Consider the following 56777-nt stretch of genomic DNA (forward strand, 5'->3'; position numbering starts at 1 on the left):
GGCCCCGTCCCGTACGACATGGCGTCCGCCCACGATCGTGTGCCGCACGTCCGCGCTCCCCTGTCGGGGGCGCGGCGCGGGTGCGTTTCCGGCGCCTGCCCTCTTACGGGAACAACGCGTCCTGCGCCGCGTCGCGGGCGGTCAGGAGCGCGCCGCGCAGGATGGCGGCGTCGCCGAGGGCGGTGGCCCGGACCTCGGTGGGCAGGGGCGAGAGCTCGGCGAGGCGGGCCTCGACGCGGGCGGCGAGCTCCGGGCCGCCGCGGTGGCCGGTCTCGCCGGCGAGGACGACGCAGCCGGGGTCGAGGACGGCCGCGACGGCGGCGGCCCCGATGGCGAGCCGGTCGGCGAGGGCGTCGAGGAAGGGGTCGTCGCCGGATTCCAGGGCGGTGGCCGGGTCGAGTCCGTGGGCGCGGGCGAGGGCGTCGACGGCGCCGGCGCAGGCCAGCTCGTCGAAGCCGCCGTCGCAGCCGTGGGCGGAGGGCAGCCCGGAGGTGCCCGGCACCGGCAGGAAGCCGATCTCGCCCGCTCCCCCGGAGGCTCCTCGGCGCAGCCGCCCGTCGAGGACGACGGCCGCGCCGACGCCCTGGCCGAGCCAGAGGAGCACGAAGGTGTCGCGGTGCTCGCGGGCGGCGCCCTCGCGCAGTTCGGCGACGGCGGCGAGGTTGACCTCGTTCTCCACCAGGACGGTGGCGGGCAGCCGTTCCTGGAGGGCGGCGATCAGGCGGCGGTGCCATTCGGGGAGCTGGGCGGTGTCCCGCAGCTCCCGGGTGGCCGGGTCGATGAGGCCGGGGGCGCCGACGGCCACGCTGTGCAGCCGGGCGGCGCCGGCCTCGGCCGCGGTGCGTTCGAGGAGCGCGACGGCCCGGTCGGCGGCCGGTCCGGGGGCGGCGTCCTCGTCGACCGGCAGGGACGCCTCGGCGAGGGTGCGGCCGAGGAGGTCGGCGACCACGACGCCGACGGACCGGGTGCGCACGTCGAGGGCGGCGAGATGGGCGCGGTCGGCGACGATCCCGTACAGCTTGGCGTTGGGGCCGCGGCGCTCGGCGCCGGTCTCGCCGACGACGTGGACGAGTCCGGAGTCGCGGAGGCGTTCCACGAGGTCGGCGACAGTGGGGCGGGACAGTCCGGTGAGCGTCTTGAGCTGGGTCGCCGTCAACGGGCCCTCGTCCTGGAGCAGTCGCAGGGCGAGCCGGTCGTTGATGGCCCGTGCGGTGCTCGGGGATGCGGCCATGCGGGGATCCTCTCAGACGGGCTCGGACTGCCGTTCGTCTCGCCCACTATTTATCAGGCAGGGTTCCTGATAGTTTACGCCGAGACCACGACCCAAGGGAGGGACCATGGCGGCGCAGACCGTCTTCAGCACCGAAAGGCTGCGCCGGGCGCGGTTCGCCGTCGCGGCCGTCTTCTGTGTCCACGGCGCCGTCACGGGCAGCTTCGCCACCCGTATCCCCTGGATCCAGGACCACGCGGGCGTCAGCGCGGGCCAGTTGGGTCTCGCCCTCGCCTTCCCGGCGATCGGCGCCTCGCTCGCGATGCCGGTGGCCGGCGCGATCAGCCACCGCTTCGGCGCCCGCACCGCGCTGCGCGGGCTGCTCACGCTGTGGACCCTGTCGCTGATCCTGCCGTCGCTCGCGCCGAACGTCTACGGCCTGTGCGCGGCCCTCTTCGTCTACGGCGCCACCGCCGGCATGTCCGACGTGGCCATGAACGCGCTCGGCGTCGAGACCGAGAACCGGCTCGGCCGCTCCATCATGTCGAGCCTCCACGGCATGTGGAGCGCCGGCGCCCTGATCGGCTCGGCGGCCGGCACCGTCGCCGCCCACCTCGGCGGCGACGCCCGGCTCCACCACCTGATCGCCGCCCTGGTCCTGACCGCGACCGGGCTCGTCTGCTGCCAGGGCGTGCTCGACCTGCAGAGCGCGCCCGAGGAGGAGGCGCCGCCGCGCTTCTCGCTGCCCCCGAAGTCCGCGCTGGTCATCGGCGCCATCGGCTTCTGCGGGGTGTTCGCGGAGGGCGCCAGCCTGGACTGGTCGGCCGTCTACCTGAAGGACGAGCTGGGCACGTCGGCCGGCCTGGCCGCCGCCTCCACCACCGCCTTCGCCCTCACCATGGCCGTGGCCCGGCTCGTCGGCGACCGGGTCGTGGACCGCTTCGGCGCCGTGCGCACGGTACGCGTCGGAGGCGTGGCCGCGACCCTCGGCGGGCTCCTCGTCGTCTTCGCCTCGCACGCGGCCCTCGCGCTGGCCGGTTTCGGCCTCATCGGGCTCGGCGTCGCGGTCGTCGTCCCGCTGGCCTTCGCCGCCGCGGGGCGCAGCGGCCCGAACCCGAGCCAGGCCATCGCGGGTGTCGCCACCATCACGTACACCTCGGGTCTCATCGCCCCGTCGGCGATCGGCGGGATCGCCGACGCGACCTCGCTGGTCTTCTCCTTCGGCCTGGTCACGCTGCTGGCGTTCGGTCTCGTCCTGGGCGCGGGCGTGCTGCGGCCGGGCGGCCGGAGCACGGCCGGGGCGGCGAAGGCCGGTCCCTCGGGCGGGGTCCGCTGACCGGCGGAGCACTACGATGTGGCTGGTCTTTTTCGGTCCCGCCGCCGGTCCCGGCACGACGGGACCGGCGGCCACCGGAATCCCCCCGAGAACTGGAGCGACCACATGAGCCTCGGCGTGCGCTGGACCCTGCACGGCGACGGGAGGACACCCGCTCCGGGAGCCGTCGTCCGTCCGGACGAGCGCCTCTCCTGGCCCCGTACGGTCGGGCTCGGCGCGCAGCACGTGGTGGCCATGTTCGGTGCCTCGTTCGTGGCCCCGGTCCTCATGGGTCTGGACCCGAACCTGGCGATCATGATGTCCGGCGTCGCCACCGTGATCTTCCTGCTCGCCACCCGGGGCACGGTCCCGTCCTACCTGGGCTGCTCGCTCTCCTTCGTGGGTGTGGCCGCCGCGATCCGGGCCTCCGGCGGCACCAGCGCCACCGTGACCGGCGCGGTGCTCGTGGTCGGCGTGGTGCTGTTCCTGGCCGGTCTCGCGGTCGCGAAGTTCGGTGCGCGGATCATCCACGCGGCGATGCCGCCGGTCGTCACCGGCGCCGTGGTCATGCTGATCGGCTTCAACCTGGCCCCGGTCACCGCCTCCACGTACTGGCCGCAGGACCAGTGGACGGCGCTGCTCGTGATGCTGTTCACCGGCCTCGCCGTGGTCGCCCTGCGCGGCTTCTGGTCGCGGATCGCGATCTTCCTCGGCCTGATCTTCGGCTACGGCATCTCCTGGGTCTTCGACCTGGTCTTCGGCAAGATCCACTCGATGTCCCCGAGCGGTCAGGTCACCGACCACTGGCGGCTCGACCTCTCCGGCGTCGGCAAGGCCGACTGGATCGGCCTGCCCTCCTTCCACGGACCGAGCTTCGAATGGTCCGCCATCCTGGTGGCCCTGCCCGTGGTGATCGCGCTGATCGCCGAGAACGCCGGACACGTCAAGGCCGTCGGCGAGATGACCGGCGACCCGCTGGACGACAAGCTGGGCACGGCGATCGCCGCCGACGGCGCCGCCTCCATGCTGTCGACCGCCGTCGGCGGCCCGCCGAACACCACGTACTCCGAGAACATCGGCGTCATGGCCGCGACCCGGGTCTACTCCACCGCCGCCTACTGGGCCGCGGCCGGCTTCGCCCTGCTCTTCGGCCTGTGCCCCAAGTTCGGCGCGGTCGTCGCCGCGATCCCCGGCGGCGTGCTCGGCGGCATCACCGTGATCCTGTACGGCATGATCGGCCTGCTCGGCGCCCAGATCTGGATCAACGCCGAGGTCGACCTGCGCAACCCGCTCAACCTGGTGCCCGCCGCGGCCGGCATCATCATCGGCGTCGGCGGGGTGAAGCTCACCTTCACCGACACCTTCGAGCTCGGCGGCATCGCGCTCGGCACCCTGGTCGTCATCACCGGCTACCACGTGCTGCGCGCCTTCGCCCCGGCCCACATGAAGCGGCAGGAGCCCCTGCTCGACGCCGGCACCAGCTCGTACGAGAGCACGGGCGGTCAGGAACCCGCCGCCAAGCCGTAGCCGATTCGCCCGATCTGGGGAAGCCGGGCGGCGGAATCCTTCCGTCCGGCTCTCCGGCTGCCACCCTGCACCCATGACATCCACGGCGCAGACGCAGGACACGGCGCGGCAGGACATCGAGATCGGGCCGTTCACGGCCGTCGATCCGGTGGTGGACCGGATGCGGGCCATCCGCGCGGCCTGGCACCCCGCCGACGGGGTCGCCGTCTTCAACCGGGTCTATCTGACCGTCACCGAGGAGATCGGCCGGGCCATCGAGGCGGGCACCTTCACCGACCGGCGGGCCGCCGCCACCCTCGACGTGCGCTTCGCCCAGCGCTATCTCTCGGTCGTCGACGCCGTCGCCACCGGCGTCCCGGCCCCCGCCTGCTGGCGGCCGCTCTTCCACTACCGGCGCCACCCCGGCGTACGGCCGCTGCAGTTCGCGCTCGCCGGGATCAACGCGCACATCGGCCACGACCTGGCCCTCGCGGTGGTCGACACCTGCCGGACCCTGGACTGCGCGCCCGCCGACCTGGAGGACGAGTTCCACCGGGTCGGCGACGTGCTCGTCCTCCTGGAGGAGCGCATCCGGGAGGAACTGATGCCGGGCCCGGACCTCCTGGAGGTCACGGACCCGCTGACGCATCTGCTGGGCTGCTGGAGCCTGGACCGGGCCCGCGACGGGGCCTGGCTCGCCGCCCGCTCGCTGTGGCAGTTGCGGCGGCTGCCCGACCTGGCCGAGGAATTCACCGAGCGCCTCGACCGGTCGGTGGGCCTGGTGGGGCGGATGATGCTCACGCCCCTCACCAGGCCCTGACCGGGATCAGTCCTCCGGCAGCTCGACCGGGGCGATCTCGTCGTAGACGTCGCCCGGGCCCGGGTTGGTGGCGTCGGTCTCGCCGCCGAAGTGGTGCATCACGCCCCACACCGCGTTGAGCGCCGTCTGCACCGCGCCCTCGGCCCAGCCGGCCGTCCAGGAGATGTCGTCGCCGGCGAGGAAGATGCCCCGCTTGTCCTCGGGCAGCCGGTCCTGCATGAAGTGCGTGAACAGGCGGCGCTGGTAGCGGTAGTGCCCCGGCAGGTTGGCCTTGAAGGCGCCCATGAAGTAGGGCTCGTTCTCCCAGGAGACCGTCACCGGGTTGCCGATGATGTGCTTGCGGATGTCGACCTTCGGGTAGATCTCGCCGAGCGACTTCAGCATGACCTCCATCCGCTCCTGCGCGGACAGCGGCAGCCACTTCAGGCTGTCGTCGCACCACGTGTACGACAGGCAGATGACGGCCGGCTTGTCCGGGCCGTCGTCCAGGAGGTACGTGCCGCGGGTCATCCGGTCGGTCAGCGTCATCGACATGACGTCCCGGCCGGTCTCCTCGTCCTTGTCCAGCCAGAACGGCCGGTCGACGGGCACGAAGAGCTTGGAGCTCTCCATGTAGTGGGTGCGCTCGATCGCCGTCCAGTGGTCGATCGGGAAGAGCGAGTCGTCACAGGCGATCTTGGACAGCAGCATCCAGGACTGGGCGGTGAAGATCGCCGCCTGGTACGTGCGGATGTCGCCGGACGCGTCGGTGACGGTGATCCGGTTGCCCGCGGTGCGGTTCAGGCGCGTGACGGCCGGCTTGGGCTGCCCGCCCTCGTGCAGGGAGCTGAGCGAGGTGCCCTGCGCCCAGTGGACGATCTTCTCCGGCTCGCGCTCCCACAGGCGCAGCGGAAGCTGCTGGGAGCCGCCGACGATGCCGCGGTGGTGGTCGTCGGCCTCGGTGTAGACGACCCGCAGGATCTCCAGGATGGAGTTCGGGAAGTCGGTGTCCCAGCCGCCGGTGCCGAAGCCGACCTGGCCGAAGATCTCGCGGTGCCGGAAGGACTTGAACGCCTCCGACTCGCAGAGGAACCCGTAGAAGGTCTGGTTGTCGAGCTTCTCGACGAGCTTGGCCCAGATCTCGCGGATGCGCGGCACGTCGCGCTCGCGCATGGCGCGGTTCATGTCGGAGAAGTCGGCGCCCTCGTCGAGGCACTTGTTCCAGGCGGCGGCGACGTCGCGGTAGACCTGCGGCAGGTCGGCGATGGTCTCGGCGTAGTGCGTCTCGCCCTTGAGGTCGACGACGGTCGACGGGGTGGCCTCGGCCAGCGGGTTCGGGAACGGCCGGGTCTCGAGACCGACCAGGTCGATGTAGTGCTGGAGCGCGGTCGAGGAGGGCGGGAAGCGCATGGCGCCCATCTCGGCGGTCAGACCCTCGGCGCCGGTGCCCTCGAAGCCGACGGTGCGCAGCCGGCCGCCGATCTGGTCGGCCTCGTAGACGACGGGCTTGAGGCCCATCTTCATCAGCTCGTAGGCGGCGATGATGCCGGAGAGCCCGCCGCCGATGACGGCGACCTCGGTGCCGTGCTCGGTCGCGGGTATCTGGCCGAGGCCGGCCGGGTGGGCCAGGAAGTCGTCGTAGGCGTAGGGGAAGTCCGGGCCGAACATGGTGATCGGCGGCTGACCGTCGGTGTGCTGGACGGCGGTGGGCACCGTGGACGTCATGGGGTACGGACTCCTTGCGCGAAACAGGTGAGGCAGGGGGGGAGGCGGGGGCGGGCCGGCTCAGACGAGGGAGCCGTAGAGCCCGGGGCGGCGGTCGCGGAGGTAGGGGTTGTCCTTCCGGGAGGCCGCCAGGAAGTCGGGGTCGACCTCGCCGATCACGAGGTCCTCGCCGCGCCCGGCGCGGGCCCGGGCGGTGCCGTCGGGGCCGGCCAGCGTGGACAGGCCGACGAACTCGAAGTCGCCCTCGGGCCCGGTCCGGTTGGCGTACGCGATGTAGAGCTGGTTCTCGAAGGCGCGCACGGGGACGACGGACTCGGGGACGATCTGGGCCGGGTGCATCAGCGCGGTCGGCACGAGGAGGAGGTCCGTGCCGGCCAGCGCCTGCGCCCGTACGTTCTCGGGGAACTCGACGTCGTAGCAGATCATCAGGCCGACGGTGAGGCCGCCGAGCTCCGTCTGGACGACGCCGTCCTCGCCGGGCGTGAACCACTTCGCCTCGAAGTCCCCGAAGAGGTGGGTCTTGCGGTAGTGCGCGAGCACCGCGCCGTCGGCGCCGAGGAGCTGGGCGGAGTTGTACAGCACGCCGTGCCGCTCGGTGTCGCGCTCGGGGTAGCCGTAGCCGACGGCCAGGCCGTGGCGGGCGGCGATGTCCGCGACCGCGCGGGCGGAGGGGCCGTCGGAGGGCTCGGCGAGCCGCGCGAGGTCGGGCCCGATGGCGTAGCCGGTGAGGAACAGCTCCGGCGCGAGCAGCAGGTCCGCTCCGGCGGCCGCGGCACGGGCCGCGGCCTCGTCGAGGATCTTCAGATTGGCGGCCACGTCACCGAGCTGTCCGGAGCTCTGGAGCAGGGCGGTGCGCAGCGCGGGCATGGGCGATCCTCGGGGGGCGGAGTTGAGGGGGAAGACGTCAAAAACGGTACGGTTTCGCGCTCGGTCGGGACAAGGCGGGAGCGTTGCGGACCGACCGTCGAACCGTTGCGCGATCCTCCGCGGTGTCGGCGATTCGTTGCGCGGCGCTCCCCCGGGGGTCGTACGGCGTCCCCGCCGCGCGGCGGAGACGGGAACCGTTCCCCGGCGCGACGCCGTGGCGCGGACTGCGCGGAAGAGTGGTGGGCGTCCGGAAGAGAGCCGGACGACCTGCCGAAAGGACCGATGCGCCATGAACCGTCGTACGAAGATCGCCGCCGTGGCGGCCGCCCTGCTGATCACGGCGGGGGCGGCCGGCTCCGCCACCGCCTCGGGGGACGGCAGGGGCGGCGAACGGGAGGCGGCGGCGCTGACCGGCACCGCCAAGCTGTACCGGCCGGGCGGCGACGACATCACCTTCTCCTTCGACGCGCACCTCGCGGCGAAGGACAACATGGACCCGCAGGCCGCGACCGGCACCTTCCGCTACAGCCACTACAAGAACGGCAAGGGCGGCTACGCGGTGGCGAAGGTGGACTGCCTGACCACCGGCGGCAAGGTGGCCGTGGTGACCGGCGTGATCACCGAGACCGATCTGGAGCCGCTGCGGGGCAAGCGGGTCGGGATCTCCGTCCACGACGACGGCAGGCGCGACCGGCTGGGCTACAACTGGGTCGGGCGGGACGCGGACCTGGAGGTGCCGCCCTGCCTGAGCGCCGCCCCCTTCGAGAAGGTGCGGGCCGGGACGGGTGACTTCCGGGTCCTGCCCTGGCTGCCGGTCTATCCGACGGAATAGACCGACCGCCCCGTCCCACGGGGGTGGGCGGGGCGGTCGACGGCCGGGCGGGTCCTCGGCGGGCGGCTACGCGGGCGAGCCGGAGGAGAAGCGCCGCAGCAGCGGCGACAGCACCAGGACGGACTTGGTGCGCTCCACGAAGGGCTCGCCCGCGATCCGCTCCAGGACGCGCTCGAAGTGGCGCATGTCGGAGGCGAAGACCTGGACGACGGCGTCCGCGTCGCCGGTGACGGTCGACGCGGACACCACCTCGGGGTACCGCTCCAGGCCGCGCCGGATGTCGTCCGGCGAGGTGTTGTGGCGGCAGTAGATCTCGACGAACCCCTCCGTCTCCCAGCCGAGGGCCGCCGGGTCCACCCGTACGGTGAAGCCGGTGATGGCGCCCTCGGACCGGAGCCGGTCCACGCGCCTCTTCACGGCGGGCGCGGAGAGGCCGACGAGCGAGCCGATGTCGGCGTAGCTGCGGCGGGCGTCTTCCGCGAGGGCGTGGACGATGCGTTCGTCGAGGTCGTTCAGTCGCACTACGGGTGGATCACTTCTCTGCGGGGGCCTCTGCCAGGGCCGGGGCCGTGGCCAGTCGGGAGCGGCGCATGCCGTACAGGAAGTAGAACACGAGACCGGCCGCCATCCAGGCACCGAAGTACGCCCAGGTGATCAGGTCGAGGCTGTACATGCTGTAGCCGCAGCACAGGAAGCCCAGGACGGGGAAGACCGGGCCGAACGGCACCTTGAAGGAGCGCTCCATGTCCTTGCGGGTGTAGCGGAGCACCACGACGGCGATGTTGACCAGGGCGAACGCGAAGAGCGTGCCGATGCTGGTGGCGTTGACCAGCTCGCCGAGCGGGACCACGGCGGCGAGGACGCCGCACAGCAGCGAGACGATCAGGGTGTTGACGCGCGGCGTGCCGGTGCGGGCGTCGACCTTGCCGAACACCTTGGGCACCAGGCCGTCGCGGGACATCGCGAACAGGATGCGGGTCTGGCCGTAGAGCACGGTGAGGACGACGCTGGCGATGGAGATGACGGCGCCGGCGGCGAGCAGGGTGCCCCAGAAGCTCTGTCCGGTGACGTCGTTCATGATCGCGGCCAGCGATGCCTCGGAGCCGGCGAACTTCTTCCAGTCCCAGGCGCCGACGGCGACGGCGGCGACGAGCACGTACAGCGCGGTCACGATGACCAGCGAGAGCATGATCGCCCGCGGCAGGTCCCGCTTGGGGTCCTTGGCCTCCTCACCGGCGGTGGAGGCGGCGTCGAAGCCGATGTAGGAGAAGAAGAGGATGGCTCCGGCGGCACCGACGCTGCCGATGCCGAGCGGCATGAAGTCGGAGTAGTTGCCGGACTTGAAGCCCATGAAGCCGACGGCGCAGAAGAGCACCAGGGCGGCGATCTTCACGCCCACCATGATCGTGTTCGCGCGGGCCGACTCACGGGCGCCGCCGAGCAGGAAGAGCATGGCGAGGACGACGACGATCAGGGCGGGCAGGTTGAACACGCCGCCGTCGCCCGGGGGCGCGCTGAGCGTCTCGGGGAGGGTGACGCCGATCGTGCCGTCGAGCAGCTCGTTGAGGTAGTCACCCCAGCCGACCGCGACGGCGGCGACCGAGACGCCGTACTCCAGCATCAGGCACCAGCCGCACACCCACGCGACGAGTTCACCCATCGTTGCGTACGCGTACGAGTAGGAGGAACCGGCGACCGGTATGGTCCCGGCCAGCTCGGCGTACGAGAGCGCCGAGAAGAGGGCGGTGAGGCCGGCGAAGACGAACGCCAGCGTGACGGCCGGGCCGGCCTCGGGAACGGCCTCGCCGAGCACGACGAAGATGCCGGTGCCGAGCGTCGCACCGATGCTGATCATGGTGAGCTGCCACATCGAGAGCGAGCGGCGGAGGCTGCCGCCCTCACCCTGGCCACCCTCTGCGACCAGGTCTTCGACCGGCTTGCGGCGAGTGAGGGCAGAGAGCCCGGAGAACGTGGGGGCGGTCGGGACGGTCGTGTCCTCGGCCGGTGGGGCTGCGCCGTGGTCCAGCACTGCGGAGGCTCCTTATCGCTGCCTGTGACGAGGCGAGGACCGCGGCGGTACGCGGGCATGTCGAGACAGCCCACGGGGGAAGGGGGAACCGCCGAGCAGGCGGTCGCCGCCACTCCTGGTACGAGGCATGAGCCTAAGCGCTGAGGCTTCGCACTCGTAATGCAGGGTTGTTGCGCACTACCGAATGATCATTGCGCGCTTCCGGCACAGACGGGGAAACATTGCGCTCCCCCGCATGAATCGACACATCGGGGGCGTACGGAGGGCCGTTCACGTGCATGGACTTCATGGGGGGCGCGACCCGCGCCCCACCCGCCGATCGGAGGTCCACGTGAGCTGGCTGGAACCGGAACCCTTTCTGCGCGGCACGGCATGGCGGGACGGCGACCGGCCCGTCCGGGCCGATCCCGCGGACCTGGGGCGGCTGCCCCGGGACGTCGCCGCCCGGGCCGCGCTGCCCATCGGCGTCCGGGTGGAGTTCCGGGCGGCGCCGGGCACCCGGGCGGTGGAGCTGCGCTACCGGGCGGCCGTGCCGGCGGCGGGCGACGCCCTGCGGGCGCTGCGGCACGGCTTCGCGCTGTGGGACGGGGCGCGCTGTCTCGCCGAGGTGTTCCCCGAACCGGCCGAGGAGTCCGTCGTCCGCATCGAACTCCCTCCCGACGGCGGCGAGTTCGTCATCCATCTCCCCGAGGGGCAGGCGCCGGTCGTGCGGGGCCTCAGGCCGGTCGGCGGAGCCCTGGCCCCCGCGCCGCGCCGCCCGCGCTGGCTGGTCCACGGCGACTCCATCACCGAGGGCTGGTGGTCCACCCGCCCCGCGCACTCCTGGCCCGCGACGGCCGGCCGGGCGCTCGGGCTCGACCCGGTGAACCTCGGCTACGCCGGCGGCGCGCGCGGCGAGCTGCCCCTCGCCGAGCAGTTGTCCCGCCTCCCGGGCGAGCTGATCACCCTCGCCTTCGGCACCAACTGCTGGGGCGCCGTTCCCTGTTCGGCGCCGCTGCTGTACGAGACGACCCGCGCCTTCGTCACCCTGGTCCGCCGCGGCCACCCCGCCACCCCGCTGCTGCTGCTCTCCCCCGTGCTGCGCCCGGCGGCCGAGCGGACGGGGAACGCCCTGGGCGCCACGCTCGCGGAGCTGCGCACGGCGATGGAGGAGGCCGTACGGGACCTCAGGGCGGCCGGAGACGCCCGTCTGGCGCTGCTGCCCGGCCGGGACCTCCTCGGCCCGGAGGACCTGGCCGACGGCCTCCACCCGAACGACCGGGGCCACGCCCGCATCGCGTCGGCGGTGGCGGCGGCCCTGCGCGAGGCGGGCTTCGTGGGGCGCGCGGAGGTCAGCCCGGCCGCCTGACCGGGACCGTGCGGCAGCCGGCCGGGGCGTACGGGAACGCGTGCGGCAGCCGGCCTGGTCGTACGGGAACGCCGTGGGCCCCCGGGAGCGATCTCCCGGGGGCCCACGGTTCACCGAAACGTTTCGGTAGCCGCTGCGGTACTAGCTCCAGCTCGCGTGCAGCGGCTTGCCCTCCGCGTAACCGGCGGCGGACTGGATGCCGACGACGGCCTTCTCCTCGAACTCGGCGAGCGAGCCCGCACCGGCGTAGGTGCAGGAGGAGCGGACACCGGCGATGATCGAGTCGATCAGGTCCTCGACGCCCGGGCGCTGCGGGTCGAGGAACATCCGGGAGGTGGAGATGCCCTCCTCGAACAGCGCCTTGCGGGCGCGGTCGTAGGCGGACTCGTCCGAGGTCCGGTTCTTGACGGCGCGGGCCGAGGCCATGCCGAAGGACTCCTTGTACGCGCGGCCCTTGGCGTCGTGCTGGAGGTCGCCGGGGGACTCGTAGGTGCCGGCGAACCAGGAGCCGATCATGACGTTGGACGCGCCGGCGGCGAGCGCCATGGCGACGTCGCGCGGGTGACGGACACCGCCGTCGGCCCAGACGTGCTTGCCGTACTTCTTCGCCTCGGCGGCGCACTCCAGGACGGCCGAGAACTGCGGGCGGCCCACACCGGTCATCATGCGGGTGGTGCACATGGCGCCGGGGCCCACACCGACCTTGATGATGTCGGCGCCGGCGTCGATGAGGTCCTTGACGCCCTCGGCGGCGACGATGTTGCCCGCCACGATCGGGACCTGGGGGTCGAGCGCCCGGACGGTCCTGATGGCGCTGATCATCGACTCCTGGTGGCCGTGCGCGGTGTCGATGACGAGCGTGTCCACGCCCGCGTCGAGCAGTTGCTTGGCCTTGCCCGCCACGTCGCCGTTGATGCCGACGGCGGCGGCGATGCGCAGCCGGCCCTTGGCGTCGACGGCCGGCGTGTACAGGGTCGCGCGCAGGGCGCCCTTGCGGGTGAGGATGCCGACGAGCTTGCCGTCCTTGTCGACGGCCGGGGCGTAGCGCCGGTTGTGGTGGTCCAGGGTGTTGAACGCCTCGCGCGGGTCGATGTCCGCGTCGAGCAGCAGCAGGTCCTTGGACATGACCTCGGACAACTGGGTGAAGCGGTCCACGCCGGACAGGTCGGCGTCGGTGACGACACCGACCGGGCGGTTGTCCTCGTCCACGACCACACCGGCGTCGTGCGCCCGCTTCGGCAGCAGCGAGAGGGCGTCGGCGACGGTCTGGTGCGGGGCCAGGACGATCGGGGTGTCGAGGACGTGGTGGCGGGACTTGACCCAGCCGATGACGTCGGTGACGACCTCGATCGGGATGTCCTGCGGGATGACGACCAGGCCGCCGCGGCGGGCGACGGTCTCGGCCATGCGGCGGCCGGCGATGGCGGTCATGTTGGCCACGACCAGCGGGATCGTCGTGCCGGTCCCGTCCGGCGAGGAGAGGTCCACGGCCTGGCGGGAACCGACGGCCGAGCGGCTCGGCACCATGAACACATCGTCGTACGTGAGGTCGTACGGCGGCTTGACGTCATTGAGGAAACGCACGTGCTGACATCCCAGTCGTTCGGATCGGCCCCTAGGCATTTCAGCCAGGGGAAAAAGCACGTAGTTCATTGTCCCACGCCGGGTGCGCGGGGCGATGCGGGCTGATCGTCCGAGCCTGGCGAGGGGGCACTCGTGCGATCCTCCAGATGGGCGAGGTCGCCGCCGAGCGACAGGAGGACCGCGAGGCCGGCGGAGCTGGCCCGGGCCGCCGCCGAGAACACCTCCTGCGCGATGGCCCAGTCGTCCGGTTCGGCCTCGGCATAAGCGTGCCAGCCCGTCACCACGATCGCCATGGGTTCGCGCATATCGGCGAGGCAGTCGGCGAGGGCGTCCCAGTTGCGTCCGAACCAGACGGGCAGCGGCAGGGTGCGGACGCAGCGGTTGATGAACGCGTTCTTGTCCGTGACCCCGTGCAGGTCGAGGACGACGGCGTCATCGATTCTCATCCGGTACCACCTCCCGGAAGCTCTGGTAGTGGTCGTCCGTGTAGTACGTCTCCCCACCCCGGCCGGTGACGATGCGCCGGGCCCCGCGGTCGCGTTCGCCGGGCGTCCGGACCGTGTACTCGCGGTAGTAGCCGCGCTCCCGCCGCGGCAGGAGCCGCTCGAAGTTCGAGAACACCGCCCCGTCCCTGGCGTACGGGAAGGGCCCGCCGCCGCGGATGCGGGCAAGGGTGTCGCGGGCCTCGGGCGGCAGGTCGGCCTCGCGGACGGTGCGGAGGTCCGAGGCCGGGAGGGAAGGGGCGGGGGTGGCGGTACGGGCCGGGGGCGCCGTCGCGGTGGCGGTGGCGGTGGTCGTACGGGCCGGGGGCGCCGTGCCGGGGGCCGTGCCGCCCTCGCCGGAGCAGCCCGTCAGAAGGCCCGCGAGGAGGCCGGTGAGGAGCAGGCAGAGCCCGGCGAGGAGGGCGAGCCCCGGCCGGGCACGACGCTGGATCATGCCCCGATGCTGCCATCGCCCCGCCCTGCGGGCGGGCGGGGCGCGCCCGTGGGCGAGGGGGTCAGATGCCGTCCGGGTCGGCGCGGTCGAGGGCCGGGCGGGGCGCCGGGCTGAACTCGGTGAGCAGGTAGTCGGCCGCGGACCGGTCGGTCACCAGGCTGGTGACGAGACCGGAGCGGAGCACCGCGCCGATCGCCGCCGCCTTGCGCTGGCCGCCGGCGATGGCGACGACCTCGGGGATCCGGCGCAGCCGGTCCGCCTCGACGGTGATGCAGCGCTCGCCGAGGTCCCGGCCGACCCGGCGGCCCTCCGCGTCGAACAGGTGGGCCGACATCTCGGCCGCGACGCCGAGCGAGGCGTAGTGGGCCCGCTCCTCGTCGGACAGCATGTCGTGCACGGTGGAGATGCCCGGCTCCCAGGAGCCGATGGACACGCAGGCGACCGTCACCTTGTCGAAGTACTCGAAGGCCCGCGCGATGCCGGTCTGGCTGCGCAGGGCGTTGGCGGTCGCCGCGTCCGGCAGCAGCATCGGCGCGTAGATGGGGTGCGCCTCGCCGCCGGAGACCTGGGCGGCACGCCGTACCGCCTCCACCGAGCCGCGCTCGGCGGTGCCCGCGTCGTAGACGCCGGTGAGCTGGACGACGGTGCAGGGCGGCAGCCGGTCGAGGGCGGCCGCCATGTGGATGGTGGAGCGGCCCCAGGCCAGGCCCAGGACGTCGCCCTCGGTGACCAGCTCGCCGAGCAGGTCGGCCGCCACCTCGCCCAGGTTCTCCGGGTCGGGCGACTCCTCGTCGCCCTCCGTCGGGGACTCGACGACGACGGCGTGGCGCAGGCCGTAGCGGGCGCGGAGCGCGTCGGAGCGCTCGGCGTCCAGCTCGGCCGGTACGCGGATCTCGATGCGCACGAGGTCGCGCTCCAGGGCGGTCTCCAGGACCCGGGCCACCTTGAAGCGGCTCACGCCGAACTCCTCGGCGATCTGGATCTTGGACTTGCCCTCGAGGTAGAAACGGCGGGCCATGGCCGCCGCCTGCACGAGCTCCGCGGGTCCCATCCGCAGGGCTGACCGTCCCGCCGACATACCCGCCACCGCGATCTCCTCACTGCTGTTCACGTACCGCTGCTCATGTGCCGTGTTTCGGCTGTTGCTGCGCTTCGGTGCTGCTGTTCACACTCTGGGCTCACCGTTCATCCTGTCAGATCCGGCGGGCCCTGATCGGCCGTGTCGGCGGCCCGACGGACCACGTTCACGTACCGGTGGGGCGTTGGAGGCTCAGTGGCCACACGCCCACGGTGCCGAGGCCGTCACGGCCTCCGCCTTGGCCCGCAGGGAGCGGACGGCGGCGGCCGGGTCGGCGGCCCCGTAGACGGCGGAGCCGGCCACGAAGACGTCCGCGCCGGCCTCGGCGCACCGCTCGATGGTGGACTCGGCGACGCCGCCGTCGACCTGGAGCCAGAGCTCGAGACCGTGCTTGGAGATCAGCTCACGGGTGCGGCGGATCTTCGGGAGCATGATGTCGAGGAATGCCTGGCCGCCGAAGCCGGGCTCGACGGTCATGATCAGGAGCATGTCGAGCTCGGGGAGCAGATCCTCGTACGGCTCGATGGGCGTCGCCGGCTTGAGCGCCATCGACGCCCGGGCGCCCTTGGCCCGGATCTCCCGCGCCAGGCGCACCGGGGCGGCCGCCGCCTCCACGTGGAAGGTGACCGAACCGGCCCCGGCCTCCACGTACTGCGGGGCCCAGCGGTCCGGGTCCTCGATCATCAGGTGGCAGTCGAGGGGGGTGTCCGTCGCCCGGCTGAGCGACTCGACCACCGGCACGCCCAGCGTCAGGTTGGGCACGAAGTGGTTGTCCATCACGTCGACGTGCAGCCAGTCGGCGCCGTCGACCGCCTTCGCCTCCTCGGCGAGCCGGGCGAAGTCAGCGGACAGGATGCTGGGATTGATCTGCGCCATGTGCCAAGCCTGCCACGTTCTCGAGGACTTCTTCGCCGCGATCGGGCACGGATCCCGAGAGGCGGCTCCCGTACTGGTACAGACCAGGAGAAACCGTCAGGCGGTTCGGCGGATCAGCGCCAGATACATCGCGTCCGTACCGTGCAGATGCGGCCACAACTGGACGTCCGGCCCGTCGCCGAGGTCCGGCACGCCGGGCAGCAGCGGGCGGGCGTCGATCAGTTCGGCGCCGCCGGTCTTCTTGAGGACGTCGTCGACGACGACCCGGGTCTCGGCCAGGTGCGGGGAGCAGGTCGCGTAGCCGACCACTCCCCCGACCCGCACGGCCCGCAGCGCCTCGGTGAGCAGCCCGCGCTGGAGCGGGGCGAAGCCGTCGAGGTCGGAGGGGCGGCGGCGCCAGCGGGCCTCGGGGCGGCGGCGCAGGGCGCCGAGGCCCGAGCAGGGCACGTCCATCAGGACCCGGTCGAAGGAGCCCTCGCGCCAGGGCGGGCGGGTGCCGTCGGCGGCGATGACCTGGTACGGGCCGGGGTTGCCGGCCAGGGCGCGCTCGACCAGGCGGGCGCGGTGCGGCTGCTTCTCGGAGGCGAGCAGGGCGGCACCGCGCTCGGCGGCCAGCGCGCCCAGCAGGGCCGCCTTGCCGCCGGGGCCCGCGCAGCCGTCGAGCCAGCGGGTGTCGGGGCCTTCGACGGGGGCGTTGGCGAGGGCGATCGCGACGAGCTGGCTGCCCTCGTCCTGGACGCCGGCCCGGCCCTCCCGTACCGCCTCGAGGGCGCCGGGCTCGCCGCCCTCGGCGAGCCGCCGCGCGTACGGCGACCAGCGCCCGGGCTCGGTCTCGGCCGCCGCGGCCAGCTCCTCGGGGGTGGCCCGGCCGGGGCGGGCGACCAGGGTCACCTCGGGCCGCTCGTTGTCGGCCTCCAGGAGCGCCTCGATCCCGGCCCGGCCGCCGCCGAGGGCGTCCCAGAGCGCGGAGACCACCCAGCGGGGGTGCGAGTGGACGACGGCGAGGTGGTCCTCGGCGTCCTCCTCGTAGGGCGGCGCGACCCGCGCCACCCAGGTGTCGAAGTCGTCCTGCGCGATCTTGCGCAGCACGGCGTTCACGAACTTGGCCCGGCCGTCGCCGAGCACCACCCGGGCCAGCTCGACGGTGGCGGACACCGCGGCGTGGCTCGGGGTCCGCATGCCGAGCAACTGGTGCGCGCCGAGCGCGAGCACGTCGAGCACCGGCGGGTCGACCTCGCGCAGCGGCCGGTCGACGCAGGCGGCGATGATCGCGTCGTACGTCCCCTGCCGGCGCAGCGTCCCGTACACCAGCTCGGTCGCGAGCGCCGCGTCCCGCCCGTCGAAGTCCCCCTTGTCCCGGGCCTTCTTCAGCAGCGGCGGCAGCACCAGATTCGCGTACGCGTCCCGCTCGTCCACGGCCCGCAGCGCCTCGAAGGCCAGAATCCGGACGGGGTCCTTCTTGGGCCGGCGGTGGGGCCGGGGGGTCTTGCCGGCGTTCGAGGGCTTCGGGGTGCGGCGACGTGCCTGCTCGCTCAAAGGTGCTCCGCGTGAGGAATGAACTGGTGAAGAGGCCCGGACGACCTGCATCGGGCCTCTCCCAGCGTAGCCCTACGGGGCCCGGGACCCGCAGCAGAGGGCGTGCCCCCTGCCGTCCCCGGGGCGGCGGGGCACCGCGGGCGCTGCGCCGTTACGCCCCGACGCGCTCGCCGGGTGCGATCCGGACGCCGCGGGCCCAGTCCGCCGCCTTCATCGGCTTCTTGCCCTGGGGCTGGACCCACAGGAGTTCGACGGCGTGCGAGCCGGTGCCGACGTACACGTTGTTCTTGCCGACCGCGAGCTCGCCGGGGGCCAGGTCGGTGCGGTCCGGGAGCAGGGCGAGCTGGATCAGTTTGAGGCGCTCGCCGCGGAAGAGGGTCCAGGCGCCGGGGGCCGGGGTGCAGCCGCGGACGACGCGGTCGACGCGGAGGGCCGGGGCGGCGAAGTCGACGTGGGCGTCCTCGACCTGGATCTTCGGGGCGAGGGTGACGCCCTCGGCCGGCTGCGGCACGGCCTTGAGGGTGCCGTCCTCGATGCCGTCCATGGTCGCGGCGAGCAGCCCGGCGCCCGCGAAGGCGAGCCGGGTGAGCAGGTCGCCGCTGGTGTCGGTGGGGCGGACCTCCTCGGTGACGACCCCGTACACCGGTCCGGAGTCGAGCCCCTCCTCGATCTGGAAGGTCGACGCTCCGGTCACCTGGTCGCCCGCCATCAGCGCGTGCTGCACCGGCGCCGCGCCACGCCACGCGGGCAGCAGCGAGAAGTGCAGGTTGACCCAGCCGTGGGCGGGGATGTCGAGGGCGGCGCGGGGCAGCAGCGCGCCGTAGGCGACGACGGGGCAGCAGTCGGGCGCGATCTCGCGGAGCCGCGCGAGGAACGCCTCGTCGCGCGGCCGCTCCGGCTTGAGGACCTCGATCCCGGCCTCCTCCGCCCGCTCGGCGACGGGGCTCGCGACGAGCCGCCGCCCGCGCCCCGCCGGGGCGTCGGGCCGGGTGACGACGGCGGCCACCTCGTGCCGCCCGGAGGCGAGCAGGGCGTCCAGGGCGGGTACGGCGACCTCGGGGGTACCTGCGAAGACGAGCTTCACGCGGGAAAACCTCGTATCTCGGGGAGGTGACGGGCAGCACACCAGTCTAGGGGCCGCCGGCGCGGGGGGGCGTACGGAAGGACGAGCGCCCCGCGCATATGCGGATACGCCCCCGCAGCGTGACCCAAGTCCGGGTGGCGCGTTGGTCAAGAGAGATTGACCGAATCGGGTCGCCCTCCCCCCGCGACCCGCCCCTTTTCACGCCGGTTCGAGAGGCTTATCCATGGCCGACCACGCAACCCACGACGCCCAGGCCCGGGCGAGTCTGCACCTGCTGGTGCGGGACATCGAGCGGGTCCGGCGGCAGGTTGACGCACTGCGCACCCTGACGGCCCAGTTGGGCAATGTCTACCGCCCTCGCCGCTCCGCCCCTTCGACGGGCTTCGTCGTCTACGGACGCGCCCCCGCCCCGACCGTCCGCCTCGCCCAGGAGCTGCGGGACAGCGTCGAGACCCTGGTGACGGCGGCGGTGGACTTCGACCGCTCCCTCGGTTTCTCGTGGGACGCGGTGGGCTCCGCGCTCGGCGTCACCAAGCAGGCGGTCCACCGCCGCTACGGCTCCCGCCGCGCGACCCAGCCGGGCGTCGCCCTGGACCAGGAGCGTCCGGCGGAGACGACCGCGACGCGCACGATCCCGGTGGTCCCGCCGGCCCGCAGCATGCCGCCGCAGCCGACGTCGGGCAGCCAGACCCTCCGCGAGGACAGCCGTCCCCCCGCCTTCCCGGCCCCGCGCAACGGCTGACCGGACGACGTCCGGAGGACGTCCGGACCCCTTCCAGGCCGCCCATGCCGCACGGCAGGGCGGCCTGGCGCGTCGGGGCGCCCGGCCCCGTCGGGGCGCCCTGGGCGTCCGCCGAGGGCACCCGCCGCTCGGCGCTCAGCCGATGTCCGGCGGGTCGACCCGCACCCGTACCGGCTCGCCGCCGCCCCGGGCGAGACGGGCGGCCTGGGCCTTCTTCAGAGCCGCGGCCAGGGCGGCGCCGCTGCCCGGGGGGACGCGGATCAGGGCCCGGTCCCACTGCTCGCCCGGCGGGGTGTCGCCGGGGCGGCGGGGGCCGCCGGGGCGGGTGACGGGCAGCGGGACGGGACCGAGGACCTCGGCGTCGGCGGGCAGTTCGGCGGCGGACAGGAAGGCCGCGAGGGCGTCCGGCGGCGCCGCCACCGCCGCCATGCGCGAGACGGGCGGGAAGCCCAGCTCGGCGCGCTCGGCCAGCTCGCGCTGGGCGTGGCCGACGGGGTCCCAGCGGACGAGCGCCTGGACGGGGCGCAGGGTGGGTTCGGCGACGACCACCACCGTGCCGCCCTCGCCCTGGCCGCGCACGAGCGAGGCCGCGTCGATCCAGCGGCGCAGCGCCTCCTCGCCGGCCCGCAGGTCGGGGCGGCCGAGCATGGCCCAGCCGTCGAGGAGCAGCGCGGCCGCGTAACCGCCCTCGGCGACCGGTTCGGCGCCGGGGGTGCTCACCACCAGCGCCGGCCGGCCCGGCACCCGGTCGAGGACATGGTCGCGTCCCGAGGTGCGTACGGGCACGGCGGGGAAGGCCCGGCCCAGTTCCTCCGCCGTGCGCCGGGCGCCGACCACCTGGGCGCGCAGCCGGGTGGAGCCGCACGCCACGCAGTGCCAGTCGGCCGCGGCCTTCCCGCACCAGCCGCAGTGCAGTTCCTGCTGCTCGGGGGCCTCCAGAGGCCCGGAGCAGTGCCGGCAGCGGGCGGGGGTGCGGCAGCGCTGGCAGGCGAGCCGGGGTACGTAGCCGCGGCGGGGCACCTGGACGAGGACCGGGCCCGTCTTGAGGGCCTCCCGTACGGTCTCCCAGGCCAGGGACGGCAGCCGGGCGGCGCGGGCGGCCTCGTCGCGGGCGAGCAGCTCGTCGCCCACGGTCCGTACGAGCGGGGCGGCGGCCCGCACGTGCTCGCGTCCCGGCATCAGGGGCCTGGCCCAGCCGGACTCGACGAGCTGGGCGGCCTCGACGGTGCAGCTCGTGGAGCCGAGCAGGAAGGCGCACCGGTCGTGGGCGGCGCGCAGCAGCAGCACGTCGCGGGCGTGCGGCTGGGGGGCGTGCGGCTCGCTGTGGCTGGTGTCGCCGTCGTCCCAGATGACGGCGAGGCCGAGGTCCCGTACGGGCGCGAACATGGCGGCCCGGGTGCCGACGACCGCGCGGACGGCTCCGCGCCGGACGGCGAGCCACTGCGCGTACCGTTTCTCGGGCCCGGCCTCGGCGGTGAGCAGGGCGTGGCGTCCTTCGCCGAGCAGCGCGGTCAGGGCGGCGTCGACCCGGGAAGCGGCCCGCCCGTCGGGGACGACGACGAGCGCGCCCCGGCCGGAGGCGAGGGTGGCGGTGACGGCGCGGGCGATCTCGTCGGCCCAGTACGGTCCCGGCAGCGCGTTCCACACGGCCCGGGGCGCGCCGCCGCCCGCCAGCGCGTCCAGGAACGCCGCTCCCTGCTCGTAACGCCCCCAGGTGCCCGGCTCGGGCGCGGCCGGCGGGGGCAGCGGCGCGGGCGAGGGTCGGCTCTCGGCGCGGGCGTTGCGCGGCGGCACGGCGAGCTGGAGGACATCGGCGAGGCTGCCCGCGTAGCGGTCGGCGACCGCCCGGGCGAGTCCGAGCAGCTCGGGTCCGAGCACCGGCTCGGGCGAGACGACGTCGGCGAGCGCGGCGAGCGGCCCCGAGTAGTCCGACTCGGCGCGCCGCTCGACGAGGAACCCGTCGATGAGCCGGCCGCCCTCGCGCCGCCCACCCCGCACCTGGTGCGCCCCGGCCCCGAACCGCACCCGCACCCGCACCCCGGGCCGCGCGGCGGCGTCGAGCTCCTCGGGCACGGCGTAGTCGAAGAACTGGTCGAGGTGCAGCACCCCCTTGTTCACCACGACCCGCGCCACCGGCAGCTCCTTCGCCAGCGCGGCCCCCCGCCACGTCCGCGGCTTCGCCCGCGGCACCTTCGCCTGCCGCACGGTCTCCCGGATGAGCGCGAGCTGCTCGGGCTCCTCGTGCCCGTCGTGGCCGTCCTGCCCGTCGTGCCCCCGGGGCTTCTCGTTCTCGCTGCTCACAGCCCCATACCTACCAGACGCCACCGACAGCCCTCGAAGATCGGGATCAGCCATGCCTTGGCCGAATCGGCGCTCTGTCCGCCGCGCCGGTGTCAATGGAAACGTGAAACAGCCCTGACCGTCTTGTTGCCGTGCCGCCGGCGGATCCAGGCTGTCACGCGGCACGAGGAGGGGAGGAGGGAGCGAAGGTGGACGCTTTGGGCAAGTTCGGTCCCGAGCTGCGTCGGAGGCGGCTGGCGGCCGGCATGACGCTGGACGGTCTCGCGGCACGGGTGCACTACAGCAAGGGGCAGCTCAGCAAGGTGGAGACAGGTCGGCAACGGCCCACTGCCGAGCTGGCCCGGCTGTGCGACGGCGCCGTCGGAGCGGGTGGCGCGCTGGCCGCATTGGCACCGACGGCCGCCGGTCCGGCCCAGCCGAGCCGCCGTCTGGTGATGACCGCCGGTGCTGCCTCGGCCCTCGCCCTCGGTGTGCCGTCGGCCCCCGTCCCGGCCGCGGCGGAGGGCGTGGCGGATGCCGTCGGCGGGCAGCTCCTCGACGGCGTGCGGGCACTGTTCGAGCAGTTCCGCAGGCTGGGCCAGACGGCTCCGGCCTCCGTGGTCCTGCCCGCCCTGGCCGCCCAGACCCGGTCACTGCCCGCTCTGGCTCACGGAGTCGCGGCACGCTCGGCGCGAGACCTGTACGTCATGGCCTCGCGATACGCGGAGTTCACCGGCTGGATGGCCCAGGAGAGCGGGGACGACGCGGCGGCCCTCGCATGGACGGACCACGCCGTCCGCCTCGCGGAGAAGGCGGGCGATCACGACCTGGCCGCCTACGCGCTGGTACGCCGGGGCCTGGTGGCGCTCTACGCCGGAGATGCCGGAGCCACCGTCGACCTCGTCCAGGCGGCCCAGTCGAGCCGGTTGCCCGCGCGCATCCGTGGCCTCGCCGCCCAGCGTGAGGCGCAGGGGCATGCCTTGGGCGGCGACCGCGACGCCTGCCTGCGCGCACTGGACCGGGCGCGGACGTTCCTCGGCCGGGCTGCCGACACCGGCGGTGATGGCACGCCCATCGTCGGAACCACTCATCTCGGCGATCCCGCCGCCATGGCCCTCGGCTGGTGTCTGCTCGATCTCGGCCTGCCTCGCCAAGCCGCGGAGGCCCTCGACCAGGAGATCGTCCGCATCCCCGCCCAGGCCACCCGCACGCGAGTTCGCTACGGGGCTCGCCGAGCCCTCTCCCACGCGGTCGCGGGAGAGATCGACCACGCCTGCGCCGTGGCCCGGCCGCTCCTCGCGGAGGGTGAGGCGCTCGCCTCCGCCACGATCCGCGTCGACCTGCACCGGCTCTCCCGCGTCCTCGCCCGTCATCCCCGGAACGCGGCCGTGCGGTCCCTGGCCCCGCATCTGGCCGCCGCGCTCCACGACACCGCCCCCACCGCTCCCGTACGAGAGGCAGTCCCGCGTGCCTGAGATCTTCATCAACTACCGAACCGGTGACGGCAACGAGGTCGCCGCCCTCCTCGACCAGGGGCTCTCGCGGCGCTTCGGCGACGACGCCGTCTTCTTCGCGGGGCGCTGCATCCCGGCAGGCAGGGGCTTCCCCCGTGAACTGCTCACCCACGTCCGCCGCAGCAGTGTCCTGCTGGCCGTCATGGGGCCGGACTGGGCCACCCACCCCGGCCTCCGTGACGAGGACGACTGGGTCCGCAGGGAGATCCTGGAGGCCTGGCGCTGCGGCATCGATGTGATTCCGATCCTCCGGGGCCGGCGGACGGAGCGGCTCAGCGCCGCCGCCCTGCCGGCCGAGCTGACCCCGTTGGCAGAACTGAACTCCTTACGGATCGACTCCCCCAGCCACGATCGGGACATCCGACACATCGGTGACGCGATCGCCGGACTGGTCCCGCGGCTCGCGGCCATCGACCTCACGGCGCCGCCCCCGGCGGAGGAGCAGTCAGGTGGGACGCACAACGCGATCTCCGGCGGCAACAGCGGTTTCAGCCTCCAGGCACGCGAGGTGGGCGAGATCGGCACGATCATCACGGGCCCGACCGGCCCGGTCCACACCGGGTCGGGGGCTCAGTACAACCAGAACCACGTCCACCGTCCGCACCTCTCGGGCGACGGCGCTGCCTATGTGGCGGGCGACAACCACGGAGGGATCTCACACCGGTTCGGCCGCGCCGAGAGAGACGAGGCCGACGGTCGATGAGTGGAACGGCCTTCACGGGGGTGAACAGCGAGGGCGGGCCGGTGCACACCGGCACAGGCCCGCAGCACAACCACTTCTACTTCCACGAGGTCAAGGCTTCCGGGGCGTCCCCGCTCCGGCCGCTCGCCGCAGACCACCTCGCGTGGCTCGCGCAGCGGTTCGTGGCGCCGACCGGCATGAACGAGGCCGCACGTCTTCTGGATCGTCTCGGCACGCTCCTGCTGGACGGCACGCCCGGCAGCGGGCGAAACGCGACAGCTCGGATGCTCCTGCACAAGACGCCCGGTCACCGGGTACCGCGACAGCTCCTGCCCGAGGACGACAACGCGAGCCCGGACCTGCGAGGTGAGCAGGTGGGCGACGGAGACAGGCTGCTGCTCGACCTCTCGGACACCGACGGGCCGGTGTGGGATGACCTGCAGGAGAAGCTGCCGGCTCTCCACCAGACCGTTCGCGAGCGCGGGGCGCACCTGGTGGTGATCGTTCCGCACGCCACAGGGCACCTCCGCGACCACTTGGCAGCGCATCGGCGCACCATCGTCCGGCCGGACGGCACGCGCGTCCTCATGCGGGCGTTGCGGCAGGAGGAGTCCCCTCTCGTCGAGACCCCCGAGGAGCTGGCCCCTCCGGTCCACGCCTACCTGGCGACCGCTCCCCCGCTGCGGGACGTCGCCCGCCTGGCCCGTCTCCTCGCCGAGGCCCGGCAGGCGGAGCCGGGAAAGGGCACCGAGCGTTGGTGCGAACTGGCCCTCACGAGCCTGCGGGATCTCGGTCGCCGGGTGGCGACGGACATCGCCACCTTGGAGGACGGCTCACAGCGCGCCCTGCTGCTTGCGACCGCCATGCTGCCCGGTGCCCGCCCCGAAGCGCTGCACTCCGTGACCGAGCTGCTGCTGAGGACGGTCGGGCACCCGGCCGACGACCGTCCGCTGCTCGAACGAGAGGACCTGTCTCAGCGGTTCTGGAAGATCGGGGCCTCCGTCCGGCCCGACGGAGCGGTGGTGTTCGATCTCCCGGACTACGCGGCCGCCGTACGTGGCCACTTCTGGATGCACCGTCCGGGGATGTGGTCCGACTTCCAAAAGTGGGTCGATCGCTCCGTACGACTGGCCTCGCTCGACGGCCAGGACCGGGACGCGCTCGTCGCCGGGTATGCCGAGCAATCGCTGCGCACCGGGCAGCGACGGCCTCTCCTCGCTCAGGCACGGGAGTGGTCCGCCGAGGGCGACCCCCGCCTGGTACAGGCCGCCGTCCAAGCCCTCGGCCACGGGCTGAGCGACATGCGCGCGGGCCGTGAATTCCGGCAGCAGGTCTACTCCTGGTCGGTGGACGACAAGACCCCGACCGGGCTCGCTCGCGCGCTCGTAGCCGTATCGGCAGACGTCATCGCGGACAGCCATCCGGATCAGGCTCTGGTACGCCTCCACCACTTGGCACGGCGGGCCGACGCTCGGAGCACGGACGCGGTGCGCCGCCTGCTCGCCCTCGCACTCCCCGACGAACGGCTGCACGGCAGGCTTCTCCGTCGTGTGGCCAACGATCTGGTGAGGCACTCGGAACGCGGCGACATAGAGCTGTTCCGGGCCTGTGCCGAGCCGCCCCGCGTGACGTCGCCCCGCCGGGGCGGCTCGACACTCGTCGACGACCCCATAGGGCGGGAGCTCCTCACGTCCTCCTGGCGTGCCCTTTTCACCACGCGGGACCGAGCCGCATGGCTCCCCGCGGCGGAGGAATGGATCGCCGCAGCCCACCCCCGTCAGGCCCATGCCGACGCCCTGCTCGACGTTCTCGTCGAAGCCGCCGGTGACAGCCCCGCGGTGCTCGCTCTGCTCTACGTGACCGCGCTCCGATACCCCTGCAGCGCGCTGCTGCGGCACAAGGTCGATGCCGCTCAGGGCATCCGGCCGGCCTCCTGAGCACTCCTCACCGCATCCCTGCCCCTTGTCGACGTTCGTCGACCCTGTCGCGGAGACATCCATGAGTTCTGGACACAAGACGATGACGGTCTTCCTCACCCTCATCGGTGGTCTGTTGATCGTGATCGCCGGACTCTGCGCGGAGTGGCCCTGGTGGGTGTGGCCGACCGCATTCGGTGGTCTGCTCGTCATGGCATCCCTGGTTCTGGCGGGTGCCCGCAGACGGCGTCCCCTGATCCCTCCCCAGCACACCCTGGAACCGGACCTGCCGATCCCACCCGTCGAACGTTGGGAAAAGGTCGTCCGCAACGTCGCCCTGCCCAGCTCCTCCGCCGATTACGACTTCCTCGTCACCGCGCTCGTCCGCTGGGTCCCCGTGGACGTGCCCCATGGGGCACCCGAGGTCAGCAGCGCCGGTCTCGCCGTGGACGCCGTGCTCACCCGGGCGCGGGAGATCACCGTCGCCCAGCCGCCGCAGCGGAGCAGCCTGGTGCAGCACCAGCTCAGCGGCGAGCTGGCCACGATGCGGCCGGATCCGACCGGACGGGTCCTGGCGATGGCCGAGAACGTCCAGGTGACGCTGTCGGACGCCGACCGTGAACGCCTCGACAAACTCGCCACCGTACGGAAGAACGAGGCGGTCTGGGAGCACGAGCGCAAGTGGGAGCAGAGCAAGCGCGCCTATCTGGGCGAGGACGTCCTGACCTCCACGGGCAGCGCGGTCGTGTGGTGGCTCGCGAAGAACAACGACCGGGTGGACAAGGCGGTCGCGGACATCGGCCTGCTGGCCCAGCTCACCGCGGTGGCCAACGACGAGCCGGTACCGGACCGGCTGCATCCGTACGTGGCTCCTCCGACGGAGGGGGAGAGCGACCAGTCTGCGGAGGCGGGCTCGGTGTCGCTCGCCGACCGGCTCGTGGACTTCATGGCTCACGCCGGCCTCGACGAGGACGATCCCGAGCGCTTGCTCTTCCTCCGCCGGGTGGCCGAAGCCGCCCGCGCCGCGCGGGTGCCCGATGCCGATGCGCTGGAACGGCTCGCCGATGAGACGGATCGCCCCTACCGGGAACCCTCCCCTCCGGAGGAGGGCGACGGCCCGGACGGCGACGGGCCCGGCACCCCCGATTCATCCCTGTGAGAAGACGGCGAAGGCCCGGCACCACCGGGTGCCGGGCCTTTCGTCGGACTGCGGTCGCTTACAGACCGGCGGCCGCCTTGAGGGCGTCGACGCGGTCGGTGCGCTCCCAGGTGAAGTCCGGCAGCTCGCGGCCGAAGTGGCCGTAGGCGGCGGTCTGGGAGTAGATCGGGCGGAGCAGGTCGAGGTCGCGGATGATCGCGGCCGGGCGGAGGTCGAAGACCTCGGCGATGGCGTTCTCGATCTTCTCGGTCTCGACGGTGTTGGTGCCGAAGGTCTCGACGAAGAGGCCGACGGGCTCGGCCTTGCCGATCGCGTAGGCGACCTGGACCTCGCAGCGGGAGGCGAGGCCCGCGGCGACGACGTTCTTGGCGACCCAGCGCATGGCGTAGGCGGCCGAGCGGTCGACCTTGGACGGGTCCTTGCCGGAGAAGGCGCCGCCACCGTGGCGGGCCATGCCGCCGTAGGTGTCGATGATGATCTTGCGGCCGGTGAGGCCGGCGTCGCCCATCGGGCCGCCGATCTCGAAGCGGCCGGTCGGGTTGACCAGGAGGCGGTAGCCGTCGGTGTCGAGCTTGATGCCCTCCTCGACGAGCTCCTTCAGGACGTGCTCGACGACGAACTCGCGGATGTCGGGCGCGAGCAGCGACTCGAGGTCGATGTCCGAGGCGTGCTGGGAGGAGACGACGACCGTGTCGAGGCGGACGGCCTTGTCGCCGTCGTACTCGATGGTGACCTGGGTCTTGCCGTCGGGACGCAGGTACGGGATGGTCCCGTTCTTGCGGACCTCGGTCAGGCGGCGGGAGAGCCGGTGCGCCAGGTGGATCGGGAGCGGCATGAGCTCCGGGGTCTCGTCCGACGCGTAGCCGAACATCAGGCCCTGGTCGCCGGCGCCCTGCTTGTCGAGCTCGTCCTCGTCGCCCTCGACGCGCTTCTCGTAGGCGGTGTCGACGCCCTGCGCGATGTCCGGGGACTGCGACCCGATGGAGACCGAGACGCCGCAGGACGCGCCGTCGAAGCCCTTCTTCGAGGAGTCGTACCCGATGTCGAGGATCTTGTTGCGGACGAGGGTGGGGATGTCCGCCCATGCCTTGGTGGTGACCTCACCGGCGACGTGCACGAGGCCGGTGGTGATCAGCGTCTCGACGGCGACGCGGGAGGTGGGGTCCTCCTTGAGCAGCGCGTCGAGGATGGTGTCGCTGATCTGGTCAGCGATCTTGTCGGGGTGACCCTCGGTCACGGACTCCGAGGTGAACAGACGACGGGACACAACGCTCCCTGGGGTTGCAGCGGCTGCTGGCTAGTCGATTGCGGACCGGCAGGGGGCTGCGCCCCTCGACGTTCCGAGGACAGTCTATCGGGCAGGATCGGGCATCTGGCCAGGTCCCCTGTCCGGTGGAGGCGTGATCTGTGCGCTTGCCGACGCCCCGGGCGGGGCTTATGTCCGGGTTCGCGCGTTTTCTCTCCGCCGCGTGAGGGACACCTCGGCCTCCCTCACCGTTCGTACGGAGTTCACCGCGGACCTGACGGCGGCAGTCACCCGGCGGCAGGGCGCAGGCGCGGCAGCACCAGGTCCCACACCGTCTCCGCCAGGGCTTCCTTCGGCCCGTACGGGACGGGCGTCTCGGTGCCGTCGGCGGCGAGGACCACGGCCTCGTTCTCCTCCGCACCGAAGGTCTTGCGCTCCCCCACCTCGTTGACGACGAGGAGGTCGCAGCCCTTGCGGCGCAGCTTCTGCCGGCCGTGGGCGAGGACGTCGTCCGTCTCGGCGGCGAAGCCCACGACGACCTGGCCGGGCAGGGCGCGGTCGGCGGAGATCTCGGCGAGGATGTCCGGATTGCGGACCAGCTCGATGGTGGGGGCGCCGCCGTCGTCCGTCTTCTTGATCTTGCCGGTGGCGTAGGCGGCGGGGCGGAAGTCGGCGACCGCCGCCGCCATGACGACCGCGTCGGCGTCGGCCGCGGCCTTGAGGACCGCCTCGCGCAGGTGGAGGGCGGTCCCCACGCGCACCACGTCGACGCCGGCGGGGTCGGGCAGCCCCGTGTTGGCCTCGATCAGGGTGACCCGGGCGCCCCGGGCGGCCGCGGTCCTGGCGAGGGCGTAGCCCTGCTTGCCGGAGGAGCGGTTGCCCAGGTAGCGGACCGGGTCGAGGGGCTCGCGGGTGCCGCCGGCGCTGATCACGACGTGGCGGCCGGCGAGGTCGGGGGCCGCCGCCGCGCCCCGGTCGAGGACCCGTCGGCAGATCTCGAAGATCTCGCCCGGGTCGGGCAGCCGGCCCTTGCCGGTGTCGACGCCGGTCAGGCGGCCGACGGCCGGTTCGATGACGACGGCGCCGCGGCGGCGCAGGGTGGCCACGTTCTCCTGGGTGGCCGGGTGCTCCCACATCTCGGTGTGCATGGCGGGCGCGAAGACCACCGGGCAGCGGGCCGTGAGCAGGGTGTTGGTCAGCAGGTCGTCGGCGAGGCCGTGGGCCGCCTTGGCCAGCATGTCGGCGGTGGCGGGGGCGACGACGACGAGGTCGGCGGCCTGGCCGATCCGCACGTGCGGGACCTCGTGGACGGTCTCCCACACCTCGGTGGAGACGGGGTTGCCGGAGAGCGCGGACCAGGTGGCCTCTCCGACGAAGTGCAGGGCGGAGTCGGTCGGCACGACCCGGACGTCGTGACCGGACTCGGTCAGCCGCCGCAGCAGCTCGCACGCCTTGTACGCGGCGATGCCGCCGCTCACGCCCAGGACGACCTTCGGCTTCGCCACCGCGCTCAACTCTGCTCCCCGCACTCGGATGCGTACGACCGCACGACTACTCGTCTCCATGAGACACCACAGGCCCGGCGGATGTTCCGCCGGGCCTGTGGTGACAAGCGTTACAAGATGCGGTGCTCTACTGGGCCGGACCCTCGATGGCCTCGGAGGTCAGCAGGCCCGCGTTGATCTCGCGCAGGGCGATCGAGAGCGGCTTCTCGTGGACGTGGGTGTCCACGAGCGGTCCGACGTACTCGAGCAGACCCTCACCGAGCTGCGAGTAGTACGCGTTGATCTGACGCGCGCGCTTGGCCGCGTAGATCACGAGGCTGTACTTCGAGTCCGTGGCCTCGAGCAGCTCGTCGATCGGCGGGTTGATGATGCCCTCGGGCGCGGTGATGGAAGAGGACACGCTCTACCTTCCGAAGATGGAAAAAAGATCAGACAACGTGCATCAACGTTAGCAGCTCGCGCGCGACGTCCTCGACGGAGGTGTTGACGAGGGTGGTGTCGAACTCCGACTCGGCGGCCAGCTCGACCTTCGCGGCCTGCAGCCGGCGCTCGATGACGTCGGGCGACTCGGTGCCGCGGCCGGTGAGCCGGCGGACCAGCTCGTCCCAGCTCGGCGGAGCCAGGAAGACGAGCTGGGCCTCGTCCATGGAGTCCTTGACCTGGCGCGCGCCCTGGAGGTCGATCTCCAGGAGCACCGGCTCGCCCGCCTCCAGGCGGTCGAGGACCGCGCGGCGCGGGGTGCCGTAGCGGTTGCCCGCGAACTCGGCCCACTCCAGCAGCTCGCCGTTGGCGACCAGCTTGTCGAACTCGTCGTCCGTGACGAAGAAGTACTGGACGCCGTGCTTCTCGCCGGGCCGCGGCTTTCGTGTCGTGGCCGACACCGAGAGCCAGACCTCGGGGTGGACCTTGCGCATATGAGCGACGACCGTGCTCTTGCCCACCCCTGAGGGGCCGGAGAGCACGGTCAGCCGCGGACGTACCTCTGCTGCCATGCAGCGATTATTCCAGCTTTACGGGTGTGCCCGGGACGCGTGTCCCCGGGCCGGGGCGCCCTCAGGCGCCGGTGCTGCCGAACTCGCGCTCCAGGGAGGCGATCTGGTTGGAACCGAGGCCGCGGACCCGGCGGCTCTCGGAGATGCCCAGTCGCTCCATGATCTGCTTGGCGCGGACCTTGCCCACGCCCGGCAGGGACTCGAGCAGCGCGGAGACCTTCATCTTGCCAATGACGTCGTTCTCCTGGCCCTGCTTGATGACCTCGTGGAGGGAGGCGCCGGAGTGCTTGAGTCGATTCTTGACCTCGGCCCGCTCCCGGCGAGCCGCGGCGGCCTTTTCGAGCGCGGCTGCGCGCTGTTCAGGGGTAAGGGGCGGAAGAGCCACGCCTACGTCACCTCGGATGTCGAACTGTCGGATACGGACCGGTGGGAAAACCGCGCGCCCCGCGTGAGCGGAGCACACCACACCAGTGGAGCAACGACCGACGTGGAGTACGCCGAACGCCGACTCTGTCCCGGAGACTAGCGGCCACGGCCGCTCCAGTCAGCGAGAACAGACGAAAAGTCCTGGTCAGCATCGACCGACCAGGACTTTTCCGACATAACGACCCGGTTTTGGGTCAAGTTTTGTCAAGGAGTGAGACGACCGGGACACGCCGCCTCACCTGCGGATTGGCGAGAACCCGCCGAAAACGGCGCTCGGGGTGCCTCAGGCGCCCACGGCCTCCCTGATCTCGTTCGCGTAACGTTCCGCCGCCGCCCGCAGCGCGACCGCGTCCGGCCCCTCCTTCAGCACCCCGCGGCTGACGTTCGGGACCACGTTGCGCACCGCCGGGCCGAAGACGGCGGGCAGGTCGGCCGCGGTCGCGCCCTGGGCGCCGATGCCGGGCGCGAGCAGCGGGCCGTTGATGTCGAGGTCGAAGGCGGACAGGTCGCCGAGGGTGGCCCCGACGACGGCGCCGAAGGAGCCCATCGGGCTCTCCCCCGCGTTCTCCTCCGCCAGGTGGGCCAGCATCGTCGCGCCGACGGTCCGGCCGTCCTCGCGCACCGCGCGCTGCACCTCGGACCCCTCGGGGTTGGAGGTCAGCGCCAGGACGAAGAGCCCGGCACCGGACGCGCGGGCCAGGTCCACGGCCGGCTTCAGCGAGCCGTAGCCGAGGTACGGGGAGACGGTGAGCGCGTCGGAGAAGAGCGGGGAGTCCTCGCGGAGGAACGCCTCCGCGTAGGCGGCCATGGTGGAGCCGATGTCCCCGCGCTTGGCGTCCATGACGACCAGGCCGCCGGCCGCGCGCAGATCGGCGACGGCGCGCTCCAGGACGGCGACGCCGCGCGAGCCGAAGCGCTCGAAGAAGGCCGCCTGGGGCTTGAAGACGGCGACGGTGTCGGCAAGCGCCTCGACGACCGTGTACGTGAAGCGCTCCAGGCCCGCGATGTCGTCGGCCAGGCCCCAGGACTCCAGGAGCGAGGCGTGCGGGTCGACGCCGACGCACAGGGGCCCGCGCTCGTCCATGGCGGAGCGCAGTCGTGCACCGAAGGGGGTCATGCGGTGGCCTTTCCGGAGTCGGTTCGGTGGGCGGCGCCGACGGCCTCGGCGAGGGTGGCGTACGGGGAGGCGGCGAGCCGCGCCGCGAGGCCCTTGTGGATCGCGCGGGCGTAGAACGGGCCCTCGTAGATGAAGGCGCTGTAGCCCTGGACGAGCGTGGCACCGGCGAGGATCCGCTGCCAGGCGTCCTCCGCGTTCTCGACGCCTCCGACGCCCACGAGGACGAGCCGGTCGCCCACGCGCGCGTAGAGGCGGCGCAGGACCTCCAGGGAGCGCTGCTTGACGGGGGCGCCGGACAGGCCGCCGGTCTCCTGCACGAGCGCGGGGTCGGACCGCAGGCCGAGGCCCTCGCGGGCGATGGTGGTGTTCGTGGCGATGATGCCGTCGAGGCCGAGCTCCAGGGCGAGGTCGGCGACGGCGTCCACGTCCTCGTCGGCGAGGTCGGGGGCGATCTTCACCAGGAGCGGCACGCGGCGGCCCGTCACGGAGCGGTCCGCGGCCTCGCGGACGGCGGTGAGCAGCGGGCGCAGCGACTCGGTGGCCTGGAGGTTGCGCAGGCCCGGGGTGTTCGGGGAGGAGACGTTGACGACCAGGTAGTCGGCGTGCCGGGCGAGGCGCTCGGTGGACTTCACGTAGTCGGCGGCGGCCTCGGCCTCGGGCACGACCTTGGTCTTGCCGATGTTGACGCCCACGACCGTCCGGAAGACGGGGTTGCGGGCGGCCAGGCGGGCGGCGACGGCGGCCGAGCCCTCGTTGTTGAAGCCCATCCGGTTGATCAGGGCGCGGTCCGGGACGAGGCGGAAGAGCCGCTTCTTGGGGTTGCCGGGCTGGGCCTCGCCGGTGACCGTGCCGATCTCGACGTGGTCGAAGCCGAGCATGGCCATGCCGTCGATGGCGACGGCGTTCTTGTCGAAGCCGGCGGCGAGGCCGAAGGGGCCGTGCATGCGCAGGCCGAGGGCCTCGGTGCGCAGCTCCTTGTAGCGGGGCGCGAGGACGGCGGCGACGAAGGTGCGCAGGACCGGGACGCGGGCCGCGAGCCGGATCCAGCGGAAGGCCAGGTGGTGGGCCTCCTCCGGGTCCATCCGCTTGAAGACGAGGTGGAAGAAGAACTTGTACATGAAGGGTGTCCTCAGCAAGAGGGGGACACCGTTTTCCGGTGTCCCCCTTGTGGGCTGCTAGTCGCGGGCCGCGATCAGATGTGCCGCGTGTTCCTGGAGCGATCGGACGCCCACGTCGCCGTGGTTGAGGGCGTCGATGCCCTGGACGGCCGCGGCGAGCGCCTGGACCGTGGTGAGGCACGGGACGCCGCGCGAGACCGCCGCCGTGCGGATCTCGTAGCCGTCGAGGCGGCCGCCGGTGCCGTAGGGGGTGTTGACGATGAGGTCGACCTGACCGTCGTGGATGAGCTGGACGATCGTCTTCTCGCCGCCGGGGCCCTCGCCCTCGCTGAGCTTGCGCACGATGGTGGCGTTGATGCCGTTGCGCTTGAGGACCTCGGCGGTGCCGGAGGTGGCCAGCAGCTCGAAGCCGTGGGCGACGAGCTCGCGCGCCGGGAAGATCATCGAGCGCTTGTCGCGGTTGGCGACCGAGATGAACGCGCGGCCCTTGGTGGGCAGCGGGCCGTAGGCGCCGGCCTGCGACTTGGCGTAGGCCGTGCCGAAGACCGAGTCGATGCCCATGACCTCGCCGGTGGAGCGCATCTCCGGGCCGAGGACGGTGTCCACGCCGCGGCCGTGGATGTCGCGGAAGCGCGACCACGGCATCACGGCCTCCTTGACGGAGATCGGCGCGTCCAGCGGCAGGGTGCCGCCGTCGCCGTTCTTCGGCAGCAGACCCTCGGCGCGCAGCTCGGCGATGGTGGCGCCGAGCGAGATGCGGGCGGCGGCCTTCGCGAGCGGCACCGCGGTCGCCTTCGAGGTGAAGGGGACGGTGCGGGAGGCGCGCGGGTTGGCCTCGAGGACGTACAGGATGTCGCCGGCCATGGCGAACTGGATGTTGATCAGGCCGCGCACGCCGACGCCCTTGGCGATGGCCTCGGTGGAGGCGCGCAGCCGCTTGACGTCGAAGCCTCCCAGCGTGATCGGGGGCAGGGCGCAGGCCGAGTCGCCGGAGTGGATGCCGGCCTCCTCGATGTGCTCCATGACGCCGCCGAGGTAGAGCTCCTCGCCGTCGTAGAGCGCGTCGACGTCGATCTCGATGGCGTCGTCGAGGAAGCGGTCGACGAGGACCGGGCGGGTCGGGGAGATCTCGGTCGACTCGGCGATGTACGCCTCCAGGCGCGTCTCGTCGTAGACGATCTCCATGCCGCGGCCGCCGAGCACGTACGAGGGGCGTACGAGGACGGGGTAGCCGATCTCGTCGGCGATCTTCTTGGCGCCCTCGAAGGTGGTGGCCGTGCCGTGCTTGGGGGCGGGCAGGCCCGCCTCCTCCAGGACGCGGCCGAAGGCGCCGCGGTCCTCGGCGGCGTGGATGGCCTCCGGGGAGGTGCCGACGACCGGCACGCCGTTGTCCTTGAGCGCCTGGGCGAGGCCCAGCGGGGTCTGGCCGCCGAGCTGGACGACGACACCGGCGAGGGGGCCGGCCTGCTGCTCGGCGTGGACGATCTCCAGGACGTCCTCCAGGGTGAGCGGCTCGAAGTAGAGCCGGTCGGAGGTGTCGTAGTCCGTGGAGACGGTCTCCGGGTTGCAGTTGACCATCACGGTCTCGTAGCCCGCCTCGCTCAGCGCGAAGGAGGCGTGGACGCAGGAGTAGTCGAACTCGATGCCCTGGCCGATGCGGTTCGGGCCGGAGCCCAGGATGATCACCGCGGGCTTCTCGCGCGGCGCGACCTCGGTCTCCTCGTCGTAGGACGAGTAGAAGTACGGGGTCTTGGCGGCGAACTCGGCGGCGCAGGTGTCGACCGTCTTGTAGACCGGGCGGACGCCGAGGGCGTGCCGGACCTCGCGGACGACGTCCTCGCGCAGGCCGCGGATCTCGGCGATCTGGGCGTCGGAGAAGCCGTGCCGCTTGGCCTCGGCGAGCAGCTCGGGGTCGAGCTTCTCGGCGAGGGCGAGCTCGTCGGCGAGCTCCTTGATGAGGAAGAGCTGGTCGACGAACCAGGGGTCGATCCTGGTGGCGTCGAAGACCTCCTCGGGCGTGGCGCCCGCGCGGATGGCCTGCATGACGGTGTTGATCCGGCCGTCGGTGGGGCGGACCGCCTCGCGCAGCAGCTCGTCCTTGTCGCCGGGCTCGCCGGTGAAGGCGAACTGGCTGCCCTTCTTCTCCAGGGAGCGCAGGGCCTTCTGGAGGGCCTCGGTGAAGTTGCGGCCGATCGCCATGGCCTCGCCGACCGACTTCATGGTGGTGGTGAGGGTGGAGTCGGCGGAGGGGAACTTCTCGAAGGCGAAGCGGGGGGCCTTGACGACGACGTAGTCGAGGGTCGGCTCGAAGGAGGCCGGCGTCTGCTCGGTGATGTCGTTGGGGATCTCGTCCAGCGTGTAGCCGACGGCCAGCTTGGCGGCGATCTTGGCGATCGGGAAGCCGGTGGCCTTGGAGGCGAGCGCGGAGGAGCGGGAGACGCGCGGGTTCATCTCGATGACGATGATCCGGCCGTCGTCCGGGTTGACCGCGAACTGGATGTTGCAGCCGCCGGTGTCGACGCCGACCTCGCGGATGATCGCGATGCCGATGTCGCGCAGCCGCTGGTACTCGCGGTCGGTGAGGGTCATCGACGGAGCGACGGTGATGGAGTCGCCGGTGTGGACGCCCATCGGGTCGAAGTTCTCGATGGAGCAGACGACCACGACGTTGTCGGCCTTGTCGCGCATCAGCTCCAGCTCGTACTCCTTCCAGCCGAGGATGGACTCCTCCAGGAGCACCTCGGTGGTCGGGGAGAGCGTGAGGCCCTGGCCGGCGATGCGGCGCAGCTCCTCCTCGTCGTGGGCGAAGCCGGAGCCGGCGCCGCCCATGGTGAAGGAGGGGCGGACGACGACGGGGTAGCCGCCGAGCGTCTCGACGCCCTTGAGGACGTCGTCCATGGAGTGGCAGATGACCGAGCGGGCGGACTCGCCGTAACCGATCTTGGCCTTGACGGCCTCGACGACGCCCTTGAAGAGGTCGCGGTCCTCGCCCTTGTGGATGGCCTCCACGTTGGCGCCGATGAGCTCGACGCCGTACTTCTCCAGGACGCCCTGCTCGTGCATGGAGATCGCGGTGTTGAGCGCGGTCTGGCCGCCGAGGGTGGGCAGGAGGGCGTCGGGGCGCTCCTTGGCGATGATCTTCTCGACGAACTCGGGGGTGATCGGCTCGACGTAGGTGGCGTCGGCGATCTCCGGGTCGGTCATGATCGTCGCCGGGTTGGAGTTCACCAGGATGACGCGCAGGCCCTCGGACTTGAGGACCCGGCATGCCTGGGTGCCGGAGTAGTCGAACTCGGCGGCCTGGCCGATGACGATCGGGCCGGAGCCGATGACCAGGACGGACTGGATATCGGTGCGCTTAGGCACGCTCGGCCTCCATCAGAGAAACGAAGCGGTCGAAGAGGTACGCGGCGTCGTGCGGGCCCGCGGCCGCCTCGGGGTGGTACTGGACGGAGAAGGCGGGCTGGTCGAGCAGCCGCAGACCTTCCACGACGTTGTCGTTCAGGCACACGTGGGAGACCTCGGCACGCCCGTAGGGGGTGTCGGAGACCTTGTCGAGGGGCGCGTCGACGGCGAAGCCGTGGTTGTGCGCGGTGACCTCGACCTTGCCGGTGGTGCGGTCCTGGACGGGCTGGTTGATGCCGCGGTGGCCGTACTTCAGCTTGTACGTGCCGAAGCCGAGGGCGCGGCCCAGGATCTGGTTGCCGAAGCAGATGCCGAACAGGGGCGTCCTGCGCTCCAGGACGGCCCGCATGACGGCGACGGGGCCGTCGGCGGTGGCGGGGTCGCCGGGGCCGTTGGAGAAGAACACGCCGTCGGGGTTCACCGCGTAGACGTCCTCGGCGGTGGCGGTGGCGGGCAGCACGTGGACCTCGATGCCGCGCTCGGCCATCCGGTGCGGGGTCATGCCCTTGATGCCGAGGTCGACGGCGGCGACGGTGAACTTCTTCTCGCCGATCGCGGGGACGACGTAGGTCTCCTTGGTGGCGACCTCGGCGGAGAGGTCGGCGCCCTTCATCTCGGGCTGCTGCCGGACCTCGGCGAGCATGGTGCCCTCGTCCGGCAGAGCGGTGCCGGAGAAGATGCCGACGCGCATGGCGCCGCTCTCGCGCAGGTGGCGGGTGAGGGCGCGGGTGTCGACGCCCTGGATGCCGACGACGCCCTGCTCGCGCAGCTCCTCGTCGAGGGAGCGGCGGGCGCGCCAGTTGGAGGAGACGCGGGCGGGGTCGCGGACGACGTAGCCGGCCACCCAGATGCGGGCGGACTCGGGGTCCTCGTCGTTGACGCCGGTGTTGCCGACGTGCGGGGCGGTCATCACGACGACCTGGCGGTGGTACGACGGGTCGGTCAGGGTCTCCTGGTAGCCGGTCATGCCGGTGGAGAAGACGGCCTCGCCGAAGGTCTCCCCCACGGCCCCGTAGGCGCGGCCGCGGAAGATGCGGCCGTCCTCCAGGACGAGTACGGCGGGAACCTTGGCAGTTCCCCTGGTGGAGGTCGTCATCGTGCGTTGCCTTCCGTCGTGTGTGCGGGGGTGGTCGAGCGGGGGGTGGTCGAGCTCAGGGAGTTGAGGGCCTCGACCCAGGCGGCGTGCTCGGCCGCGCGGTCGGCGCGGAAGCCGGAGTCGAGCAGGGTGTCGCCGTGCTCCCAGGTGACGATCAGGAGCCCGCCCTCGGCGAGGACCTTGCCGGCGATGCCCTTGTCGAGGCGGGCCTCGCGCAGGGCGCCGGCGGGGATCAGGAAGTCGTCGGCCCCGGGGCGGACGACCGAGATCCCGGCGTCGGTGAGCGTGAGCTCGGCGCGGCTGCGGACGCCCAGGCCGTGGGCCACGATCCGGTCGAGCCACTGACCTGCGGTGGTGGAGCCGTGGTAGCGGCCGTGCAGCGTCAGCCGCGGCTCGCCGGGCTCCTCGGGCGGGGCGGGCAGCGGCGGGAGGCCGGACTGGAGGCTGCCGCGCCACTTCCATCCCTGGCGCATCAGCCAGTAGACGAAGGCGATGAAGAGCAGCAGTCCGGCGACCCAGCCGAGTCGTCCGGCCCAGTCGGTGACCTCGGCCGATTTCCGTTCGGCTTCGGCGGCCAGGTGGATGAGTGGTGTCACGCCAGCTTCCCGTCGACGAGCGTTGCCCGGCCCCGCAGGAACGTGTGGGTGACGCGTCCCGGCAGCTCGCGGCCCTCGTAGGGGGTGTTGCGGCTGCGGGAGGCGAAGTCGGCGGGGTCCACGACACCACGGTATGCCGGATCGACCAGGGTCAGGTTGGCGGGCTCACCTGCCGAGACGGGGCGTCCGTGGCCCTTGGCCTGCCCGATCCGGGCGGGGGCGAAGGACATCCGGTCGGCGACGCCGGCCCAGTCGAGGAGCCCGGTCTCGACCATCGTCTGCTGGACGACGGACAGGGCGGTCTCCAGGCCGACCATGCCCATGGCGGCGGCGGCCCACTCGCAGTCCTTGTCCTCGTGCGGGTGCGGGGCGTGGTCGGTGGCCACGATGTCGATCGTGCCGTCGGCCAGGGCCTCGCGCAGGGCCATCACGTCGCGCTCGGTGCGCAGCGGCGGGTTGACCTTGTAGACCGGGTTGTAGGTGCGGACCATCTCGTCGGTGAGGAGGAGGTGGTGCGGGGTGACCTCGGCGGTGACGTCGATGCCGCGGGACTTGGCCCAGCGGACGATCTCGACGGAGCCGGCCGTGGAGAGGTGGCAGATGTGGACGCGGGAGCCGACGTGCTCGGCGAGGAGGACGTCGCGGGCGATGATCGACTCCTCGGCGACGGCCGGCCAGCCGCCGAGGCCGAGCTCGGCGGAGACGACGCCCTCGTTCATCTGGGCGCCCTCGGTGAGGCGGGGCTCCTGGGCGTGCTGGGCGACGACGCCGCCGAATGCCTTCACGTACTCCAGGGCGCGGCGCATGATCACGGCGTCGTCGACGCACTTGCCGTCGTCGGAGAAGACGGTGACGCCGGCGGCGGAGTCGTGCATGGCGCCGAGCTCGGCGAGCTTCTTGCCCTCCAGGCCGACGGTGACGGCGCCGATGGGCTGCACGTCGCAGTAGCCGGCCTCCTTGCCGAGCCGGTAGACCTGCTCGACGACGCCGGCGGTGTCGGCGACGGGGAAGGTGTTGGCCATGGCGAAGACGGCCGTGTAGCCGCCGGTGGCGGCGGCGCGGGTGCCGGTGAGGACGGTCTCGGAGTCCTCGCGGCCGGGCTCGCGCAGATGGGTGTGCAGGTCGACCAGGCCGGGCAGGAGGATCCGTCCCTCGGCCTCGATCACCTGGGCGTCCTCGGCCGACAGGCCCGTACCCATCTCGGCGATGATCTCGCCGTCGATCAGGACGTCCTGGGCCTCGCCGCCGAGCACCTTCGCACCACGGATCAGGATCTTGCTCATGCGGTTCTCAGCTCTCTTCGGTACGGGCGGGGGCGGTGGCGGCGGGCTCGGAACCGCCGAGCAGCAGGTAGAGGACGGCCATGCGGATGGAGACGCCGTTGGCGACCTGCTCGACGACCGTGCAGCGGTCGGAGTCGGCGACCTCGGCGGTGATCTCCATGCCGCGGACCATGGGCCCGGGGTGCATGACGATGGCGTGCTCGGGCATCGTCGCCATCCGCTGGGCGTCGAGCCCGTAGCGGCGCGAGTACTCGCGCTCGGTCGGGAAGAAGGCGGCGTTCATCCGTTCGCGCTGCACACGCAGCATCATGACCGCGTCGGACTTCGGCAGCACGCCGTCGAGGTCGTAGGAGACCTCGCAGGGCCAGTGCTCGACGCCGACGGGGACCAGGGTCGGCGGGGCCACCAGGGTGACCTCGGCGCCGAGGGTGTGCAGCAGGTCGACGTTGGAGCGGGCGACCCGGCTGTGCAGGATGTCGCCGACGAGGGTGATGCGCTTTCCGGCCAGGTCCTTGCCGAGGCCGGCGTCGCGGCCGACGAGGCGGCGGCGCATGGTGAAGGCGTCGAGCAGGGCCTGGGTGGGGTGCTGGTGGGTGCCGTCGCCGGCGTTGATGACCGGGGCGTCGATCCAGCCGGAGGTGGCCAGGCGGTACGGGGCGCCGGAGGCGCTGTGGCGAATGACCACGGCGTCGACGCCCATCGCCTCCAGGGTCTGGGCGGTGTCCTTCAGGGACTCGCCCTTGGAGACGCTGGAGCCCTTGGCCGCGAAGTTGATGACGTCGGCGGACAGGCGCTTCTCGGCCGCCTCGAAGGAGATCCGGGTGCGGGTGGAGTCCTCGAAGAAGAGGTTGCAGATCGTGCGCCCGCGCAGGGTCGGGAGCTTCTTGATCGGCCGGTCGGCCACCCGGGCCATCTCCTCGGCGGTGTCGAGGATGAGGACGGCGTCGTCGCGGGTGAGGTCGGCGGCCGAGATGAGGTGACGCATCATCGGGGGTTCTCTCCGTGGTGGGGAGGGTGAGGGCGTGCGGGCGCGCAGGGCTGTGCCCCGGACCCGTCGTGGGCCGGTCCGGATCAGGAGGCGGGCTTGCTGCCGAGCAGGACGGTGTCGCGACCGTCCTCCTCGGCGAGCTGGACCTTGACCGTCTCCCGCAGCGACGTGGGGAGGTTCTTACCGACGTAGTCGGCGCGGATCGGGAGTTCGCGGTGGCCGCGGTCGACGAGGACCGCGAGCTGGACGGCACGGGGGCGGCCGATGTCGCCGAGGGCGTCGAGGGCGGCGCGGATGGTGCGGCCGGAGAAGAGGACGTCGTCGACGAGGACGACCAGGCGGCCGTCGACGCCGTCGCCGGGGATCTCGGTGCGGCCGATGGCGCGCGCCGGCTTCATCCGCAGGTCGTCCCGGTACATGGTGATGTCGAGGGAGCCGACCGGGACCTTGGCGCCGGTGATCGACTCGAGCTTCTCGGCGAGCCGGCGGGCGAGGTAGACGCCGCGGGTGGGAATGCCGAGGAGGACCACGTCGTCGGCGCCCTTGGCGCGCTCGACGATCTCGTGGGCGATGCGGGTCAGGACCCGCGCGATGTCCGGGGCCTCGAGAACGGGCCGGGCGGCATCGGTCTGCTGCTGTGCGTCCATATGAAAACGGACCTCCTTCTCCGCCTCACGGGACGGACCTTAAAGGACGTCGGAATTGCGCCATCCACCTTACCAGGGGCGGACACGTGCCCCGCCCACCTCCCCGTGCGCCACTCCGGGCACCGTCCCTCGGGAGAGGGCGGTATGGACCATTCGGCTTGACGGGAGAGTGTCACGCTGCGTAACCTCACAGTGAGTTACCAGCCGCGCGGCGCAGCCGCATGTCGTCACAGCGTCCGGGAGCGTTATGTCCAGCGAATACGCAAAGCAGCTCGGGGCCAAACTCCGTGCGATCCGCACCCAGCAGGGCCTTTCCCTCCACGGTGTGGAGGAGAAGTCCCAGGGCCGCTGGAAGGCGGTCGTGGTCGGCTCGTACGAGCGTGGCGACCGTGCCGTGACCGTGCAGCGTCTGGCCGAGCTGGCGGACTTCTACGGGGTGCCGGTGCAGGAGCTGCTGCCGGGCACCACGCCGGGCGGGGCCGCCGAGCCGCCGCCGAAGCTGGTCCTGGACCTGGAGCGCCTGGCCCACGTCCCGCAGGAGAAGGCCGGCCCGCTCCAGCGCTACGCGGCGACGATCCAGTCGCAGCGCGGCGACTACAACGGCAAGGTGCTGTCGATCCGCCAGGACGACCTGCGCACCCTCGCCGTGATCTACGACCAGTCCCCCTCGGTCCTCACCGAGCAGCTCATCAGTTGGGGCGTGCTGGACGCGGACGCGCGCCGCGCCGTCGCCCACGAGGAGAGCTGACGCTCCTCCCGACCCCTTCTCGGGTCACCAGCAGAAACGTGCCGCCGGGCCCCGGGAGTCACCGACTCCCGGGGCCCGGCGCTTTGCGTCGCCCGGGGAAATGGGACGGGACACGCCGAAGGGCCCGCAGCACCGAGTGCTGCGGGCCCTTCGACCGCCAGGGGGGACTACGCGTCCGCGTCCCGGCGCAGGCGCGGCTTCAGGTCCTTGAAGCGCGCGAGCAGACCGTTGACGAAGGTCGGCGACTCGTCCGTGGAGAACTCCTTGGCGAGCTGCACGGCCTCGTCGATCGCCACCGCGTCCGGGGTGCCGTCGTCCCAGATCAGCTCGTACGCCGCGAGGCGCACGATGTTCCGGTCCGCGACGGGCATCCGGTCGAGGTCCCAGTCCACCGCGTAGGTCGCGATCAGCTCGTCGATCCGGGCGATGTGCTGGGCGTAGCCCTCGACCAACTGCATGGTGAACTCGTTCACCGGCGGCTGGCGGTCGTCGGCCCGGTGGTGCCGGACCTGGTCCGCGAGGACTTCCTGCACCGATGCACCGCGTTGGTCGGCCTCGAACAGGATCTGGAAGGCCCGCCTGCGGGCCTTGCTCCGGGCGGCCACGGTTAGCTGTTCACCCGGCCGAGGTAGTCGCTGGTGCGGGTGTCGACCTTGATCTTCTCACCGGTGGTGATGAAGAGCGGGACCTGGATCTCGTGGCCGGTCTCCAGGGTGGCGGGCTTGGTGCCACCGGTGGAGCGGTCGCCCTGGACACCCGGGTCGGTGTGCTGGACGGTCAGCTCGACGGCGGCCGGGAGCTCGACGAAGAGCACCTCGCCCTCGTGCTGCGCGACGGTGGCGGTGAAGCCCTCGATGAGGAAGTTGGCGGCGTTGCCGACGGCCTTGCGGTCGACCATCAACTGGTCGTAGGTCTCCATGTCCATGAAGACGAAGTAGTCGCCGTCCATGTAGGAGAACTGCATGTCACGGCGGTCAATGGTGGCCGTGTCGACCTTCACGCCCGCGTTGAAGGTCTTGTCGACGACCTTGCCGGACATGACGTTCTTGAGCTTGGTGCGCACGAAGGCCGGGCCCTTGCCGGGCTTGACGTGCTGGAACTCGACGACGGACCAGAGCTGGCCGCCTTCGAGCTTGAGCACCAGGCCGTTCTTGAGGTCGTTCGTGGAAGCCACGGTTGCGGAATCTCCTGGACTGACGTGGACCCCGGAGGCGTACGCGCCCTACAGCGCGAGCAGCTCCTTGGTCGTGATGGTGAGTAGCTCGGGTCCGCCGTCCGCCTCCTGGCGCACGACGAGCGTGTCATCGATCCGGACCCCGCCCCGGCCCGGGAGGTGGACCCCCGGTTCGACGGTGACCGGCACACAAGCGTCCAGTTTACCCATGGCCGCGGGTGCGAGCTGCGGGTCCTCGTCGATTTCCAGGCCCACGCCGTGCCCCGTCAGGGCCGTGGTGGCGTCGCCGTGGCCCGCCGCGTCGAGGATCTGCCGGGCCGCGCGGTCCACGTCCCGGTACGCGGCGCCGGGCACCAGGGCCTCGCGTCCGGCGCGCTGAGCGGCGAAGACGAGGTCGTAGAGCTCGATCTGCCAGTCCGCGGGGGTGGTGCCGATGACGAAGGTGCGGCCGATCTCGCAGCGGTAGCCGCGGTAGTTGGCGCCGAGACAGACGGAGAGGAAGTCGCCCTCCTCGACCCGGCGGTCGGTCGGCCGGTGCCCGGCCCGGCCGGAGTGCGGCCCGGTGGCCACGGAGGTGGGGAAGGCGGGCCCGTCGGCGCCGTGGTCGACGAGCCGGCGTTCCAGCTCCAGCGCGAGGTGCCGCTCGGTCCTGCCGACCAGGATCGACTCCAGGAGCTCGCCGAGGGCCTGGTCGGCGATCTCGGCGGCGATCCGCAGACAGGTGATCTCGTCCTCGTCCTTGACGATCCTGAGCTGCTCGACGGCCGAGGACAGGTCGGCAAGGCGCAGCCCGGGGGCGACGGAGCCCATGGCCCGGTGGCGGGAGACCGTCAGATGGTGCTCCTCGACGGACAGGGCGTCGGCTCCCGCCTTGCGCGCGAAGTCGACGGCCGCGACGGCCGGGTCGCCGCCGTCGGTGGGCAGGACGACCTGGCGCAGGAGCTCGTCGAGCCGCCCGTCGGCCGGATCTCCGCCCGGGGCGGTCGGGCAGAGCAGCACGTCCTCGTCGGGGCCGAGCAGGAGCACGGCGCCGGCGGGCGAACCGCCCGTGAGATAGCGGACATTGGCGGGGCGGGTGACCAGGGCCGCCGCGCTGCCGGCGGCCGCGCACCGGTCGCGCAGCCGCATCCGGCGGTCCGCATACAGCTCTGACATGTTCCGAGCCTACGAGCGCCCGGGCGCCCCGGCCTGTTGTGCGCGGCCGACCGGGAGCCGGCGGCCCGGGAGCCGCCCGGGACCGGGGCTGGGGGCCGCCCGGGACGGGGACTGCGGGCTGCGGCTCAGGACGGGGGCTGGCCGGATATCGCGCGGGCGAGCACCTCGTCCAGGACCCGGGCCGTGGTCTCCACGTCGTACGTGGAGTTGTCGATGATCGGCAGGCCGGAGCCGTACCAGCCGGCCATCCGCCCGTGGATCGCGGCGACCTCCTCGTCCGCGAGGCGGCGGTTGCCGCTGCGCTCGGCGTTGCGCTCCAGGACGATGTCGAGGCCGGGCAGCAGGACGACGGGGAGCAGGCCGGGGCCCACGTGGCGCTTCCAGCCGCCGAGGCCGACGACGGGCCAGTCGGGGAAGACGGCGTCGTCGAGGATGCAGGAGATGCCGTTCGCGAGGAAGTTGCGGGCGGCGAAGCCGCAGGTGCGGCGGGCCAGCCGGTACTGGGCCTCGGAGTTCTCGTTCCAGCCGGACTGCGGGTCGGCGAAGCCGGAGCAGACCCACTCGCGCACGTCGTCCAGGCTGATGTGGGCCGTCGGGACGCTCCGGCGGCCGGCCCAGTGGCGGGCGACGGTGGTCTTGCCGGCGCCGGCCGGGCCGATGAGCAGCACGGCGATGGTGGCGGTGCCGGTGCCGCCGCCGTTGGCCGGGGGCGGCATCGTGAGGTGCCCGGTGACCGGCGGGACGGGGACGGGTCCGGTGGCCTGCGGGCCGCCGACGGGCCCGGCGGCCGGTGCGCCGCTCCAGCCCGCGGGCGGGCCGGGCGGCGGGCCCTGGGGCGCGGGCGGCGCGGGGTAGGGGTGGTGCGGCGGGGCCGGCGGGACGGGCGGCGGTCCGCCCTGGGCCCGGGGGCCGGCGGCGCCGGGGGCCCAGTGGGTGTGGCCGGTGGGTTCGTGCGGTGGCAACGGAGCCCCCATCCCGTGCTGCATCCGGTGCCCACTCCGTCCCTGCGCCGATGATTCCGTCGTTGCCGGAACGTTACCGCCCCCGGCTTCTCCAGGGGAAACGGCCGGGGGCGGATCGACGTGCCCGGATCAGGAATCGAGCTCCTCGGCGAGCGCGCGCAGGGCGAGCCGGTAGGAGCCGATGCCGAAGCCGGCGACGGTTCCGGTGGCCACGGCGGCGACCACCGAGGTGTGCCGGAACTCCTCGCGGGTGTACGGGTTGGAGATGTGCACCTCGATCAGCGGCGCGGTGCGCTGGGCGGCGGCGTCGCGCATCCCGTACGAGTAGTGGGTGAAGGCGCCCGGGTTGAGGACGACCGGCAGGGAGCCGTCGGCGGCCTCGTGCAGCCAGCGGATCATCTCGCCCTCGTCGTTGGTCTCCCGCACCTCGACGTCGAAGCCGAGCTCCTCGCCGAGGGCGCGGCAGGACTCCACGAGCCCCTTGTAGGAGGTGGCGCCGTAGATGTCGGGCTCCCGGGAGCCCAGGCGGCCGAGGTTGGGGCCGTTCAGCACCAGGACACGGCGCGGTTCGCTCACGCCGACACCTCGCCGTACGCGGCGACGAGGACGGCCGGGTCCGGGCCCTCCAGGACGGTCGGCTTGCCGAGGCCGTCGAGGACGATGAAGCGGAGCAGGTCGCCGCGGGACTTCTTGTCGACCTTCATGGTCTCCAGGAGCTTGGGCCACTGGTCGCCGCGGTAGGTGAGCGGCAGCCCGACGGACTCCAGGACGGCGCGGTGCCGGTCGGCGGTGGCGTCGTCGAGGCGGCCGGCGAGCCGGCCGAGCTCGGCGGCGAAGACCATGCCGACGGAGACGGCGGCGCCGTGGCGCCACTTGTACCGCTCGTTCTTCTCGATGGCGTGGGCGAGGGTGTGGCCGTAGTTGAGGATCTCGCGGCGGCCGGCCTCCTTGAGGTCGCCGGAGACGACCTCGGCCTTGACCTGGATGGAGCGGACGATCAGCTCGGCGGTGTGCGGTCCCGCCGGGGTGCGGGCGGCCTGCGGGTCGGCCTCGATCAGGTCGAGGATGACCGGGTCGGCGATGAAACCGGCCTTGATGATCTCGGCGAGGCCGCTGACGTAGTCGTTGACCGGCAGCGAGTCGAGCGCGGCGAGGTCGCAGAGCACGCCGGCCGGCGGGTGGAAGGCGCCGACGAGGTTCTTGCCCTCGGCGGTGTTGATGCCGGTCTTGCCGCCGACGGCCGCGTCGACCATGGCGAGGACGGTGGTGGGCACCGCGATCCACCGCACGCCCCGCAGCCAGGTCGCGGCGACGAAGCCGGCGAGGTCGGTGGTGGCCCCGCCGCCGACGCCGACGATGAGGTCGCTGCGGGTGAAGCCGGTCTGGCCGAGCGCCTTCCAGCAGTAGGCGGCGACCTCGGCGGTCTTGGCCTCCTCGGCGTTGGGCACCTGGATGGCGACGGCCTCGTAGCCCTGGTCGGCGAGGTCGGCGCGCAGCGCCTCGCCGGTCTCGGCGAGCGCCTCGGGGTGGATCACGGCGACCCGCTTGACCGAGGGGCCGATGAGGCCGGGGAGCTCGCCGAGGAGCTGCCTGCCGACCAGCACCTCGTACGGGTCGGTACCCGCCGAGCCGCCGACCTGGATACGGGTCACTTCCTGGTCCGTCATACGTCCTTCAGCTCCAGTGCGTCGAGGATCGCGTCGGCGACCTCTTCGGGCGTGCGCTCGTCCGTGGCGACGACGACACGCGCGACTTCTTCGTACAGGTGGCGGCGCGCCTCCATCAGCTCGCGCCACTGCCGGCGCGGGTTGACGGCGAGGAGCGGCCGGGCGGCGCCGAGGCCGACGCGGCGCACGGCGGCCTCGACGTCCATGGAGAGGTACGCGACGGGCAGCCCGCGCAGCAGGGCGCGGTTGCCCTCGTCGAGCACGGCACCGCCGCCGAGCGCGAGGACGCCCTCGTGCTGGGCGACGGCCGTGCGTACGGCCGCGCGTTCGAGCGCGCGGAAGTGGTCCTCGCCGTCCTCGACGAAGATGTCGGCGATCTCGCGTCCCTCGGCGGCGACGATGTCGGCGTCGGTGTCCCGGTAGGCGGCTCCGAGCCGTTCGGCCAGGAGCGCGCCCACGGTGGACTTGCCGGAGCCCATGGGCCCGACGAGGACGACCAGCGGGCCGCCGGTCACCGGATGTGGAGGTGGTCGAGGTAGGAGCGGACGTTACGGCGGGTCTCGGGGACCGAGTCGCCGCCGAACTTCTCCAGGACCGCGTCGGCCAGGACCAGCGCCACCATCGCCTCCGCCACGATGCCGGCGGCCGGGACGGCGCAGACGTCGGAGCGCTGGTGGTGGGCGGCCGCGGCCTCGCCGGTGGCCACGTCGACGGTCGCCAGCGCCCGCGGGACGGTGGCGATCGGCTTCATGGCGGCGCGGACGCGCAGCAGCTCGCCGGTGGTCAGACCGCCCTCGGTGCCGCCGGAGCGGCCGGAGGTGCGCCTGATGCCCTCGTCGGTCTTCACGATCTCGTCGTGGGCCTTGGAGCCGGGGACGCGGGCGAGCTCGAAGCCGTCGCCGACCTCGACGCCCTTGATGGCCTGGATGCCCATGAGGGCGGCGGCGAGCCGGGCGTCGAGACGGCGGTCCCAGTGGACGTGGGAGCCGAGGCCGACGGGCACGCCGTAGGCGAGGACCTCGACGACGCCGCCGAGGGTGTCGCCGTCCTTGTGGGCCTGGTCGATCTCCGCGACCATCGCCTTCGACGCGTCGGCGTCGAGGCAGCGCACCGGGTCGGCGTCGAGCTTCTCGACGTCGGCGGGGGTCGGGTAGACGCCGTACGGGGCCTTGGCGGCGGCCAGCTCGACCACGTGGGAGACGATCTCGATGCCGGCCGCCTCCTTGAGGAAGGAGCGGGCGACGGCGCCGAGGGCGACGCGAGCGGCGGTCTCGCGGGCGCTGGCGCGCTCCAGGATCGGCCGGGCCTCGTCGAAGCCGTACTTCTGCATGCCGGCCAGGTCGGCGTGACCGGGACGGGGCCGGGTCAGGGGCGCGTTGCGGCCCGTCTCCTTGAGCTCCGAGGGGTCGACCGGGTCGGCCGACATGACCTTCTCCCACTTGGGCCACTCGGTGTTGCCGACCATGACGGCGATCGGCGAGCCGAGGGAGAGACCGTGGCGGACGCCGCCGAGGAAGGTGATCTCGTCCTGCTCGAACTTCATGCGGGCACCGCGTCCATAGCCGAGGCGACGCCGCGCGAGATGGTCCGCCACCAGCTCCGTGGTGACCGGAACGCCGGCCGGAAGTCCCTCAAGGGTTGCAACCAGCGCGGGTCCGTGGGACTCCCCCGCCGTCAGCCAACGCAACCTGCTCAACGATGCTCCTCATGCTCGCGCCTGGCACTGCGACGGCGCGACCTGGGTGCGCGGCCCCGGTCCGCCACCCCGATCCTCCCACGTCCCGGCGGTCGATCGACCGCCGGTCCACGAGTCGGGACACATGTCTCACGTCTCGGCCGAGGTTTCCGCCGCGTCGGGCGGGGTGGCACCCCGCTCCCACCACCAGTCGCGGACCCGGACCCCGATCACGTAGAGGACGAAGGCGCCCCCGAGCGTGAGTACCGGATATCGGATCCAATCGGGCAGCGCCATGAAGGCGATCCTGATCAGTCCCCACACCAGATGGACGAGATCGAATCCGATATCCCACTTCGACGCGAGCAGCACGTCGCCCCCCATTCACGCAATGTCCTGTGCTCAGCGCTCGGCGAGCGCCTTCTCCCCCGCCGCCCGCATCGCCGCCAGCGGGCCCGGGGCGCGGCCGGTCATCTGCTCGACCTGGAGGACCGCCTGGTGGACCAGGAGGTCGAGCCCGCCGACGACCTTCCCGCCGCGGGCGGACCAGGCGGCGGCAAGGCGGGTGGGCCACGGGTCGTAGAGGACGTCGAACAGAGTGCCGGGAGCGTCGGGGACGGACGCGGCGAGCGCGTCCGTGGTCCCGGCGGGGGTGGTGGCGATCACCAGCGGCGCGCCGAAGCCCTCGGCGGCGGCGTCCCAGGCGGCGGTGCGCACGTCCACGCCGAGCCGCTCGCCCCAGCCCCGCATCTCCTCGGCGCGGGCCTCGCTGCGGACGTAGGCGGTGACGGGGCCCGAGCAGATCCGGGCGAGCGCGGCGAGCGCCGAGGAGGCGGTGGCGCCCGCGCCGAGGACGGCCGCGGAGTCCACCTTCTCGACGCCCCGCTCGCGCAGCGCGGCGATCATGCCGGGGATGTCGGTGTTGTCGCCGACCCGGCGCCCGTCCTCGGTGAGGACGACCGTGTTGACCGCCTCCACCGAGGCGGCGGTGTCGGTGACCTCGTCGAGCAGCGGGATGATCGCCCGCTTCAGCGGCATGGTCAGCGACAGGCCGGCCCAGGAGGCGTCCAGCTCGCCCACGAAGCCGGGCAGCGCGGCCTCGTCGACCTCGAAGCGGTCGTACGACCAGTCGTCGAGGCCGAGCTCCCGGTACGCGGCCCGGTGCAGGACCGGCGAGAGGGAGTGGGCGATGGGCGAACCCAGGACGGCCGCCCGGTGTCTCGTACTCACTGCCCCGACTTCTCCCGCTCCTTCTCGTACTCCGCGACGTTCTTGTTGTGCTCGGCGATCGTCACGGCGAAGACCGTCTTGTTCTCGTTGATCGACACGAAGTAGTACCACGGGCCGGGCGTCGGGTTCAGGGCCGAGTGGACGGCCTCGAGACCCGGGTTGCTGATCGGGCCGGGGATCATGCCCTGGACACGGTAGGTGTTGTACGGGTCCTGGATCTTGCGCAGGTCCTTGACCGCGCCGACGTCGAGGGTGCTCTCGCCCCTGAGGTAGTTGACCGTGGAGTCGAACTCCAGCCGGCCGACCGTCTCCATGTTGCCCGGCTTGAGGCGGTTGTAGACGACCCGCGCGACCTTGTCGAAGTCGTGCTTGTACTTGCCCTCGACCTGGACGAGGCTCGCGACCGTGATGAGCTCCCACGGCCCGTCGAGGCCGAGCTCCTTGGCCTTCGCGTCGAGGTCGAGCTTGCCGTACTCGGCGGTCGAGCGCGCGACCATCTTGCGCAGGACGTCCTCCGGCTTGGTGCCCTTGGCGACCGGGTAGCTCGCGGGGAAGAGGAAGCCCTCCAGCGGGTCCTTGACCTCGGCGTGGTTCTTCGCCCAGTCGGGCAGGCCGAGGCTGTTCGCCTGCTTGTGGGCGATCTCCTTGGTGGTGCCGGGCTTGAGGTCGAGGCGCTTGTCGAGCTGGTCGTAGATCCAGGCGTTGCGCTTGCCCTCGGGGATGACGAAGTTGGCCTGGCTCATCGGGTTGAGCATGAGCGCGACGGCGCTCTCGGCCGACATCTCCTTCCGGAGGGTGTAGACGCCGGCCTGGATGAGCTGGCCCTTCGGGTTCTTCTGCTGGGCCGAGACGAAGGCGTCGACGCTCTTGACGACACCGTTCTTCTTGAGGATGTTGCCGATCTCGTAGCCGAGGGCGCCCTTGGGGATCTCGACCTGGACCTCGCCGCTGCCCTGGCCCGTGTAGTCGGGCGCCGCGCCGAACTGGCCCTGCCAGAACTGGTAGCCGAAGTAGCCGACGCCGCCGACGCCTCCCACGAGGACCATCGCCACGACGAGGCAGGCGACCCCGTTCTTGGCCTTCCTGCCCTTGTTCTTGTTCTTGCCGCCGCGCCGGTCGCGGCCGGCGCGGCGGCCGGCCGGCGCCTCGTCCCGGTCGTCCCGGTCGTCGCGGTCGCCCCGGTCGTCGCGCTCGTCGTCGGGCGCGTCCTCACCGGTGAAGAAGGGGTGCCGCTCCTCTTCCTGCGGCTCCGCCTCCCAGTCGGTCACCGGCTGCGGCGGCACCTGCCGGCGGCCGGGGGGCTGCGGCGGCGGGTACGCCTCGGGGGTGCCGTAGAGGTCGGGGTCCTGGCCACCGTAGGGATCGGCGGGAGGGGCGTTGTACGGCATGGCCGCCTGGCCGGTCTCCCAGGTCGTGTCGTACTGCTGTGCGGGGTACCCGGGCGTGTCGTATCCGCCCGGATTCCCGTACTGCTGCTCGCCGTACTGCTGTGCTCCGTAGTCCTGCGGCTGCTGCTGGTACATGCCGTCGGCATACACCTGCTGCTGCCCGTACGGGTCCTGATGGCCGTACTGCTGCGCCTGCTGCGGGTACTGCTGCTGGCCCTCCCACCCCTGGTCCCCGTACAGCGGGTCCGTGGGGTGCCACGGTTCGGAGCCGGGGCTCCGGCCATACTCAGTCATCGATCCCCAAACAGCCGCGAGGCTTCCGGACGTTCCGCCTCTACGTTGTGCGGCGACTGTTCGAACACCGCCGCATCGCGCGGAACGTTACCGTATCGCGATCAGATGACCACTTCGACGCCCTCACCGGGCGGATTACCTGATACCCGTTCGGACTCAAGAGCGTTCTGAAGGATGATCACAGCGGCGGCCTGATCGATGACGGACCGTCCCTTCTTCGCCTTCACTCCCGAGGCCCGCAGCCCCTGGGTCGCCGTGACCGTCGTCATCCTCTCGTCCACCAGCCGGACCGGGACCGGGGCGATGCCCTTGGCCATCTCCCGCGCGAAGGCACGGACCTTGGTGGCGGCCGGGCCCTCCCGCCCGCTGAGCGAGCGGGGCAGGCCCACGACGACCTCGATCGGCTCGTACTCCTCGACGAGTCGGCGCAGCCGCCGGTGGGCGGCCGGGACGTCACGTCCCGGCACGGTCTCCACCGGCGTGGCCAGGACCCCGTCGGGGTCGCACGAGGCGACCCCGATCCGGGCGTCCCCGACGTCGACCGCGAGACGGCGTCCGCGACGCATCGTCACGCGGTCTCCACCACGAGACGCTCGACGGCCTCGATGGCCTCGCCGACGGCCTGCGGGTTCTGGCCGCCGCCCTGGGCGACGTCCGGCTTGCCGCCACCGCCGCCACCGAGGGTCTTGGCGGCCGTGCGGACCAGCTCGCCGGCCTTGAAGCCGCGCTCACGGGCGGCCTCGTTGGTGGCGATGACCGTGAGCGGCTTGCCGCCCACGGTGCTGAACAGGGCCACGACGGCCGGGCGGTCCGAGGGGATGCGGCCGCGGACGTCGAGGACCAGCTTGCGCAGGTCGTCGGCGCCGGTGCCGTCCGGCACCTGGCCGGTCACCAGGGCGACACCGCGGACGTCCTTGGCGGACTCGACCAGACCGGCGGCGGCCTGCAGGACCTTCTCCGCGCGGAACTTCTCGATCTCCTTCTCGGCGTCCTTCAGCTTGCCGAGCATCGAGGAGATCTTCTCCGGCAGCTCCTCCGGACGGCCCTTGACCAGCTCCTGGAGCTGGGCGACGACCGTGTGCTCCTTGGCGAGGAAGTTGTAGGCGTCGACGCCGACGAGAGCCTCGATGCGGCGCACGCCGGAGCCGATGGAGGACTCGCCGAGCAGCTTCACCAGGCCGAGCTGGGCGGTGTTGTGCACGTGGGTGCCGCCGCACAGTTCCTTGGAGAAGTCGCCGATGGTGACGACGCGGACCTTCTCGCCGTACTTCTCGCCGAACTCGGCGATGGCGCCCTGGCGCTTGGCCTCGTCGATCGGCATGACCTCGGCGTGCACGTCGAGCTCGCGCGAGAGGACCTCGTTGATCTTCTGCTCGACGTCCATGAGGACCGTGCCGGGGACGGCGTTCGGCGAACCGAAGTCGAAGCGGAAGCGGCCGGGCTGGTTCTCGGAACCGGCCTGGGCGGCCGTCGGGCCGAGGGCGTCGCGCAGCGCCTGGTGGGTCAGGTGGGTGGCCGAGTGGGCGCGGGCGATGGCCCGGCGGCGGCGCACGTCGATGGCGGCGTAGGCGGTGGCGCCCACGGTCACCTCGCCGACCTGCACCGAACCCTTGTGCACGGAGACGCCGGGGACCGGCTGCTGCACGTCGCGGACCTCGATGACGGCACCGGAGTGCAGCTTGATGCGGCCCTGGTCGGCGATCTGGCCGCCGCCCTCGGCGTAGAACGGGGTGCGGTCGAGGACGACCTCGACCTCGTCGCCCTCGCTGGCGGCCGGCGACGGGACGCCGTTGACCAGCAGGCCGACGACGGTGGTCTCGCCCTCGGTGTTGGTGTAGCCGGTGAACTCCGTGGCGCCGGCGGTGTCGGCGATCTCGCGGTACGAGGTGACGTCGGCGTGGCCGGTCTTCTTGGCCTGGGCGTCGGCCTTGGCGCGCTCCCGCTGCTCCTTCATCAGGCGGCGGAAGCCGTCCTCGTCCACGGACAGGCCCTGCTCGGCGGCCATCTCCAGGGTGAGGTCGATCGGGAAGCCCCAGGTGTCGTGGAGCAGGAACGCCTTGTCGCCGGAGAGGACCGTGCCGCCGGCGGCCTTGGTCTCGGTGACGGCGGTGTCGAGGATGTTGGTGCCGCCCTTGAGGGCCTTCAGGAAGGCGGCCTCCTCGGCGAGGGCGACGGCCTCGATGCGCTTGCGGTCGGTGACCAGCTCCGGGTACTGCTCGCCCATCGTGTTGATCACGGTGTCGACGAGCTCGCCGACGACCGGTCCGGTGGCGCCGAGCAGGCGCATGTTGCGGACGGCGCGGCGCATGATGCGGCGCAGCACGTAGCCGCGGCCCTCGTTGCCGGGGGTGACGCCGTCGCCGATGAGCATCACGGACGTGCGCATGTGGTCGGCGACCACGCGCAGCGAGACGTCGCTGCCCTGGGCCTTGCCGTAGGTGACGCCGGTGAGCTCGGTGGCCTTGTCGATGACGACCTTGAGGGTGTCGGTCTCGTACATGTTCCGGACGCCCTGGAGGATCATCGCCAGGCGCTCCATGCCGAGGCCGGTGTCGATGTTCTTCGACGGCAGGTCGCCGAGGATCGGGTAGTCCTTGCCCGGGCCCTCGCCGCGCTCGTACTGCATGAAGACGAGGTTCCAGATCTCGACGTACCGCTCGTCGTTGACGGCGGGGCCGCCCTCGACGCCGAACGCCGGGCCGCGGTCGTAGTTGATCTCGGAGCAGGGGCCGCAGGGACCGGGGACGCCCATGTCCCAGAAGTTGTCCTTCTTGCCGAGGCGCTGGATGCGCTCGGCCGGGACGCCGACGACGTCGCGCCAGATCTGCTCGGCCTCGTCGTCGTCCTGGTAGACGGTGATCCAGAGCTTCTCCGGCTCGAGCCCGTAGCCGCCGTGCTCGACCGAGGAGGTCAGCAGCTCCCAGGCGAGCTTGATGGCGCCTTCCTTGAAGTAGTCGCCGAAGGAGAAGTTGCCGCACATCTGGAAGAACGTGCCGTGGCGGGTGGTCTTGCCGACCTCTTCGATGTCGGGCGTGCGCACGCACTTCTGCACGCTCGCGGCGCGCGGGAAGGGCGGCTTGACCTCACCCAGGAAGTAGGGCTTGAAGGGCACCATGCCGGCGGGGACGAGCAGCAGAGTCGGGTCGTCCGCGATGAGCGACGCCGAAGGGACGACGGTGTGCCCGCGCTCCTCGAAGAAGCTCAGCCAGCGGCGGCGGATTTCAGCCGACTCCATCAGTGGTCCTCATTCCGGTTGTACGAAAGCGAATAGGTGGTCGTGTCGGTGGGGGTGCGCGAGCCGAGCGCGGCCCGGCGCTGCGATGCCGGCAGCTCGCGGTCGTGCTCCGGGTCGACCGGCGCGTCGAGGCCGAGGGCCTCGCCGAGCTCCGCCTCCCGCTGGAGCATGTTCGCCCGCACGTCGAGGGCGAAGTCCTTCAGCCGGTGGCCCGCCTCGACGGCCTTGTCGGCGGCCTGGGCGGCGAGGCTCTCGGGGGTCAGCCGCTTGAGCTTCTGGTTGACCTTGGTGGTGGCCCACACACCGGCGGCTGCGCCCGCGGTGAACCAGAACGTACGGCGGAACATCGTGCTCAGCCCTTCTGCTTCCGGCGCCTCGCGGAGGGCACGGTGCGACCGACGATCACAGTACGCCGGTCGGCCGCCGGCGGCGTGTCCGCCCGGCCCCGGCCCAGCGCCCTGCGCACCCCGTAACCGAAGGCGGCCACCTTGACCAGCGGGCCGCCGAACGTGGAGGCGACGGTGGTGGACAGCGCGGAGGCGTTGGAGGTGACCTCCTGGACGTCCGAGGCGATGGCGTCGACCCGGTCGAGCTGGGTCTGCGCGGAGCGCACGGTCGCGGAGGCGTCCGCCAGCAGCGGGACGGCCTGCTCGGTCACGTCCGCCACGAGCTTGGTGGTCGCCTTGAGCGTCTGCGCCAGTCTCACCAGCACCACGGCCAGGAAGGAGACGAGAATCGCCCAGAACACGGCCACCAGGATCCCGGCAACCTCACCACCGGTCACTCCGCACCGCTCTCTGCTGTCGTCGGGCCCCGGACGGTCGTCGGACCCGTGCTGATATACGTCCTCCGACCCTATCGCGCCCGAGGTCTTCCGCCGTACCGCATTACCGGCCGCGGGAGGGGAGGTGCGCGGGACCGATTGTACGGAGTGCGCGCGGGTGAGTACGCTCCGTGTGCCATGCGACGGAGCAATCTCCCTGCGGAGCTGAATCGGTTCGTGGGACGGGCCGCGGAACAGGACGAAGTGGCCCGGCTGCTCGGCGAGTTCCGCCTGGTCACGGTCGTCGGGGTGGGCGGGGTCGGCAAGACGCGGCTGGCGCTGCGGGCCGCCGGAGCCCTGCAGAAACGCTACGCCGACGGGGTCCGGCTCGCCGAGCTGTCCTCGCTGCGCGACCCGGAGCTGGTGGCGCACGCCCTGGTCGAGGCGCTCGGACTGACCGACCACACCGTGCGGGGACCGCGCGAGGTGCTGCGCGAGCACCTCGCGGAGCGGCGGCTGCTGCTCGCGGTGGACGGCTTCGAGCACCTGGTGGACGCGTGCGCCGGGCTGCTGCGCGAGCTGCTGCTCGGCTGCCCGGGGCTCACGGTCCTCGCGGCGGGCCGCCGGCCGCTGCGGGTGGACGGCGAGGCGGTGTTCGGGCTCGCGCCGATGCGGGAGGCGGACGCGCTGGCGCTGCTGACCGGGCGGGCCCTGGAGGCGGGGGCCACCGCGGTGGGCGATCAGGACACACTGCGGGAGCTGGTCCGCCGCCTGGACGGGATTCCGCTGGCGCTCGAACTGGCGGCGGCGCGACTGCCGCTGCTCACACCGGAGCAGATGCTGCGGCGGCTCGACGACCGCTTCCGGCTGCTCGACGGCGGCCGGCGGGGCGCGCTCCCCCGGCACCGGACGCTGCGCACGGCGATCGGCTGGAGCCATGAGCTGTGCACGCCGGAGGAGCGGCTGCTGTGGGCGCGGCTGTCCGTGTTCGCCGGGCCGTTCGACCTGGAGGCGGTGGAGTACGTCTGCGGGGGCCCGGAACTTCCGGC

53 protein-coding genes (1 of these 53 running past the window's edge) are annotated in these 56777 nt (G+C 72.4%); 12 read left to right on the forward strand and 41 right to left on the reverse strand.

The genetic code is table 11. The features are described from left to right. Positions 1 to 103: 103 nt before the first annotated feature. Complete coding sequence (locus ABZ135_RS28905) at positions 104 to 1231, reverse strand: ROK family transcriptional regulator (RefSeq protein ID WP_356699623.1); 1128 nt, start codon at positions 1229 to 1231, stop codon at positions 104 to 106. Positions 1232 to 1337: 106 nt separating this feature from the next. Between ABZ135_RS28905 and ABZ135_RS28910 the strand changes: the two genes are divergently transcribed. The 3 genes from ABZ135_RS28910 (at position 1338) to ABZ135_RS28920 (ending at position 4851) form a co-directional block, all read left to right on the forward strand. After that, a complete protein-coding gene (locus ABZ135_RS28910; protein ID WP_356699625.1) occupies positions 1338 to 2546 on the forward strand; it encodes an MFS transporter in 1209 nt (402 codons plus the stop codon). A 105-nt stretch (positions 2547 to 2651) separates the two neighbouring features. Then, positions 2652 to 4052: a solute carrier family 23 protein gene (locus tag ABZ135_RS28915; RefSeq protein WP_356699627.1), complete on the forward strand. Its 1401-nt coding sequence runs from the start codon at positions 2652 to 2654 to the stop codon at positions 4050 to 4052. 73 nt (positions 4053 to 4125) lie between these two features. Further along, a complete protein-coding gene (locus tag ABZ135_RS28920) occupies positions 4126 to 4851 on the forward strand; it encodes a DUF5995 family protein (protein ID WP_356699629.1) in 726 nt (241 codons plus the stop codon). Between the two features lie 6 nt (positions 4852 to 4857). Here ABZ135_RS28920 and ABZ135_RS28925 read toward each other — a convergent pair whose 3' ends face one another. Together ABZ135_RS28925 and ABZ135_RS28930 are read right to left on the reverse strand one after the other, a co-directional pair. Then, positions 4858 to 6555 (reverse strand): NAD(P)/FAD-dependent oxidoreductase, encoded by a 1698-nt coding sequence (locus tag ABZ135_RS28925; RefSeq protein WP_356699631.1) that lies wholly within the window; start codon positions 6553 to 6555, stop codon positions 4858 to 4860. 60 nt (positions 6556 to 6615) lie between these two features. Then, a complete protein-coding gene (locus ABZ135_RS28930) occupies positions 6616 to 7422 on the reverse strand; it encodes a carbon-nitrogen hydrolase family protein (protein ID WP_356699632.1) in 807 nt (268 codons plus the stop codon). Between the two features lie 289 nt (positions 7423 to 7711). Between ABZ135_RS28930 and ABZ135_RS28935 the strand changes: the two genes are divergently transcribed. Beyond that, positions 7712 to 8254 (forward strand): Repetin, encoded by a 543-nt coding sequence (locus ABZ135_RS28935; RefSeq protein ID WP_356699633.1) that lies wholly within the window; start codon positions 7712 to 7714, stop codon positions 8252 to 8254. A gap of 66 nt (positions 8255 to 8320) precedes the next feature. On the opposite strand, the gene ABZ135_RS28940 is transcribed toward ABZ135_RS28935, so the two are convergent. Then, complete coding sequence (locus ABZ135_RS28940) at positions 8321 to 8776, reverse strand: Lrp/AsnC family transcriptional regulator (RefSeq protein ID WP_356699635.1); 456 nt, start codon at positions 8774 to 8776, stop codon at positions 8321 to 8323. Between the two features lie 10 nt (positions 8777 to 8786). Then, positions 8787 to 10283, reverse strand: a complete 1497-nt coding sequence (locus tag ABZ135_RS28945; RefSeq protein ID WP_356699637.1) for an amino acid permease — start codon at positions 10281 to 10283, stop codon at positions 8787 to 8789. Between the two features lie 331 nt (positions 10284 to 10614). On the opposite strand from ABZ135_RS28945, the gene ABZ135_RS28950 reads away from it, so the two are divergent. Further along, on the forward strand, positions 10615 to 11631 hold the full coding sequence (locus ABZ135_RS28950; RefSeq protein ID WP_356699639.1) for a GDSL-type esterase/lipase family protein: 1017 nt from the start codon (positions 10615 to 10617) through the stop codon (positions 11629 to 11631). 141 nt (positions 11632 to 11772) lie between these two features. Here the strand turns inward: ABZ135_RS28950 and ABZ135_RS28955 are convergent, their stop codons facing one another. The 7 genes from ABZ135_RS28955 to fmt form a co-directional block, all read right to left on the reverse strand. Then, on the reverse strand, positions 11773 to 13215 hold the full coding sequence (locus ABZ135_RS28955) for a GuaB1 family IMP dehydrogenase-related protein (RefSeq protein WP_356699640.1): 1443 nt from the start codon (positions 13213 to 13215) through the stop codon (positions 11773 to 11775). Between the two features lie 65 nt (positions 13216 to 13280). Continuing rightward, a complete protein-coding gene (locus ABZ135_RS28960) occupies positions 13281 to 13661 on the reverse strand; it encodes a barstar family protein (RefSeq protein WP_356699642.1) in 381 nt (126 codons plus the stop codon). Beyond that, the gene (locus ABZ135_RS28965) at positions 13648 to 14151 is read right to left on the reverse strand and encodes a ribonuclease domain-containing protein (RefSeq protein WP_356699644.1); all 504 of its coding nucleotides are present in this window, start codon (positions 14149 to 14151) and stop codon (positions 13648 to 13650) included. The genes ABZ135_RS28960 and ABZ135_RS28965 overlap by 14 nt, the downstream gene beginning before the upstream one ends. A 61-nt stretch (positions 14152 to 14212) precedes the next feature. Next, positions 14213 to 15262 carry a sugar-binding domain-containing protein gene (locus ABZ135_RS28970; protein WP_356699646.1) on the reverse strand — a complete coding sequence of 350 codons (1050 nt, stop codon included), beginning with the start codon at positions 15260 to 15262 and terminating at the stop codon, positions 14213 to 14215. 159 nt (positions 15263 to 15421) lie between these two features. Next, positions 15422 to 16105, reverse strand: a complete 684-nt coding sequence (gene rpe / locus ABZ135_RS28975) for a ribulose-phosphate 3-epimerase (protein WP_345490277.1) — start codon at positions 16103 to 16105, stop codon at positions 15422 to 15424. Positions 16106 to 16201: 96 nt separating this feature from the next. Continuing rightward, on the reverse strand, positions 16202 to 17641 hold the full coding sequence (locus tag ABZ135_RS28980; RefSeq protein ID WP_356699648.1) for a transcription antitermination factor NusB: 1440 nt from the start codon (positions 17639 to 17641) through the stop codon (positions 16202 to 16204). 151 nt (positions 17642 to 17792) lie between these two features. Next, positions 17793 to 18725: a methionyl-tRNA formyltransferase gene (fmt, locus tag ABZ135_RS28985; protein ID WP_356699650.1), complete on the reverse strand. Its 933-nt coding sequence runs from the start codon at positions 18723 to 18725 to the stop codon at positions 17793 to 17795. A gap of 223 nt (positions 18726 to 18948) precedes the next feature. On the opposite strand from fmt, the gene ABZ135_RS28990 reads away from it, so the two are divergent. After that, positions 18949 to 19467: a hypothetical protein gene (locus tag ABZ135_RS28990; protein WP_356699652.1), complete on the forward strand. Its 519-nt coding sequence runs from the start codon at positions 18949 to 18951 to the stop codon at positions 19465 to 19467. A gap of 135 nt (positions 19468 to 19602) precedes the next feature. On the opposite strand, the gene ABZ135_RS28995 is transcribed toward ABZ135_RS28990, so the two are convergent. Then, on the reverse strand, positions 19603 to 21768 hold the full coding sequence (locus ABZ135_RS28995; protein ID WP_356699654.1) for a primosomal protein N': 2166 nt from the start codon (positions 21766 to 21768) through the stop codon (positions 19603 to 19605). A gap of 245 nt (positions 21769 to 22013) precedes the next feature. Between ABZ135_RS28995 and ABZ135_RS29000 the strand changes: the two genes are divergently transcribed. The 4 genes from ABZ135_RS29000 to ABZ135_RS29015 all read left to right on the forward strand — a co-directional run bounded on the left by ABZ135_RS29000 (position 22014) and on the right by ABZ135_RS29015 (position 27018). Next, positions 22014 to 23222 carry a helix-turn-helix transcriptional regulator gene (locus tag ABZ135_RS29000; RefSeq protein WP_356699718.1) on the forward strand — a complete coding sequence of 403 codons (1209 nt, stop codon included), beginning with the start codon at positions 22014 to 22016 and terminating at the stop codon, positions 23220 to 23222. Then, positions 23215 to 23964 (forward strand): toll/interleukin-1 receptor domain-containing protein, encoded by a 750-nt coding sequence (locus tag ABZ135_RS29005; RefSeq protein WP_356699656.1) that lies wholly within the window; start codon positions 23215 to 23217, stop codon positions 23962 to 23964. The genes ABZ135_RS29000 and ABZ135_RS29005 overlap by 8 nt, the downstream gene beginning before the upstream one ends. Continuing rightward, positions 23961 to 25880 (forward strand): hypothetical protein, encoded by a 1920-nt coding sequence (locus ABZ135_RS29010; RefSeq protein ID WP_356699658.1) that lies wholly within the window; start codon positions 23961 to 23963, stop codon positions 25878 to 25880. Before ABZ135_RS29005 ends, ABZ135_RS29010 begins: the two co-directional genes overlap by 4 nt. 61 nt (positions 25881 to 25941) lie before the next feature. Next, positions 25942 to 27018: a hypothetical protein gene (locus ABZ135_RS29015; RefSeq protein WP_356699660.1), complete on the forward strand. Its 1077-nt coding sequence runs from the start codon at positions 25942 to 25944 to the stop codon at positions 27016 to 27018. 58 nt (positions 27019 to 27076) lie between these two features. Here ABZ135_RS29015 and metK read toward each other — a convergent pair whose 3' ends face one another. The 13 genes from metK to pyrR all read right to left on the reverse strand — a co-directional run bounded on the left by metK (position 27077) and on the right by pyrR (position 41437). Further along, complete coding sequence (metK, locus tag ABZ135_RS29020; protein ID WP_345490265.1) at positions 27077 to 28285, reverse strand: methionine adenosyltransferase; 1209 nt, start codon at positions 28283 to 28285, stop codon at positions 27077 to 27079. A 266-nt stretch (positions 28286 to 28551) separates the two neighbouring features. Then, positions 28552 to 29769: a bifunctional phosphopantothenoylcysteine decarboxylase/phosphopantothenate--cysteine ligase CoaBC gene (coaBC, locus tag ABZ135_RS29025; RefSeq protein WP_356699662.1), complete on the reverse strand. Its 1218-nt coding sequence runs from the start codon at positions 29767 to 29769 to the stop codon at positions 28552 to 28554. A gap of 127 nt (positions 29770 to 29896) precedes the next feature. Continuing rightward, a complete protein-coding gene (gene rpoZ, locus ABZ135_RS29030; RefSeq protein ID WP_005319902.1) occupies positions 29897 to 30169 on the reverse strand; it encodes a DNA-directed RNA polymerase subunit omega in 273 nt (90 codons plus the stop codon). A 28-nt stretch (positions 30170 to 30197) separates the two neighbouring features. After that, the gene (gene gmk, locus ABZ135_RS29035) at positions 30198 to 30761 is read right to left on the reverse strand and encodes a guanylate kinase (protein ID WP_356699663.1); all 564 of its coding nucleotides are present in this window, start codon (positions 30759 to 30761) and stop codon (positions 30198 to 30200) included. 61 nt (positions 30762 to 30822) lie between these two features. Further along, positions 30823 to 31146 (reverse strand): integration host factor, encoded by a 324-nt coding sequence (locus ABZ135_RS29040; protein WP_026246651.1) that lies wholly within the window; start codon positions 31144 to 31146, stop codon positions 30823 to 30825. 324 nt (positions 31147 to 31470) lie between these two features. After that, positions 31471 to 32304 (reverse strand): orotidine-5'-phosphate decarboxylase, encoded by an 834-nt coding sequence (gene pyrF / locus ABZ135_RS29045; protein WP_356699664.1) that lies wholly within the window; start codon positions 32302 to 32304, stop codon positions 31471 to 31473. Further along, positions 32301 to 33422: a quinone-dependent dihydroorotate dehydrogenase gene (locus ABZ135_RS29050; RefSeq protein WP_356699665.1), complete on the reverse strand. Its 1122-nt coding sequence runs from the start codon at positions 33420 to 33422 to the stop codon at positions 32301 to 32303. Before ABZ135_RS29050 ends, pyrF begins: the two co-directional genes overlap by 4 nt. Before the next feature lie 57 nt (positions 33423 to 33479). Further along, positions 33480 to 36788 carry a carbamoyl-phosphate synthase large subunit gene (gene carB / locus ABZ135_RS29055; protein WP_356699666.1) on the reverse strand — a complete coding sequence of 1103 codons (3309 nt, stop codon included), beginning with the start codon at positions 36786 to 36788 and terminating at the stop codon, positions 33480 to 33482. After that, a complete protein-coding gene (gene carA, locus ABZ135_RS29060; protein ID WP_356699667.1) occupies positions 36781 to 37923 on the reverse strand; it encodes a glutamine-hydrolyzing carbamoyl-phosphate synthase small subunit in 1143 nt (380 codons plus the stop codon). The genes carB and carA overlap by 8 nt, the downstream gene beginning before the upstream one ends. Continuing rightward, the gene (locus tag ABZ135_RS29065) at positions 37920 to 38519 is read right to left on the reverse strand and encodes a hypothetical protein (protein WP_356699669.1); all 600 of its coding nucleotides are present in this window, start codon (positions 38517 to 38519) and stop codon (positions 37920 to 37922) included. The genes carA and ABZ135_RS29065 overlap by 4 nt, the downstream gene beginning before the upstream one ends. Continuing rightward, complete coding sequence (locus ABZ135_RS29070) at positions 38516 to 39802, reverse strand: dihydroorotase (RefSeq protein WP_356699671.1); 1287 nt, start codon at positions 39800 to 39802, stop codon at positions 38516 to 38518. The genes ABZ135_RS29065 and ABZ135_RS29070 overlap by 4 nt, the downstream gene beginning before the upstream one ends. 7 nt (positions 39803 to 39809) lie before the next feature. Next, complete coding sequence (locus ABZ135_RS29075) at positions 39810 to 40790, reverse strand: aspartate carbamoyltransferase catalytic subunit (RefSeq protein ID WP_356699673.1); 981 nt, start codon at positions 40788 to 40790, stop codon at positions 39810 to 39812. An 83-nt stretch (positions 40791 to 40873) separates the two neighbouring features. Then, positions 40874 to 41437, reverse strand: a complete 564-nt coding sequence (pyrR, locus tag ABZ135_RS29080; RefSeq protein ID WP_356699675.1) for a bifunctional pyr operon transcriptional regulator/uracil phosphoribosyltransferase PyrR — start codon at positions 41435 to 41437, stop codon at positions 40874 to 40876. Between the two features lie 247 nt (positions 41438 to 41684). Here pyrR and bldD point away from each other — a divergent pair, with 247 nt between their 5' ends. Further along, entirely contained in the window at positions 41685 to 42185 is a 501-nt protein-coding gene (bldD, locus tag ABZ135_RS29085) for a transcriptional regulator BldD (protein ID WP_005319862.1), read from the forward strand. Positions 42186 to 42352: 167 nt separating this feature from the next. On the opposite strand, the gene nusB is transcribed toward bldD, so the two are convergent. The 15 genes from nusB to ABZ135_RS29160 form a co-directional block, all read right to left on the reverse strand. Then, positions 42353 to 42790, reverse strand: coding sequence for a transcription antitermination factor NusB (gene nusB / locus ABZ135_RS29090; RefSeq protein WP_345490252.1), 438 nt, complete (start codon positions 42788 to 42790; stop codon positions 42353 to 42355). A gap of 2 nt (positions 42791 to 42792) precedes the next feature. Next, positions 42793 to 43359 carry an elongation factor P gene (efp, locus tag ABZ135_RS29095; protein ID WP_356699677.1) on the reverse strand — a complete coding sequence of 189 codons (567 nt, stop codon included), beginning with the start codon at positions 43357 to 43359 and terminating at the stop codon, positions 42793 to 42795. Positions 43360 to 43407: 48 nt separating this feature from the next. After that, a complete protein-coding gene (locus ABZ135_RS29100; protein ID WP_356699679.1) occupies positions 43408 to 44514 on the reverse strand; it encodes an aminopeptidase P family protein in 1107 nt (368 codons plus the stop codon). 125 nt (positions 44515 to 44639) lie between these two features. Continuing rightward, positions 44640 to 45500, reverse strand: a complete 861-nt coding sequence (locus ABZ135_RS29105; protein WP_356699681.1) for an AAA family ATPase — start codon at positions 45498 to 45500, stop codon at positions 44640 to 44642. Positions 45501 to 45605: 105 nt separating this feature from the next. Beyond that, positions 45606 to 46052 (reverse strand): type II 3-dehydroquinate dehydratase, encoded by a 447-nt coding sequence (aroQ, locus tag ABZ135_RS29110; RefSeq protein ID WP_356699682.1) that lies wholly within the window; start codon positions 46050 to 46052, stop codon positions 45606 to 45608. Continuing rightward, positions 46049 to 47143, reverse strand: coding sequence for a 3-dehydroquinate synthase (gene aroB, locus ABZ135_RS29115; protein WP_356699684.1), 1095 nt, complete (start codon positions 47141 to 47143; stop codon positions 46049 to 46051). Before aroB ends, aroQ begins: the two co-directional genes overlap by 4 nt. After that, entirely contained in the window at positions 47140 to 47658 is a 519-nt protein-coding gene (locus tag ABZ135_RS29120) for a shikimate kinase (protein WP_356699686.1), read from the reverse strand. Before ABZ135_RS29120 ends, aroB begins: the two co-directional genes overlap by 4 nt. Next, the gene (aroC, locus tag ABZ135_RS29125; RefSeq protein WP_356699688.1) at positions 47655 to 48839 is read right to left on the reverse strand and encodes a chorismate synthase; all 1185 of its coding nucleotides are present in this window, start codon (positions 48837 to 48839) and stop codon (positions 47655 to 47657) included. Before aroC ends, ABZ135_RS29120 begins: the two co-directional genes overlap by 4 nt. A 129-nt stretch (positions 48840 to 48968) precedes the next feature. Beyond that, complete coding sequence (locus ABZ135_RS29130) at positions 48969 to 49202, reverse strand: hypothetical protein (protein ID WP_356699689.1); 234 nt, start codon at positions 49200 to 49202, stop codon at positions 48969 to 48971. Positions 49203 to 49220: 18 nt separating this feature from the next. After that, positions 49221 to 50048, reverse strand: a complete 828-nt coding sequence (locus tag ABZ135_RS29135; RefSeq protein ID WP_356699691.1) for a shikimate dehydrogenase — start codon at positions 50046 to 50048, stop codon at positions 49221 to 49223. Then, the gene (gene mltG / locus ABZ135_RS29140) at positions 50045 to 51730 is read right to left on the reverse strand and encodes an endolytic transglycosylase MltG (RefSeq protein ID WP_356699693.1); all 1686 of its coding nucleotides are present in this window, start codon (positions 51728 to 51730) and stop codon (positions 50045 to 50047) included. Before mltG ends, ABZ135_RS29135 begins: the two co-directional genes overlap by 4 nt. A gap of 101 nt (positions 51731 to 51831) precedes the next feature. Continuing rightward, complete coding sequence (ruvX, locus tag ABZ135_RS29145; RefSeq protein ID WP_356699720.1) at positions 51832 to 52296, reverse strand: Holliday junction resolvase RuvX; 465 nt, start codon at positions 52294 to 52296, stop codon at positions 51832 to 51834. Positions 52297 to 52298: 2 nt separating this feature from the next. After that, on the reverse strand, positions 52299 to 54965 hold the full coding sequence (gene alaS / locus ABZ135_RS29150; protein ID WP_356699695.1) for an alanine--tRNA ligase: 2667 nt from the start codon (positions 54963 to 54965) through the stop codon (positions 52299 to 52301). Further along, positions 54965 to 55312: a hypothetical protein gene (locus ABZ135_RS29155; protein WP_356699697.1), complete on the reverse strand. Its 348-nt coding sequence runs from the start codon at positions 55310 to 55312 to the stop codon at positions 54965 to 54967. The genes alaS and ABZ135_RS29155 overlap by 1 nt, the downstream gene beginning before the upstream one ends. Before the next feature lie 5 nt (positions 55313 to 55317). Continuing rightward, the gene (locus tag ABZ135_RS29160; protein WP_356699699.1) at positions 55318 to 55749 is read right to left on the reverse strand and encodes a DUF948 domain-containing protein; all 432 of its coding nucleotides are present in this window, start codon (positions 55747 to 55749) and stop codon (positions 55318 to 55320) included. Positions 55750 to 55926: 177 nt separating this feature from the next. Here ABZ135_RS29160 and ABZ135_RS29165 point away from each other — a divergent pair, with 177 nt between their 5' ends. Then, positions 55927 to 56777 carry the beginning of an AAA family ATPase gene (locus ABZ135_RS29165; RefSeq protein WP_356699701.1) on the forward strand. It continues 1324 nt past the right edge of the window, so the window shows 851 of its 2175 coding nt (coding positions 1-851); it begins with the start codon at positions 55927 to 55929; the stop codon falls past the right edge of the window.

Origin of the sequence: Streptomyces sp. NPDC006339, assembly GCF_040612775.1 — a bacterium.
GTDB lineage: Bacteria > Actinomycetota > Actinomycetes > Streptomycetales > Streptomycetaceae > Streptomyces.

Excerpts from the sequence above, each read along its gene's own strand:
- ABZ135_RS28905 (WP_356699623.1), bottom strand. The coding sequence starts at position 1,231 with ATGGCCGCATCCCCGAGCACCGCACGGGCCATCAACGACCGGCTCGCC.
- ABZ135_RS28910 (WP_356699625.1), top strand. The coding sequence starts at position 1,338 with ATGGCGGCGCAGACCGTCTTCAGCACCGAAAGGCTGCGCCGGGCGCGG.
- ABZ135_RS28915 (WP_356699627.1), top strand. The coding sequence starts at position 2,652 with ATGAGCCTCGGCGTGCGCTGGACCCTGCACGGCGACGGGAGGACACCC.
- ABZ135_RS28920 (WP_356699629.1), top strand. The coding sequence starts at position 4,126 with ATGACATCCACGGCGCAGACGCAGGACACGGCGCGGCAGGACATCGAG.
- ABZ135_RS28925 (WP_356699631.1), bottom strand. The coding sequence starts at position 6,555 with ATGACGTCCACGGTGCCCACCGCCGTCCAGCACACCGACGGTCAGCCG.
- ABZ135_RS28930 (WP_356699632.1), bottom strand. The coding sequence starts at position 7,422 with ATGCCCGCGCTGCGCACCGCCCTGCTCCAGAGCTCCGGACAGCTCGGT.
- ABZ135_RS28935 (WP_356699633.1), top strand. The coding sequence starts at position 7,712 with ATGAACCGTCGTACGAAGATCGCCGCCGTGGCGGCCGCCCTGCTGATC.
- ABZ135_RS28960 (WP_356699642.1), bottom strand. The coding sequence starts at position 13,661 with ATGAGAATCGATGACGCCGTCGTCCTCGACCTGCACGGGGTCACGGAC.
- ABZ135_RS28965 (WP_356699644.1), bottom strand. The coding sequence starts at position 14,151 with ATGATCCAGCGTCGTGCCCGGCCGGGGCTCGCCCTCCTCGCCGGGCTC.
- rpe (WP_345490277.1), bottom strand. The coding sequence starts at position 16,105 with ATGGCGCAGATCAATCCCAGCATCCTGTCCGCTGACTTCGCCCGGCTC.
- ABZ135_RS28990 (WP_356699652.1), top strand. The coding sequence starts at position 18,949 with ATGGCCGACCACGCAACCCACGACGCCCAGGCCCGGGCGAGTCTGCAC.
- ABZ135_RS29000 (WP_356699718.1), top strand. The coding sequence starts at position 22,014 with ATGACGCTGGACGGTCTCGCGGCACGGGTGCACTACAGCAAGGGGCAG.
- ABZ135_RS29010 (WP_356699658.1), top strand. The coding sequence starts at position 23,961 with ATGAGTGGAACGGCCTTCACGGGGGTGAACAGCGAGGGCGGGCCGGTG.
- ABZ135_RS29015 (WP_356699660.1), top strand. The coding sequence starts at position 25,942 with ATGAGTTCTGGACACAAGACGATGACGGTCTTCCTCACCCTCATCGGT.
- gmk (WP_356699663.1), bottom strand. The coding sequence starts at position 30,761 with ATGGCAGCAGAGGTACGTCCGCGGCTGACCGTGCTCTCCGGCCCCTCA.
- pyrF (WP_356699664.1), bottom strand. The coding sequence starts at position 32,304 with ATGACCCCCTTCGGTGCACGACTGCGCTCCGCCATGGACGAGCGCGGG.
- ABZ135_RS29050 (WP_356699665.1), bottom strand. The coding sequence starts at position 33,422 with ATGTACAAGTTCTTCTTCCACCTCGTCTTCAAGCGGATGGACCCGGAG.
- carA (WP_356699667.1), bottom strand. The coding sequence starts at position 37,923 with ATGACGACCTCCACCAGGGGAACTGCCAAGGTTCCCGCCGTACTCGTC.
- ABZ135_RS29070 (WP_356699671.1), bottom strand. The coding sequence starts at position 39,802 with ATGAGCAAGATCCTGATCCGTGGTGCGAAGGTGCTCGGCGGCGAGGCC.
- ABZ135_RS29075 (WP_356699673.1), bottom strand. The coding sequence starts at position 40,790 with ATGATGCGTCACCTCATCTCGGCCGCCGACCTCACCCGCGACGACGCC.
- pyrR (WP_356699675.1), bottom strand. The coding sequence starts at position 41,437 with ATGGACGCACAGCAGCAGACCGATGCCGCCCGGCCCGTTCTCGAGGCC.
- bldD (WP_005319862.1), top strand. The coding sequence starts at position 41,685 with ATGTCCAGCGAATACGCAAAGCAGCTCGGGGCCAAACTCCGTGCGATC.
- ABZ135_RS29100 (WP_356699679.1), bottom strand. The coding sequence starts at position 44,514 with ATGTCAGAGCTGTATGCGGACCGCCGGATGCGGCTGCGCGACCGGTGC.
- ABZ135_RS29105 (WP_356699681.1), bottom strand. The coding sequence starts at position 45,500 with ATGCAGCACGGGATGGGGGCTCCGTTGCCACCGCACGAACCCACCGGC.
- aroB (WP_356699684.1), bottom strand. The coding sequence starts at position 47,143 with ATGACGGACCAGGAAGTGACCCGTATCCAGGTCGGCGGCTCGGCGGGT.
- ABZ135_RS29130 (WP_356699689.1), bottom strand. The coding sequence starts at position 49,202 with ATGGGGGGCGACGTGCTGCTCGCGTCGAAGTGGGATATCGGATTCGAT.
- mltG (WP_356699693.1), bottom strand. The coding sequence starts at position 51,730 with ATGACTGAGTATGGCCGGAGCCCCGGCTCCGAACCGTGGCACCCCACG.
- ruvX (WP_356699720.1), bottom strand. The coding sequence starts at position 52,296 with ATGCGTCGCGGACGCCGTCTCGCGGTCGACGTCGGGGACGCCCGGATC.
- alaS (WP_356699695.1), bottom strand. The coding sequence starts at position 54,965 with ATGGAGTCGGCTGAAATCCGCCGCCGCTGGCTGAGCTTCTTCGAGGAG.
- ABZ135_RS29155 (WP_356699697.1), bottom strand. The coding sequence starts at position 55,312 with ATGTTCCGCCGTACGTTCTGGTTCACCGCGGGCGCAGCCGCCGGTGTG.